56 protein-coding genes, 2 tRNA genes and 2 pseudogenes (1 of these 60 running past the window's edge) are annotated in these 55727 nt (G+C 59.6%); 22 read left to right on the top strand and 38 right to left on the bottom strand.

Annotation, left to right across the window (positions count from 1 at the left end):
• The 4 genes from O2S87_RS05045 to O2S87_RS05030 all read left to right on the top strand — a co-directional run.
• Positions 1 to 1272 carry the final stretch of a UvrD-helicase domain-containing protein gene (locus tag O2S87_RS05045; RefSeq protein ID WP_475407710.1) on the top strand. 2508 nt of this gene lie to the left of the window's left edge, so only the last 1272 of its 3780 coding nucleotides appear in the window; its start codon lies off the left edge, out of view; it ends in the stop codon at positions 1270 to 1272.
• A 43-nt stretch (positions 1273 to 1315) separates the two neighbouring features.
• On the top strand, positions 1316 to 1633 hold the full coding sequence (locus O2S87_RS05040) for a DUF2332 family protein (RefSeq protein ID WP_475407709.1): 318 nt from the start codon (positions 1316 to 1318) through the stop codon (positions 1631 to 1633).
• A gap of 226 nt (positions 1634 to 1859) precedes the next feature.
• On the top strand, positions 1860 to 2216 hold the full coding sequence (locus O2S87_RS05035) for a DsrE family protein (protein WP_475407708.1): 357 nt from the start codon (positions 1860 to 1862) through the stop codon (positions 2214 to 2216).
• A gap of 137 nt (positions 2217 to 2353) precedes the next feature.
• Positions 2354 to 3037, top strand: a complete 684-nt coding sequence (locus O2S87_RS05030; RefSeq protein ID WP_475407707.1) for a carbonic anhydrase — start codon at positions 2354 to 2356, stop codon at positions 3035 to 3037.
• A gap of 1 nt (position 3038) precedes the next feature.
• Here O2S87_RS05030 and O2S87_RS05025 read toward each other — a convergent pair whose 3' ends face one another.
• The 7 genes from O2S87_RS05025 to O2S87_RS04995 all read right to left on the bottom strand — a co-directional run bounded on the left by O2S87_RS05025 (position 3039) and on the right by O2S87_RS04995 (position 8671).
• Positions 3039 to 4274: an RNA-guided endonuclease InsQ/TnpB family protein gene (locus tag O2S87_RS05025; protein WP_475407706.1), complete on the bottom strand. Its 1236-nt coding sequence runs from the start codon at positions 4272 to 4274 to the stop codon at positions 3039 to 3041.
• A gap of 3 nt (positions 4275 to 4277) precedes the next feature.
• Entirely contained in the window at positions 4278 to 4421 is a 144-nt protein-coding gene (locus O2S87_RS05020; protein WP_129115280.1) for a DUF2080 family transposase-associated protein, read from the bottom strand.
• Between the two features lie 210 nt (positions 4422 to 4631).
• Complete coding sequence (locus O2S87_RS05015) at positions 4632 to 5498, bottom strand: universal stress protein (RefSeq protein ID WP_475407705.1); 867 nt, start codon at positions 5496 to 5498, stop codon at positions 4632 to 4634.
• A gap of 204 nt (positions 5499 to 5702) precedes the next feature.
• On the bottom strand, positions 5703 to 5990 hold the full coding sequence (locus O2S87_RS05010; protein WP_475407704.1) for a chorismate mutase: 288 nt from the start codon (positions 5988 to 5990) through the stop codon (positions 5703 to 5705).
• Complete coding sequence (locus O2S87_RS05005) at positions 5987 to 6895, bottom strand: shikimate kinase (protein ID WP_475407703.1); 909 nt, start codon at positions 6893 to 6895, stop codon at positions 5987 to 5989. The genes O2S87_RS05010 and O2S87_RS05005 overlap by 4 nt, the downstream gene beginning before the upstream one ends.
• A 51-nt stretch (positions 6896 to 6946) precedes the next feature.
• Positions 6947 to 7411, bottom strand: a complete 465-nt coding sequence (locus tag O2S87_RS05000; protein ID WP_475407702.1) for a hypothetical protein — start codon at positions 7409 to 7411, stop codon at positions 6947 to 6949.
• 6 nt (positions 7412 to 7417) lie between these two features.
• Positions 7418 to 8671 carry a hypothetical protein gene (locus O2S87_RS04995; RefSeq protein WP_475407701.1) on the bottom strand — a complete coding sequence of 418 codons (1254 nt, stop codon included), beginning with the start codon at positions 8669 to 8671 and terminating at the stop codon, positions 7418 to 7420.
• A gap of 97 nt (positions 8672 to 8768) precedes the next feature.
• On the opposite strand from O2S87_RS04995, the gene O2S87_RS04990 reads away from it, so the two are divergent.
• The 7 genes and pseudogenes from O2S87_RS04990 to O2S87_RS04960 form a co-directional block, all read left to right on the top strand.
• Complete coding sequence (locus O2S87_RS04990; RefSeq protein WP_475407700.1) at positions 8769 to 9209, top strand: DUF5796 family protein; 441 nt, start codon at positions 8769 to 8771, stop codon at positions 9207 to 9209.
• A gap of 28 nt (positions 9210 to 9237) precedes the next feature.
• The gene (locus O2S87_RS04985) at positions 9238 to 9513 is read left to right on the top strand and encodes a DUF7508 domain-containing protein (protein WP_475407699.1); all 276 of its coding nucleotides are present in this window, start codon (positions 9238 to 9240) and stop codon (positions 9511 to 9513) included.
• Positions 9514 to 9562: 49 nt separating this feature from the next.
• Entirely contained in the window at positions 9563 to 11758 is a 2196-nt protein-coding gene (locus O2S87_RS04980) for a CDC48 family AAA ATPase (protein WP_475407698.1), read from the top strand.
• A gap of 38 nt (positions 11759 to 11796) precedes the next feature.
• Positions 11797 to 12204 carry a DUF7522 family protein gene (locus O2S87_RS04975; RefSeq protein WP_475407697.1) on the top strand — a complete coding sequence of 136 codons (408 nt, stop codon included), beginning with the start codon at positions 11797 to 11799 and terminating at the stop codon, positions 12202 to 12204.
• Between the two features lie 58 nt (positions 12205 to 12262).
• A complete protein-coding gene (locus O2S87_RS04970) occupies positions 12263 to 13159 on the top strand; it encodes a hypothetical protein (protein WP_475407696.1) in 897 nt (298 codons plus the stop codon).
• A gap of 394 nt (positions 13160 to 13553) precedes the next feature.
• A complete protein-coding gene (gene tnpC, locus O2S87_RS04965) occupies positions 13554 to 14969 on the top strand; it encodes an IS66 family transposase (RefSeq protein WP_475407695.1) in 1416 nt (471 codons plus the stop codon).
• Positions 14970 to 14973: 4 nt separating this feature from the next.
• Positions 14974 to 15399 (top strand): annotated as a pseudogene (locus O2S87_RS04960) (type IV pilin domain-containing protein); the annotation flags it as partial.
• A 528-nt stretch (positions 15400 to 15927) separates the two neighbouring features.
• Here O2S87_RS04960 and O2S87_RS04955 read toward each other — a convergent pair.
• Both O2S87_RS04955 and O2S87_RS04950 read right to left on the bottom strand, forming a co-directional pair.
• On the bottom strand, positions 15928 to 18108 hold the full coding sequence (locus tag O2S87_RS04955) for an elongation factor EF-2 (protein ID WP_475407694.1): 2181 nt from the start codon (positions 18106 to 18108) through the stop codon (positions 15928 to 15930).
• A 64-nt stretch (positions 18109 to 18172) separates the two neighbouring features.
• On the bottom strand, positions 18173 to 18328 hold the full coding sequence (locus tag O2S87_RS04950; RefSeq protein WP_475407693.1) for a hypothetical protein: 156 nt from the start codon (positions 18326 to 18328) through the stop codon (positions 18173 to 18175).
• A gap of 29 nt (positions 18329 to 18357) precedes the next feature.
• Here O2S87_RS04950 and O2S87_RS04945 point away from each other — a divergent pair, with 29 nt between their 5' ends.
• A complete protein-coding gene (locus tag O2S87_RS04945) occupies positions 18358 to 19098 on the top strand; it encodes a DUF5781 family protein (RefSeq protein ID WP_475407692.1) in 741 nt (246 codons plus the stop codon).
• 60 nt (positions 19099 to 19158) lie between these two features.
• A complete protein-coding gene (locus tag O2S87_RS04940) occupies positions 19159 to 20796 on the top strand; it encodes a potassium channel family protein (RefSeq protein ID WP_475407691.1) in 1638 nt (545 codons plus the stop codon).
• Positions 20797 to 20862: 66 nt separating this feature from the next.
• Here O2S87_RS04940 and O2S87_RS04935 read toward each other — a convergent pair whose 3' ends face one another.
• The 14 genes from O2S87_RS04935 to O2S87_RS04870 form a co-directional block, all read right to left on the bottom strand.
• A complete protein-coding gene (locus O2S87_RS04935; protein ID WP_475407690.1) occupies positions 20863 to 21579 on the bottom strand; it encodes an urease accessory protein UreF in 717 nt (238 codons plus the stop codon).
• Positions 21572 to 22183 (bottom strand): urease accessory protein UreE, encoded by a 612-nt coding sequence (ureE, locus tag O2S87_RS04930; protein ID WP_475407689.1) that lies wholly within the window; start codon positions 22181 to 22183, stop codon positions 21572 to 21574. The genes O2S87_RS04935 and ureE overlap by 8 nt, the downstream gene beginning before the upstream one ends.
• A gap of 19 nt (positions 22184 to 22202) precedes the next feature.
• On the bottom strand, positions 22203 to 23126 hold the full coding sequence (locus O2S87_RS04925; RefSeq protein ID WP_475407688.1) for an urease accessory protein UreD: 924 nt from the start codon (positions 23124 to 23126) through the stop codon (positions 22203 to 22205).
• The gene (gene ureG / locus O2S87_RS04920; RefSeq protein WP_475407687.1) at positions 23123 to 23743 is read right to left on the bottom strand and encodes an urease accessory protein UreG; all 621 of its coding nucleotides are present in this window, start codon (positions 23741 to 23743) and stop codon (positions 23123 to 23125) included. Before ureG ends, O2S87_RS04925 begins: the two co-directional genes overlap by 4 nt.
• Entirely contained in the window at positions 23743 to 24069 is a 327-nt protein-coding gene (locus O2S87_RS04915) for an urease subunit gamma (RefSeq protein WP_475407686.1), read from the bottom strand. The genes ureG and O2S87_RS04915 overlap by 1 nt, the downstream gene beginning before the upstream one ends.
• On the bottom strand, positions 24066 to 25778 hold the full coding sequence (gene ureC / locus O2S87_RS04910) for an urease subunit alpha (protein ID WP_475407685.1): 1713 nt from the start codon (positions 25776 to 25778) through the stop codon (positions 24066 to 24068). Before ureC (O2S87_RS04910) ends, O2S87_RS04915 begins: the two co-directional genes overlap by 4 nt.
• Positions 25775 to 26158, bottom strand: coding sequence for an urease subunit beta (locus O2S87_RS04905; RefSeq protein WP_475407684.1), 384 nt, complete (start codon positions 26156 to 26158; stop codon positions 25775 to 25777). Before O2S87_RS04905 ends, ureC (O2S87_RS04910) begins: the two co-directional genes overlap by 4 nt.
• Before the next feature lie 431 nt (positions 26159 to 26589).
• Positions 26590 to 26919: an urease subunit gamma gene (locus O2S87_RS04900; protein ID WP_475407683.1), complete on the bottom strand. Its 330-nt coding sequence runs from the start codon at positions 26917 to 26919 to the stop codon at positions 26590 to 26592.
• Positions 26916 to 28628: an urease subunit alpha gene (ureC, locus tag O2S87_RS04895; RefSeq protein ID WP_475407682.1), complete on the bottom strand. Its 1713-nt coding sequence runs from the start codon at positions 28626 to 28628 to the stop codon at positions 26916 to 26918. Before ureC (O2S87_RS04895) ends, O2S87_RS04900 begins: the two co-directional genes overlap by 4 nt.
• Positions 28628 to 29008, bottom strand: coding sequence for an urease subunit beta (locus O2S87_RS04890; RefSeq protein ID WP_475407681.1), 381 nt, complete (start codon positions 29006 to 29008; stop codon positions 28628 to 28630). Before O2S87_RS04890 ends, ureC (O2S87_RS04895) begins: the two co-directional genes overlap by 1 nt.
• 227 nt (positions 29009 to 29235) lie before the next feature.
• On the bottom strand, positions 29236 to 30036 hold the full coding sequence (locus O2S87_RS04885; RefSeq protein ID WP_475407680.1) for an energy-coupling factor ABC transporter ATP-binding protein: 801 nt from the start codon (positions 30034 to 30036) through the stop codon (positions 29236 to 29238).
• Positions 30033 to 30749: a cobalt ECF transporter T component CbiQ gene (cbiQ, locus tag O2S87_RS04880; protein ID WP_475407679.1), complete on the bottom strand. Its 717-nt coding sequence runs from the start codon at positions 30747 to 30749 to the stop codon at positions 30033 to 30035. The genes O2S87_RS04885 and cbiQ overlap by 4 nt, the downstream gene beginning before the upstream one ends.
• Positions 30750 to 30813: 64 nt before the next feature.
• Positions 30814 to 31113: a PDGLE domain-containing protein gene (locus O2S87_RS04875; protein WP_475407678.1), complete on the bottom strand. Its 300-nt coding sequence runs from the start codon at positions 31111 to 31113 to the stop codon at positions 30814 to 30816.
• Positions 31110 to 31751 (bottom strand): energy-coupling factor ABC transporter permease, encoded by a 642-nt coding sequence (locus tag O2S87_RS04870; protein WP_475407677.1) that lies wholly within the window; start codon positions 31749 to 31751, stop codon positions 31110 to 31112. Before O2S87_RS04870 ends, O2S87_RS04875 begins: the two co-directional genes overlap by 4 nt.
• Positions 31752 to 31852: 101 nt before the next feature.
• Between O2S87_RS04870 and nikR the strand changes: the two genes are divergently transcribed.
• Positions 31853 to 32263, top strand: coding sequence for a nickel-responsive transcriptional regulator NikR (nikR, locus tag O2S87_RS04865; RefSeq protein ID WP_475407676.1), 411 nt, complete (start codon positions 31853 to 31855; stop codon positions 32261 to 32263).
• 13 nt (positions 32264 to 32276) lie between these two features.
• On the opposite strand, the gene O2S87_RS04860 is transcribed toward nikR, so the two are convergent.
• Both O2S87_RS04860 and O2S87_RS04855 read right to left on the bottom strand, forming a co-directional pair.
• Positions 32277 to 33347 (bottom strand): aliphatic amidase, encoded by a 1071-nt coding sequence (locus O2S87_RS04860; RefSeq protein ID WP_475407675.1) that lies wholly within the window; start codon positions 33345 to 33347, stop codon positions 32277 to 32279.
• Positions 33348 to 33721: 374 nt separating this feature from the next.
• Positions 33722 to 34036 (bottom strand): annotated as a pseudogene (locus O2S87_RS04855) (zinc ribbon domain-containing protein); the annotation flags it as partial.
• Positions 34037 to 34255: 219 nt separating this feature from the next.
• Between O2S87_RS04855 and O2S87_RS04850 the strand changes: the two are divergent.
• The 5 genes from O2S87_RS04850 to O2S87_RS04830 all read left to right on the top strand — a co-directional run bounded on the left by O2S87_RS04850 (position 34256) and on the right by O2S87_RS04830 (position 39040).
• Complete coding sequence (locus O2S87_RS04850; RefSeq protein WP_475407674.1) at positions 34256 to 35521, top strand: urea ABC transporter substrate-binding protein; 1266 nt, start codon at positions 34256 to 34258, stop codon at positions 35519 to 35521.
• A 96-nt stretch (positions 35522 to 35617) separates the two neighbouring features.
• A complete protein-coding gene (gene urtB, locus O2S87_RS04845) occupies positions 35618 to 36496 on the top strand; it encodes an urea ABC transporter, permease protein UrtB (RefSeq protein WP_475407728.1) in 879 nt (292 codons plus the stop codon).
• Positions 36493 to 37575 (top strand): ABC transporter permease subunit, encoded by a 1083-nt coding sequence (locus tag O2S87_RS04840; RefSeq protein ID WP_475407673.1) that lies wholly within the window; start codon positions 36493 to 36495, stop codon positions 37573 to 37575. Before urtB ends, O2S87_RS04840 begins: the two co-directional genes overlap by 4 nt.
• Positions 37572 to 38345 carry an ABC transporter ATP-binding protein gene (locus tag O2S87_RS04835; protein ID WP_475407672.1) on the top strand — a complete coding sequence of 258 codons (774 nt, stop codon included), beginning with the start codon at positions 37572 to 37574 and terminating at the stop codon, positions 38343 to 38345. The genes O2S87_RS04840 and O2S87_RS04835 overlap by 4 nt, the downstream gene beginning before the upstream one ends.
• Positions 38342 to 39040, top strand: a complete 699-nt coding sequence (locus O2S87_RS04830) for an ABC transporter ATP-binding protein (protein WP_475407671.1) — start codon at positions 38342 to 38344, stop codon at positions 39038 to 39040. Before O2S87_RS04835 ends, O2S87_RS04830 begins: the two co-directional genes overlap by 4 nt.
• 115 nt (positions 39041 to 39155) lie before the next feature.
• Here O2S87_RS04830 and O2S87_RS04825 read toward each other — a convergent pair whose 3' ends face one another.
• From O2S87_RS04825 to O2S87_RS04790, 8 genes are all read right to left on the bottom strand, one after another.
• On the bottom strand, positions 39156 to 39815 hold the full coding sequence (locus O2S87_RS04825) for a 30S ribosomal protein S7 (RefSeq protein ID WP_475407670.1): 660 nt from the start codon (positions 39813 to 39815) through the stop codon (positions 39156 to 39158).
• Positions 39815 to 40243: a 30S ribosomal protein S12 gene (locus O2S87_RS04820; RefSeq protein WP_253736348.1), complete on the bottom strand. Its 429-nt coding sequence runs from the start codon at positions 40241 to 40243 to the stop codon at positions 39815 to 39817. Before O2S87_RS04820 ends, O2S87_RS04825 begins: the two co-directional genes overlap by 1 nt.
• A gap of 182 nt (positions 40244 to 40425) precedes the next feature.
• On the bottom strand, positions 40426 to 40845 hold the full coding sequence (locus tag O2S87_RS04815; protein WP_475407669.1) for a NusA-like transcription termination signal-binding factor: 420 nt from the start codon (positions 40843 to 40845) through the stop codon (positions 40426 to 40428).
• An 11-nt stretch (positions 40846 to 40856) separates the two neighbouring features.
• Positions 40857 to 42092 carry a DNA-directed RNA polymerase subunit A'' gene (gene rpoA2, locus O2S87_RS04810; RefSeq protein ID WP_475407668.1) on the bottom strand — a complete coding sequence of 412 codons (1236 nt, stop codon included), beginning with the start codon at positions 42090 to 42092 and terminating at the stop codon, positions 40857 to 40859.
• A complete protein-coding gene (locus O2S87_RS04805) occupies positions 42085 to 45012 on the bottom strand; it encodes a DNA-directed RNA polymerase subunit A' (RefSeq protein WP_475407727.1) in 2928 nt (975 codons plus the stop codon). Before O2S87_RS04805 ends, rpoA2 begins: the two co-directional genes overlap by 8 nt.
• Before the next feature lie 13 nt (positions 45013 to 45025).
• Positions 45026 to 46852, bottom strand: coding sequence for a DNA-directed RNA polymerase subunit B (rpoB, locus tag O2S87_RS04800; RefSeq protein ID WP_475407667.1), 1827 nt, complete (start codon positions 46850 to 46852; stop codon positions 45026 to 45028).
• 2 nt (positions 46853 to 46854) lie between these two features.
• A complete protein-coding gene (locus O2S87_RS04795; RefSeq protein ID WP_475407666.1) occupies positions 46855 to 48423 on the bottom strand; it encodes a DNA-directed RNA polymerase subunit B'' in 1569 nt (522 codons plus the stop codon).
• Entirely contained in the window at positions 48420 to 48647 is a 228-nt protein-coding gene (locus O2S87_RS04790; protein ID WP_475407665.1) for a DNA-directed RNA polymerase subunit H, read from the bottom strand. The genes O2S87_RS04795 and O2S87_RS04790 overlap by 4 nt, the downstream gene beginning before the upstream one ends.
• A 246-nt stretch (positions 48648 to 48893) precedes the next feature.
• On the opposite strand from O2S87_RS04790, the gene O2S87_RS04785 reads away from it, so the two are divergent.
• Together O2S87_RS04785 and O2S87_RS04780 are read left to right on the top strand one after the other, a co-directional pair.
• Positions 48894 to 48966 (top strand) — tRNA-Asp (locus O2S87_RS04785).
• 159 nt (positions 48967 to 49125) lie between these two features.
• Positions 49126 to 50307: an AGE family epimerase/isomerase gene (locus O2S87_RS04780; protein ID WP_475407664.1), complete on the top strand. Its 1182-nt coding sequence runs from the start codon at positions 49126 to 49128 to the stop codon at positions 50305 to 50307.
• Here the strand turns inward: O2S87_RS04780 and O2S87_RS04775 are convergent.
• The 5 genes from O2S87_RS04775 to O2S87_RS04755 are packed head-to-tail and all read right to left on the bottom strand — an operon-like array spanning position 50304 to position 55426.
• Positions 50304 to 50981, bottom strand: a complete 678-nt coding sequence (locus O2S87_RS04775; protein WP_475407663.1) for a DUF4013 domain-containing protein — start codon at positions 50979 to 50981, stop codon at positions 50304 to 50306. The two genes, O2S87_RS04780 and O2S87_RS04775, sit on opposite strands and share 4 nt — an antisense overlap.
• Positions 50982 to 51039: 58 nt before the next feature.
• Positions 51040 to 52188 carry an ABC transporter ATP-binding protein gene (locus O2S87_RS04770; protein WP_475407662.1) on the bottom strand — a complete coding sequence of 383 codons (1149 nt, stop codon included), beginning with the start codon at positions 52186 to 52188 and terminating at the stop codon, positions 51040 to 51042.
• Positions 52189 to 52190: 2 nt separating this feature from the next.
• Positions 52191 to 53075 (bottom strand): carbohydrate ABC transporter permease, encoded by an 885-nt coding sequence (locus tag O2S87_RS04765; protein WP_475407661.1) that lies wholly within the window; start codon positions 53073 to 53075, stop codon positions 52191 to 52193.
• Entirely contained in the window at positions 53075 to 54106 is a 1032-nt protein-coding gene (locus O2S87_RS04760; RefSeq protein ID WP_475407660.1) for a carbohydrate ABC transporter permease, read from the bottom strand. Before O2S87_RS04760 ends, O2S87_RS04765 begins: the two co-directional genes overlap by 1 nt.
• Positions 54107 to 54133: 27 nt before the next feature.
• On the bottom strand, positions 54134 to 55426 hold the full coding sequence (locus O2S87_RS04755) for an ABC transporter substrate-binding protein (protein WP_475407659.1): 1293 nt from the start codon (positions 55424 to 55426) through the stop codon (positions 54134 to 54136).
• Between the two features lie 174 nt (positions 55427 to 55600).
• Here O2S87_RS04755 and O2S87_RS04750 point away from each other — a divergent pair.
• A tRNA-Asp gene (locus tag O2S87_RS04750) sits at positions 55601 to 55673 on the top strand.
• Positions 55674 to 55727: the final 54 nt, after the last annotated feature.

The raw sequence follows: 55727 nt of genomic DNA, 5'->3' as shown, positions 1-55727 counted from the left end.
GACGAGTTCGACACAGGGGGTATTCCGGACGCCACCGGCCCGATCTGGCTGTCGGATGTCCGGACCGACACCGGCGAGTTCCGATATCCAAACCCGCTGAACGCCCATCTCGCCGTCCGAGAGGCAGAGTTCTGGCGGCTGGCGTACGTGGCGTTCACGCGCGCCGAGGACCACCTCTTTTTGGGACTGGGTTCGATCGCTGACGACGACGAACTCCGGTGGTCGACGTGGCTCGCGGTGTTCAACGAACTGTTCGAACCCGACGGTGGCTGGAGTGAGATCTCGGAGCGAGTGGTTGAGGACCGAACCATCGACCGAGCGCTGTCGTGGACGACCCCGAACGGCGAGCGGCGCTCCGAGACGATCGAGATCGGCGTCGACGAGATTCCACCCGCCGACCCGCCGTCGATCGAGCCACCGGATCTCTCGGCTGAACTGGATCGGTTGGCCGGTCCGAGCAACCCGGTCGACCACGCGTCATACCGCCCGCTGTCGGTCTCGGCGACGTCGCTGTCGGCGCTCGCCGACTGTCCGCGACTGTTCCAGTACCGCCACGTCCAAGCGATCGAACCATCGGACGTACCGTCCGGCACACCGTCCAATGAGCCGATCGGACCATCGACACCGGGCGACCTCAAAGCCGACGAGTGGGGGACCATCGTCCACCGGCTGATCGAGCAACTCCTGACCGACGCCGGTCGCGTCGATGGGTTCGTCGACCGGCAGCCGGAGGCGGCCGTCGAACCGCTGCGGGCGGTGCAAACGGCCGTCGACCGGTCGTCGATCCTCGATCACGCACGGTCGGCCAACACGACTGACTGGGTCACCGAATACGCGTGTTCGACGCTGGTGTCGACCGACAGCGGCGAGTTGCGCGTCACCGGCGAGATCGACTTTCTGTATCGGGTCGAGGGTGACTGGCATCTCGTCGACTGGAAGACCGGTGGGACACCGGACGATCCCTCGGACTCACATCTCCGGCAACTCTCCGTTTACGCGTGGCTGCTCGATCGGGTCTTCGACATCTCGGTCGACACCGCGAGTCTGGCCTACGTCGACCCCGCTGGCGAGCCGGTCGTCACGCTGGCCGACGTGACCGCCGACCTCGATCTGGAGTGGGTCGACCGGACGATTTCGGCCGCCACCGACGCGGTGCCGATCACCTCCGAAGCGGGACTCGAAACGCGTCCGGCCCCCGAGACCTGCGGGGCCTGTCGGTACGCCGCGAGCCGCGGTGGCCCCTGTGCCGACGACTTTCACAACGAGAGATAGTCACGAAAGCCAATCATTTTCCTTGCAGCGTAAAACGGGGATTATGAGTGACGACCTCACGGCGGCGTTCCGTCGGTTCGCCGAGGCCGACTGCACGGGCCGGGTCGGCAGCCCCTCGCCGCTGTACGAACACCTCTCGCTGGCGATCGCCGAAGATTCCGACCTCCTCGATCTCGCGGCTGCCGCCCGCGAGGACCAGCCCGCCCCGCTTTTGTTGCTGGCGGCGGTCCAATCGCTGCTGTTCGATCGTACCGAAGCGGCACTTGCAAGTTACTATCCGAGCGTCGACGGCGAGAGAGAACCAGTCGACGACGAGACGGTTCCGGCGTTCAAACGCTTTTGCAAGCGACGAGATCGGTAGCGACCGGGAACTCTACTGGCTGTCCTGCGAGTGGGCGGCTGATATCGCCATGCCGGTGATCCACTGCTATCGCTGGGTCGACGGCGTCCACAGCGGCGAGCTACTGGCACGGTTCCACGGCCACGACACGTGGCTCCAGTGGCTCGACGGCTGAACACGGTCGCCTTTGTACGGCGATCGCACAACAGCGGCCGGTATAATTATCTGGACCGCGAAGCACGGTTGCATGGCAAACGCCGCAATCGTCATTCTGGCAGGCACAGACTCCCCATCCGACCTCGGCCGCGTCGTCAACGGCCTCGAAGCCGCCAAGGAGTTCTCCGAGAACGACGGAGACGACCTCGAACTGATCTTCGATGGCGCGGGCACCCAGTGGATCGCCGAGCTCGAAGACGAGGATCACGACTACCACCACCTCTACCGGTCGATCCGCGACGAGGTCGCCGTCTGTGACTACTGCGTCAGTGCCTACGGCGTCGACGAAGCCGTCGAACAGGCGGGCGTCGACCGTGTCGACGACTATGAGGGCCACCCGAGCATTCGCTCGCTGGTCGACGATGACTACGAAATAATCACGTTCTGAACAGTAAGTACTGCCTACCGGCCGTCCGAAGCCACTTTCGGCATTTGGTCTTGCCGACAGCTCCTGTGACTTGTTTTGCGTTGAGCTGGCGGCGATCGAAGATTAACTCCTTTACGTCATGGGGTGGACGTGTGAATATGAATCAGATTGTGGTAGAGTTATTGGCAAATAACGCAGCACATGCACATGCGTTCAACACGAAGTTCGATGACGTGCAGGACGGCCAGTTTCCCAATGCCGTCACGGTCTGCTGTTCGGATTCGCGGGTGTTGCAGGATCAGATCTGGGGCAACGAGGAGCCGGGACACCTCTTTACCTGTGGCAACATCGGCAACCGGGTCATCCAGCGCACCGACGCTGGCGACGTGGTTTCCGGAGATGTTCTGTATCCGATCGTCCACACCGGGACCAAGACCGCGATCGTCATGGGTCACACCGGCTGCGGTGCGGTCACCGCCACCTACGACGACCTGACCGAAGGATTAGACGAACCTGCCGGGATCACCCACTGTCTCGAACTGCTTAAACCGTCTCTCGAACCCGCCCTTGATTTACTGCCCGACAACGTCGACCGCCCCGGCACGATCAACCGGTTGGTGGAGTACAACGTCGACCGACAGGTCGAGATGCTGGTAGAGAGCGAAGAGATCCCCGATGACGTCGACTGTATCGGCGTCGTCTACGACTTTCAGGACGTGTATTCGGTCGATCGCGGCGAGGTTCACGTGATCAACGTCAACGGCGAGCGTGATGTCGACACGCTCCGCGCTGACCATCCGGAGGTCGACTCACGATTCGAACGGCTCTGGACGTACGAGTGAACTACCCCGTCCTGCTCGGCCTAGCGGTCTCGCTGAGGACGGGGCTTCCTGTTTCCACGACGCGCTTTGCAGGAGCCGAATTGGTTCCCGTAGGGAGCGCAGTCTTCGCAGGCAGTGAATCGGAGTGAACCACTCCTACTTGATCGAATCCGCGTGAGAGGATGTTGTACGCCGCGTTGAGGTCGCGGTCCGCCTCGAATCCGCATGAGGGACACGAGTGTTCGCGGACCCACAGCGGTTTTTCGGTCGAAACGCCGCACTGCGAACACTCCTTTGTTGTCCCTCGCGGATCGACGGCGACAAAGTGGGTTCCTTCGCGTTCGCACTTGTACTCCACCATCTGCAGGAACGTCCCCCACGTCGCTCCGGCGCGGTTGCGACTGTTCGACGGAAGTTCCATCAGTCCCTTCGCGTCGAGGTCTTCGACCGCTACGAGGCCGTATTCCCGAGCGTAGTAGTTTGAAAGCTTGTGAAGGAAGTCCCGACGCTTTCGCTTCAGGTCGGCGTAGCGTTGGGCCACGACGCGCTGTTGCTTGTAATAGTTCTCCGAGCCGTGGTCCTTCCGCGAGAGGTCGCGTTGTGCGCGTTCCAACCGTTCGCGTTCCTCGGACAGATCGGGACCTTCGACGGCGACCCCATCGGAGTCGTGGGCGTACTTCAGGATACCAATGTCGATACCGACGCATTTGTCGGGATGCTCGGGTTTTGGCGGCGCCTCGTTCTCGGTTTCGGTTTCGATTCCCAGAACGGCAAACCACTCGCCTGTAGGCTCCTGTTTCACAACGACCTCCTTGACCGTGGCATCGTCGGGAACGTCTCGATGGTAGATTATCGGAATGTCACCGATCTTTGAAAGAGAGAGTACAGGCCGACCGCTCGTGTTGTTGAGCTTGAAGCCGGTTTGACTGTACGTGATCGAGCGATATTTCTGCGGAGCCTTCCACTTCAGTTCGCCGACGCGGTAGCCGTTCTCCTTCCGTCCCTTCAGTGTCGAGAGGTTGTCGTACAGTCGTTGGACGACTTTTTGAAGGACCTTCGAGTGAACGTCTTTCAGGTCGGACCACTCGCGTTTGAGGTCGGGCAGAAGCGACTGTTCAGAGTAGGCGGAGGTCCCGTCTACCCGGTTGAGTCGGTGAAGGAAATGGTTGTAGACCTGTCGGCAGGTATCGACGGTCCACGATAACTGCTCGTGGAGCTCGTCGGTTGGTTTGAGCCGATACCTGTAGTTGTAGTGCATGGTCTACTCGTCGGACGGATCGGTGACGCGAACGACCTTGACGGTGGCACCTCGCCATCTCTTCGGGACGAGGACGTGAGCACCGTTGCCGGTGGGTTTGACCTCGGATTCGTGGACTTCATGACCTTCAATCTCGTACCGATCCATTACCCATGTTTAAACGAAGTAGAAACATAAAGCTATCCATAGCGTGGGCCTGCGGGCCGGCAGTATCGTATTGATGAAAAACGATGACGGCGCTGTATCCCCTCCCTACTCGCTCCCTTCGGTCGCTCGTTGAGGAAGGGGCCTTAGCGCCTGCATTTCAGGTAAATCAAGGGGTTCTGGCTTTCCTTCTTCGAACAACGCAACTGAGGATTACGACTGTTTGGAACCAGTGACCAATACAGGGACGGAAGCGGTCCGCAGGACACGCTCGGTAACACTACCGAGCAACTGCTGGTCTAGACTCGTTCTCCCATGGGTGCCCATCACGACGAGGTCGACGCCTGCCTCGGTCGCATAGGTCGTGATCGTCTTGCGAACCCGACCGACTTCGACAGCGGTTGTGATATCGGTTACCCCTCGATCGGCGGCACGGTCGGCAGCGGCCTCGACGATTGATCGGGCTTCGGCCTCCACCTCCTCGGAGACGTCGCCCTGAGCCCGTCGAGCTCCGAGCCCTTGCTGACTTATTATTGTTACTAAATGCAGTCCGGCCCCGGTTCGGGCAGCCTCCGCTGCGCCGTGGTCGACGGCCGTCGTCGCGTGGTCGCTGCCGTCGGTCGGCACGAGGATCGTTTCGTAGGGATAGCTCACGGTGTCGGCTGCGCGAACGGTGATCACTGGCGTCTCGGTCGTCGTCACGACGTAGTCTGTGACGCTCCCGAGAACGTGCTCGCCGAGGCTTCGAGAGCCGCGAGTCCCCATGACGATGAGATCGACCACATACGTCTGGGCGTACTCGACGATTGCCGGGGCCGGATCACCCTGGATGACTTCGGTGATCATCGGGATGCCGCGTGCCTCGCCTCGGTCGCGGGCGTCGTCGACGATTCGGGCGCCCTCCTGTACCTGGGCGTCGATAACGTCGACGCCGATTCGGGTTAGACTCGGCTCTTTCGTATCGGCGATGTGAATCGCGTGCACCGTCGATCCCCGGTCGGCAGCAATGTCGAGTGCGTGGTCCAGTGCTGCGGTCGCGGAGTCGCTGCCGTCGACAGGGACGAGGATCTCGTGGGCCATGCGTACGCTTCGCAGTCGACCGGTTTACCACTGTTGCCGGTGGCACACAGACGCACACCAGCCCTTCCAGCTTTGACGTCAAGAATCCTGTCGGCGAGGAGGGGCCTACGTCGACCCACGGTGTCGATCCCTAGTCGAACATTTCGACACCGTGGCGAGAGGGCGATTGACGAGACGCTAAAACCGAGGCCCCGACTGATTGAGCTAGCGGTTCTGTCGTTGTTCGACCTTGTTCAACTCGATCAACAGCCGAAAAACGGCCTTCACGAGGTTGGAGTCGACGTCGAACTTCGCGGCGTTCTCGCCCGCTCGCGCCATGACTTTCTCCTCTTGGCCCTCGTCGGTGGTCGGCAGGTCGTGCTCGGCTTTGACCTCGGCGATCGTGTCGGCGACGTAGGTTCGGCGAGCGATCAGCTCAACGATCTCTTGGTCGATGTCTTCGATTTCGGTGCGTAGCTCGTCGAGACTCTTTTCTTCGGTGTTCGTGCTCATTGAATTCGTGCTCCCTGTGTTCGCGTCGACGTCTCAAGAAGACTTCCATCCCGGCTCGACCACTGTTCGCGGACCGCCGCCAGTCCCGCAGGCTCGCCAACGGCGACGACGCTCGGCCCAGTGCCCGATAGCGAGACGCCCTCAACGTGGGGCATGGCTTCGACGGCTGGCTCGGTCGAAAAGCCGAGCGCTGCCGAGTAGGCCAATCCGTTCACGGTCATCGCCTTGCCAAACCGGCCATCGAGAGCCAACTCGGCGACGAGATCGGCCATTTCCGTGATATTCGCACAGCGGTCGACGTCGGCATCCGCGCTGTAGGCCCGCTCCGGCGGTGTCCACACCAACACGTTCCAGTCGTGAGTCGACCGCGCCAACAGTTCGTCGGACGCGTTGTCGGTCACGACGACGCCGCCGATCATGCTCGCGGCAGCGTCGTCGAACGCGCCGGTGATCGTCACGCCGACATCGCGGGCTGCGGCGACGCCGAGTCGACAGGCATCGAGATAGGTGATGGCAGCCCCGGCATCCGCGGAGCCATCACCGAGTTCGGTTTCGCCGATCGGGTCGACGACCGAGATGCCGAGTGCATCGAGTGTCGCCAAAATGGTGGCGTTGGCAGCGGCGCTCGAACTCTTGAGCCCGGCAGCCATCGGCACCTCGCTTTCGGTTCGGACGGTGCCGCCTTCACCGTCGCCGAAGCGGTCAGTGACGAGGCTGACACACCGTTCGATGAGTCGGGTGTCTCCATCGGGGGCCGCATCGATCTCGCCGTCGACCGTGGAACTGTCGCTGTCGAGTACGACTCTGGCGGTGGTGTCGACGTTGATGGCGAAGGCCGCACCGGTGTGGGTCGAAAGCGCGTTGAGAACGGTTCCGGCACCCGGTGCCGAGGCGACTCCTTCCATATGCAAACGGGTGAGGGGATTGATAAAAGGTGTGACGGTTCTGCTCACCAATCAGTTTACTGCCGAGCTCAATGCCGAAAGCAGACTCCCCATGATCGCAGTCGGGATGCCAGCAACGAGCATCGGGACCACCACCTGGCCGAACGAGAACGCCTGCTGGCCATCACTGCCTTTCGAGAGGATCAGCACTCCGATCGCAATCACGCTCATTACATAAAAGCCGACGATACTTCCGATACCGCCGGTGAGAAAGGCAGCTTTCGGGCTCGAAAAGATCGATCCAAGCAGTCCTGCTGTCAGCGCGGCGATCACCGGTCCGAGCATGAAAATAACGATGGCGATCTGCAGGTACGAGACAGCGATGAACACAGGCCCGAACTCGGCACCGCCGCTGGCAGCATCGATCAACTGTGACTGGGCCCACGACCCCGAGACGAACGCGAGGATTCCGAGTGCGATACCGAAGACGGCAAACACAGCCGTCGTGAAGCCGATAGATTGAGCTACTTTTTTCATATGTTGTTATGGATCGAGCCACGTGCCGTCGAGCAGGCCGTCCCAGTCCGTTTGGCGCTCTTCCCAGGCAGTCTCCGAGGGATCGATCGCGAACAGATACGAACCGGCCCGCGCGAAGTGGCCGTAGTTCCGGTCGTCATCGTACGTGTAGAGCACTCGCTCCCAGGTTTCGTCGCCCCATTTGTCGGTTTCTTCGGTGTCCATATCTGCAATGACTGCGTCGAAGGCCGCGGCAGCGGCCTCCTCGTCGACGTACTGTTGGATGTACAGCGTGAGTGGATCAGTCTCCGTAGGGTCGATCTCGCCGCTGCCGCCAGCGTCGTGGACCCGTGCGTAGAGTCGGTAGCGCCGGTCGGCCGACTCGTCGAACGGCGTGTAGGTGTGGTCCATCGACTCGCGAACATCTGCTGGCTGATCGCCGATCGGCCGGTCGACTAGCCTGATCTCACGACTCGACTCCTCGATAACGTAGACGCCGAACCCTGGAATGTCGGAATCCGGTTCGTCGTGTTCGTCGCGGTCGTCGAACATGTACCGAAGCTCGAACAGTCGCCCCTCCGCGTCGGGAGCGACCCATTCATACAGCCGGTTGTCGACCGGGTTCGGCGAGTACCGTTCTCGGATCTCCCGGTCGGTCGACTGGTTTCCGTAGGTCCGTTCGAGCTCTCTGAGTTCTTCGTCGACGCGATCCCAGTCCTCCCGCTGTCGGAATCGATCGGCCTCAGGGAAATGCTCGTCGTTGACTGCCGCAAAATCGATGTGTCTCGTAAACTGTGGTTCGGGGATCTCAGTAACCTCTGCGGCGACCTCCGAAGCGAGCGTTTCGACCTCTTCGAGCGCTTCTACGTCGATTTGACCCTCCTCATCGAGCGCCTCCCGAAGCGATTTGAGCGCCTCGTAGACGTCTCGGAGAAGGCCTTTGTAATCCAACAGCGTTCTGTCGTACTCGGTTTCGAACCAGCGCAACTCGTCGTATATCCGATCGGTATCCTCGGCGAGTCGGGTGTTGATCGATTCGACTTCCTCTTGATCTTCTGAATCGTCTTCTGGCTCTGCTTCGGAGGAATCCTCCGAGTCTTCGCCCGAAGAATCGTCTTCGTCATCCGACCCAGCGTCCGATTCGTTCTCGGTGTCATCCGAGCTGTCGCCCGGTTCGTCGTCGGGATACGAGACGTTCGACTCACTCGATAGACAGCCAGCAACCCCAACGCCGATACCGGAACCAACGGCTGTAAGGTACCGACGACGTGTAGGTTGCATAATCTGACTGGTTGTTCATAGTTGATAAACCCAGCGCTCAACGCTCCCTGCGGTCGACAAGCGGCGGGCTTTTTCCGGGTCCACTCGTAGCATCGCCATGGCAGTTCATACCGACGTACCTCCCCGAACGCTCGGCGTCGACCTCCGGCCCGAGGGCGTCGTCGTCACCTACGCCGACAACCGGGAGACGATCTATCGCGGCGTTCCACGGAAAGTTAGCGGCTCACTAACGACCGCGCCCGGCAAGCAGACCCACGTTCTCGTGACCGATCCGACCGAGACGGAGGGTGTCATGCTATACGTCAACGATCTCAAAACCGCCGACGAGATCCTCGAAGACACCGGCGTTGGCCGAATCCTGCTCGGCAAGGGCGAACGCGAAGCGGTCTTTCCCGGTGTGACCGTGAGTCGAAGCGACGGACTCCGCACGACCGTCGAGGCAGACCCCCAAGAGGCTCGCGGGCGTGTGTTCGTTTTCGTCGAAGACGACTGGGGCGAGGAAAGTTACGAGTTCGTCGACGAATCGAACCTCGATTAGGTACGACCTAGTTATAAATCATATATAAATGAGTCTCAGAAAACAGTGGCACGAGTTGAATCGGTCGACGGTTGGTCGGGCTCCCGATAGCTACGGGCTGTACGAGTTGGGCGATGCCGACGGCACCAGTCTCGGCGTCGGTATCGGCGTGCTCAGTGACGAGCTCAAGGAGGCGCTGGCGTACGGTCGGCCGGCCAACTTCGAAGCCAGCGGGACGTCGACCCCTGGTGAGCCGACAAAAGTCAGGTGGGAACGGGCGACGTCGAAGGCCCACGCCGAACGACTGCTCGACGAACACAGCTAGCGAAAGACTCGACCGGATATATAAATGAGCGGCAGGCCAAGGGGAAAATATGAGCGAGGATGCGGGAGTCGAACTCACCGTACGCAGTGCCGAAAAGCGGGACGCTGGCCGCGGAATCGCGCGCCTGCCCGACCGGGCGATGCGAGAGCTTGGCGTGTTGAGCGGCGACACCGTCGTAATCGAGGGCACAGACGCGACGGTTGCCAAGGTCTGGCCCGGTGGTCATGCCGTGAGCGCCGGTTCGGTTCTCATCGATGCCGACACACGAACCAATGCGGGCGTGAAGGTCGGCGAGACGGTCCACGTCAAAAAGGAGCCGGTCTCGGAAGCCCGGCGGGTTCGCCTGCGGCCGCCCGAGGAACTAGCGTCGGCCGACATCTCACACGAGACCATCGAGACGGCAGTCAAACGCGACCTCCGTGATCGACCAATCCGTGAGGGCGAGGGCGTCCGGATCGAGCGACTCGCCGGCAACCGGTTTACCGTCGAAGACACCACCCCCGAGGGGACGGTTCGGGTCACCGAGTCGACGCGTGTCACTGTCGAGCCGGTCGCTCGTGGGTCGTCGAACACGTCCTCACGCAGCCAGTCGACCACCGGCCAGCCGACAGGCGACAGAATGCCCAACGGGCATGTTGACCGATCTGCTACCGGTGTGACCTACGAGGACATCGGTGGGCTCGACGACGAACTCGAACTCGTCCGCGAGATGATCGAACTCCCGCTTTCGGAGCCGGGTGTGTTCACCCATCTGGGCGTCGACTCGCCGAAAGGCGTGCTGTTGTACGGCCCGCCGGGAACCGGCAAGACGCTGATCGCCAAAGCGGTCGCCAACGAGGTCGACGCCACCTTTCTGACGGTCTCGGGCCCGGAAATCATGTCGAAATACAAGGGCGAATCCGAGGAGAAGCTTCGGGAGAAGTTCGAGGAGGCGAGCGACAACGCCCCCGCGATCATCTTTTTCGACGAGATCGACTCGATCGCTGGCAAACGCGAAAACGGCGGCGACGTCGAGAGCCGCGTCGTCGGCCAACTGCTGAGCCTGATGGACGGACTGGACGCCCGCGGCGACGTGATCGTGATCGGTGCAACCAACCGTGTCGACTCGCTCGATCCCGCCCTGCGGCGCGGCGGCCGCTTTGATCGGGAAATCGAGATCGGCGTCCCCGGTGAGGCGGGGCGACGGGAGGTCCTGGATGTCCACACGCGTCGGATGCCGCTGGCTGACGACGTCGACGTCGACAAACTCGCCGCCCGGACCCACGGCTTCGTGGGCGCGGATCTCGAATCGCTGACGACCGAAGCCGCGATGACTGCGCTCCGGCGAACGAGGCGGGCCGGCGAGTCGCTCAGCGAGATCTCGATCACCCGCGCGGACTTCGAGAGCGCGATGGCGAGCGTCGAGCCGAGCGCGATGCGCGAGTACGTCGCCGAGACGCCGACCACCGATTTCGACGACGTCGGGGGCCTCGAAGCCGCGAAAACACAGCTCGAACAGGCGGTAACGTGGCCGCTGACCTACGGCCCACTGTTCGATGCGGCCGACACCTCGCCCGCGGCGGGCGTCCTGTTGTTCGGGCCACCGGGAACCGGAAAAACGCTGCTCGCGCGGGCGATTGCGGGCGAAAGCGAGGTCAATTTCATTCAAGTCCAGGGTCCCGAACTGCTCGATCGCTATGTGGGCGAGTCCGAGCGCGCCGTCCGCGAGGTGTTCGAGCGGGCCAGACAGGCCGCCCCGGCGATCGTCTTTTTCGACGAGATCGACGCCATCGCGGGTGACCGCGACAGCCTCGGCAGCGATTCGGGCGTCGGCGACCGTGTCGTCTCTCAACTGCTCACCGAACTCGACCGACTCAGCGACAACCCCAATCTGGTAGTGCTGGCGGCGACCAACCGCCGCAACAGTCTCGATCCGGCGATGCTTCGGGCCGGTCGACTCGAACGCCACATCGAGGTTCCCGAACCCGACCGCGAGGCCCGACGGGCAATTTTGGCGGTCCACACCCGGAACAAACCGCTGGCCGACGACGTCGACCTCGATTCGATCGCCGATGAGACCGAGGGCTATTCGGGCGCAGAACTCACCTCGATCTGCCGGGAAGCCGCACTGTCGGCGATCGTCGCGGTCGCTGAGCGCTACGAGGGTGAAACCGCAAACGAGCACACTGACGAGGTGCGGATCACGGACGAACAGTTCGAAAGCGCCCTCAAGTCGGTCGCGTCGAGTCGGTCGACTGGCGTCTGACCCGTGGATTCAAATCGCTAGCCGTCGTGGGCGTAGGTATGAGTGAAGAAGAGCCGATGACCGAGCAGCCCCTGACCGAAACACGTGCCGACCAGCTGAAAACCGCCTGCCGGAGCGCGGTCGGAGACAGCTGTCGGTCGGTCACCTACTTCGATGCGACCAATTACATGCAGGTGTATCTCCGCGGTGATCTCGAACAGGACGCGGATCTGATGTCGTTCATTGGCCACGAATGGCACGACTACAAAACCACGACCGAAGCCTACGCGGGGTCGGAACTCGGCCGCTATCGCTACTCGATTCGCGTGTTCGAAAACGGCTTTCTCGTCCGGGTCGGTGTCGGCGACCGGGGTGTGTTCGTGACCACCGATGGGCTCAAACTCAAGGATTTCGACTCGCTCGTAGCGACGATTTCGGAGCTCCTCGAAAGCTGGGAACAGAAGTAGCCACCAGATCGCCACGAACGTCACTGGTAAGCCGCTGTACTGTGTAGCCAACCTAACTGTGTCATTTCGACGGCTCCGCGTCCTGGTCGAACTCCCGTCGACTGCCATTGAGTGGTGGCGGCGGACGACCGCCCCTGCGCCGGTCGAACACGCGTTCTTGTTGGGTGGGGTGCCCACGTTTCTGTTCGTTATGTGGTTGCTGCCGACGAGCGAGAGCCTCCAGTTCAGCCTGGCGAGCCAGTCGCTGTTCGAAAGCCCACAAACGCTGTCATCGGCGTTTACGGCCAACTACGTCCACGTCGGCGGTCGACACCTCTTCGACAACCTCGTCAACTTCTGGCTGACGCTGTTCGCCATCTATCCGCTCGTCTCGATCGCGGGCTGGCACCGACAGTTCCGCGTGTCGACCGCCGCCTACCTTCTGGTCGCACCCTTTGGAATCGCGTGGCTCACGCTGGTGATGCTTGGTCCGCTGACGAACAAGCCGTCAGTCGGGTTTTCGGGCATCACCGCGGCCTTCCTTGGCTTTCTGCTGGTTGCGATCGCTGCGGCTGCCGAGGAGGTGACCAACGGCGAGGTCGACACTGCGTGGGCGGCCGTTCCGTTTTTGGCCTCGCTGGCAGTCGTCTTCATCGTTCCCTCGTCGTCGCTGTTTCCGATTCGACCAGTGCTCGCGGTTGGACTGGGGGTTTGTGGGCTCCTACTTGGTGGGCTGTTCTGGCAGCGCGACCCGCCCCGTCGACTTGACGAGTACAATCGCCACCTCCCGCCGGACATCCGGCTGGCGTTTCTGATCGGCCCGACGGTGTTCGTCTGTGGAATCGCCGGGGCACTCGTGTTCGTCGGTTCGCGGACCAACGTCTGGGGTCATCTCGCTGGCTATCTCGTCGGCTTTCTCGTCGCCTATCTCGGCTTCGTGGTATGGCCCGCGCTTGTCGACCGATGCCGCGGGTGAGGCCCATGTAAATCACCAGATGGCTACAACGCTAACTGCAATCGACCCCTATTGAATCCGTTACCGGCCACCCCATTGGTCGACCGGCGTCAGTCAGTCGACACTCGCTCACTTCCTTTGTATATAAACGGAACCACGATCAACCCTCTAAGATATCATCAATGATAATATATTGGCAAATTTTATACCGTGTGATACTGCCCGTTATTCATAATGGACAGCATTAACATTTGGGTATGTGTTTAGCCCGAGCTGATTTCGGTATTGTCTCGTAGGAAGCGTTCAACGGATGCGATATGAACAGACAGCAGAGGCTGGATGCGCCCCTCAGGGATGGGCTCCGCAGCGGAGCCCATCCCATTATCTCTGCTGTCACTACTGGTTGGTGGAGTCTGTGAACACAGACGATTTTACCAAAGACGAGCTCCTTTCTCGGCTTCTCCAACTTGAGCAACGAGTTGAGGAGCTTGAACAGGAAGTTGATCAAAAGGACGAGCGGATAGACGAGCTCGAAATCCGCCTTCGCAAATACGAAAATCCGCATACACCGCCCAGTAAGCGACGGTCGGGGACGAATGAGTCCCCGACCTCGGAGGACGATGAAGACGATGATGTTCAAACCGACGGCGGCACTCCCGGGAGAAAGGACGGTCACGACCCGGAGTGGCGTTCAACGCCTGTGCCTGACCACGAGATCGAGGTCACCTGTGAGTGCTGTCCTGACTGTGGCGAACACTTCGACGAGTCGGTGGGCATCAGCCCCCGACTCGTCGAGGAGATTCCTGATCCGCAACCCCCAGAAGTCACCCGGTACAACCGCCACTACTATTTGTGTGGCTCTTGCGGAACAGACACAGTTGCTACACACCCCGACTGCCCCGATGAGGGGCAGTTCGGGGTGAACGTCATCTCCCAAGCAGCACTGTCTCGGTACGAGCACCGCTTCCCCTACCGGAAAATCGCTGATCGCTTCGAGCAACTGCACGGGTTAGAACTCTCGGGCGCGTCCGCGTGGCACGCGACCGAGCGCGCTGCGCGCGCCGGTCGCTGTGAATACGAACAGGTTCGGAGACAGATTCAGCAAGCAGCGATCGTTCACGTTGACGAAACCGGGATCAAACGAGAAGGTGAGCAAGCGTGGATCTGGACGTTTCGGACGAGCGAGTACACGCTCTACGCCGTAAGAGAGAGTCGTGGAAGTGATGTTCCCGCAGAAGTCCTCGGCGAGGACTTCACGGGAACGGTCATCTGCGATGGGTGGACGGCGTATCCAGCGTTCAGCAATAATCTTCAGCGGTGCTGGGCACATATTCTCCGAGAAGCCGAAGACGTTGCTAGTGACCACGAGGAGGCAGAGCCGGTTCATCGGTATCTCAAGCAGATGTTCGTCGGTCTCCAGTCGTGGCTGGAGACCGACCCAAATCCTCGTGAGAGAGCACAGATGCACCGATCGTGCCAGAACGGGCTTATATCGCTCGTTGAGCGGTCAGTAACCGCCGAACCAGTGGCAACACTACTCGGCAAGATCGAAGGAGGGATCGACCACTGGCTCACCTTCGTCGGTGAGCCAGCGGTCTCCCCGACGAACAACGCAGCTGAGAACGCACTTCGTGAACCAGTCGTTCTCCGGAAAATCATCGGAACACTCCGTAATGACCGAGGAATGTTCGTTCATGAGACAGTCTTGTCCCTGCTGGCGACGTGGCGCCAGCAGGGACGCAATCCCTACGAGGAACTTCGTCGAGTTGTCAGCAGCAATAAGATGATCTCACGAGCTCACGCTGTACCGGCTGTTGAGACTTCGGGGTAAACACATACACATTTGGAATGAACAGCGTGGTGTGAGCCCAGTCATTGGCGTGATTCTCATGGTCGCCGTGACGGTGATTATCGCGGCCGTGATCGGGTCGACAGTGCTCGGCGTGGGAGATGAGGTCAGCGAATCACCGCCACAGGCGCAGTTCGAGGCCGAAACCATCGAAGATTACGAGTATGTGGATCCATACGCTGGTAATGATGAAACAAGAACATTCGATTATGTTGTTGAACTCAAACATGTGGGTGGAGATGATATTGACCCTAAACAGATTTCCGTCAAAGTAGATGGGGAGCCTGCACACGAAGCTGGTCCAGAGTCTGTGAGAGGAACCTCGGGTGGCGAACATCGTGTGGTTGACCGTCCGTGGATTCGAGAAGATAGTGTGACAAGTTCGACACGCGAAAGTACCATTCTGACATCTGGACCATATCTTGAGGATACTAAGCAAGAAGTAGATGATCCATTCGAAACACGAGACGATGGGCCAGATGAGTACCTATGGTACAGAGCCGACAGTCCGAGTGACCTTCAGCACCCAGATGGTGAGGTAGATAATGATAAAAATGTATTATATGAAGATGATGATGTATACAATGATATCGAACTGGAAGAGGGGAAAACGCTAGAAATAATCTGGGAGAGTGGTGATTCGAGTCAGGTACTGTTCGAACACAAAATCTAATACTTTGGCTGCTTTATTTGGTTTATAAATTTCGATTACGTTCGATACCAGTCGAGTCTCCTAGACTTCAAACAGAGCGAGCGTTTGTAATCGTGAGTTCTGTTCAGAGAGTATTGGGAGTATTGAGCAAGAGTCATTAATAGTTGCTGCACTCGGTCAACACGATTAGAACAGTTGCTATCTGGAACTACCTAACCTCGAAAGTCGACGGACCACAGAGCCAGCAATGATAAAATACACCTCAAAAACAAACAGCAGACGGCCTCGTTAGATGTAGTCGATGCTCGGTGGCAGTTCCTGCTTCATGCCCTTGCGCTCGCGGATCTCGCCGATCTTCTCGGTCTGGAGATTGTCGACCAGCACGCGGAAGCCAGCGTTCTCGGTGTTCCACGACGCACGACCTTCGGTCGCCGAGCGAACGTCCGACGAGAAGCCGATCATCTCTTCGACGGGTGCAATGCCTTCGATCACCATGAGGTCGCCCTCCTGGTACATGTCGTCGACTCGGCCACGTCGACCCTGAATCTCGCCGGAGGCCGAACCCATGTACTCCGAGGGAACGTCGATCCGAACGTTCTGGATCGGTTCGAGAAGCTTGATCTTCGCGTCGATCAGCGAGCGGTGGACCGCATCACGGGAGGCCGGAATAACCTGTGCAGGACCACGGTGGATGGTATCCTCGTGGAGTTTGGCGTCGTGGAGGCGGAGCAGCGCACCCTGGACGGGCTCGGCGGCCAGCGGGCCGTCTTCGAGCGCGTCTTCGATCCCCTCGATGACCAGTTCCATCGTCTCGTTGAGGTGCTGGATACCCTTCGTCTCGTCGAGCAGGATGTTCGTTTTGTACATATGCTCGACGATCTGCGAGTCGTCCTTGTCCATGCCTGCTTCCTGCAGGGCTTCGCGCCGTTCGAGTTCGGGCATATCCATCGACGCCTCGCCGAGCTTGATCGCGTCGACGATATCCTGATCGAGCGGTTCGGCGGTGATGTAGAACTTGTTGTGGCGGTTCGGCGAGACACCCTCGACCTCGCGGGATTTCTCTTGAGGCTGCTCGCGGAACACAACAATCGGCTCACCGGTGTGGACCTGAATACCCTGGTTGTCACGGATCCGGTGGGTGATGACTTCGAGGTGAAGTTCACCCTGCCCGCTGATCAGGTGCTCGCCAGTGTCCTCGTTGATCTCGATGCGGATCGTCGGGTCCTCTTTGGCGACCTGCTGGAGCGTCTTGATGAGCTTCGGCAGATCGTCCATCGATTTCGCTTCGACGGATTTCGTGATGACCGGCTCGGAGATGTGCTCGATCGACTCGAACGGCGTCATCTCGGTAGACGAAACCGTCGACCCTGCAATCGCGTCCTTCAGACCGGTGACGGCGGCGATGTTGCCTGCCGGAACGCGGTCGACCTCCTCACGTTCGCCACCCATGAAGATCCCGACTGACTGGACACGGTTGGTGCCTGCGGTCCCCGAGACGTAGAGGTTCTGACCTTTTTCGATGGTTCCCGAAAAGAGTCGCCCCGTGGCGATTTCGCCGGCGTGCGGGTCCATCGAGATATCGGTCGACATGAAGACGACTTCTCCCTCGTCGTCGACCAGACGCATGCTTTCGGCGAGTTCGGACTCGCTGTCACCGCGCCAGACCGTCGGAATACGACGCGGCTGGGCGTCGACCGGGTTCGGGAAGTGCTCGGCGACCATATCGAGCACGACGTCCGAAAGCGGCGTTCGCTCGTGAAGCTCCTCGCGTTCGAGGTTCTGTTCGAGCTCCATGATGTCGCCGAAGTCCATTCCGGTACGCTGCATCGAGGGCATCGAGACACCCCATTTGTACAGCGCAGAACCGAGTGCGACAGTGCCTTCTTCGACAGAGACGGTCCAGTCGTATTCCTTCTCTTCGGTCATTCCGCGAATGAGTTCGTTGACGTCGTGAATGACCGCCATGAGGCGTTCCTGCATCTCTTCGGGGCCTTCCTGCAGCTCGTTGATGAGCCGATCGACCTTGTTGATGAAAAGGGCCGGTTTGACGCCCTCGCGGAGCGCCTGTCGGAGCACGGTTTCGGTCTGTGGCATTGCGCCTTCGACTGCGTCGACGACCACAAGCGCACCGTCGACGGCACGCATCGCACGGGTCACGTCGCCACCGAAGTCGACGTGGCCGGGGGTGTCGATCAGGTTGATGAGGTGGTTAGTGTCCTCGTACTCGTGGGTCATCGAAACGTTTGCCGCGTCGATGGTGATCCCGCGTTCCTGTTCGTCCTCTTTGGTGTCCATCGCGAGTTGCTGGCCCGCGGTGTCCTGCGAAATCATGCCTGCGCCTGCCAGAAGGTTGTCAGAAAGCGTTGTCTTGCCGTGGTCGACGTGCGCGGCGATGGCGATGTTCCGGATGTGCTCCGGGTTGTCCATCAGCCGTTCACATTCTTGAACGATCTTTTTTCGTCGGCCCATTATACAGGGTGGTACCAGCAGGAGGGTCAAAAGGGTAGTGTTTCGGCCTCCGATGAATCGGCTGTCACTGCCCGCAGAACGCCGAAATACCGCGGCCTCCGTATGTAACAGAATACCACACCGAACCCGTCTTGCGGGCGGCTGCCCGGTCGACATAGCACATCATGCGCCACACCGTTTCGGCCGACGAAAGCGCGCCTGTCGGTCGCGAAACACCCATATAGCGCCCACCCCTTGGTACACCCACACATGGATGTTCGCGTGAAGGGAACCGTCGCCCCCGATCCGTTTTTGAGCGCGGCCACACTCCTCGAAACCGAGTACGAGCTTTCGCGGCCGGTCGACGTCCAGATCCGCGAGAATCCCGACGAACGAACCTGGGTGGCCCACTACGACGACCGCCACGTGCTCAACATTTCCAGACAGGCCGCAACCAGCGTGATGGCCCGCGAGCTCGCGCTCCACGAGTTCGCCCATATGGCCCGCTACGAACAGCGCCACGCTTCGCACACCCAGTCGACCGAAGAGGCGCTGTTTCTGGCGCTGGCTGGTACATCCGTCGAGCGTCGCAAGCTCACCCACTGCTACCAGATCGCCAACCACATGAAGGACATTTACGCCGACGACATCACCCTCGATCTGGCTCCGGCCACAAAGCTGATCGATTTCTTCGCAGCCACACTCGCCGATGCACTCGCCGACCGGCCCACAGAGGACCGCCGCCCCGACTCCCGGCTCGAGACTCCAGGAGCCGACCCAGAGATCACAGCGGTCAACGCCGCGTTCGCCCTCGGTCTCGTCGAGCGGCACGGCCTGATCGACAGCAGCCACCGCCTGTACGATCTGGCTCAGGCCGCCGCCGCAGACGCACCGACAGTCGATCTCGCGGCGTTCAAGGATCGGTTTAAATCACTCGGCAGCGATCCAACCGAAAGCGAGTATCGCAAAACGCTAGTCGACGTGACGCGTGCGTACGCGACGGCCGAGTAGCGAACCCACGAACCACCTGGCAAACGGAACACCTTTTCGATGCGAGCGGCATCCGACCGTATGAGTTCGGTAAAAAAACGGGCGCTCGGCTACGTCCTTTTTATCGCGGCGGTCGTTCTCGTCTCGGCGGTCGCCTACGACTACGGGATGCGAACCTACGAGCCATCGTATCCCCACTCGTTTCTGCACTCTATACAGGTCGTCGTCGAGACGTTTACGGCGACCGGTTATGGGTCGGATTCGCCGTGGGAGAGCCCACAGATGAACGTGATGGTGATGCTGCTCGATATCACCGGCGTCGCCCTGTTTTTCGTCGCGCTCCCGGCCGTCTTTCTGCCCGTACTTCGCGAACTCCTGTCGACATCGGCACCGACTGCTGCGGACGCCGAACTCACTGATCACGTTATCATTTGTACGTACACCTCGCGCGCGGAGACGCTCATTTCAGAGCTCGAAGCCGACGGCGTCGAATACGTCCTCATGGAGTCGGATGGCGACCGGGCCGACGAGCTGTACACCGAGGGATTTCCGGTCATCCACGCCGACCCGGAGTCGGTAGAGGGTCTCACTGCGGCCGGGATTTCGTCGGCCCGTGCGCTCGTCGCCGACGTTTCGGATCGTGTCGACGCCAGCATCGTGCTGGCGGCCAAAGAGGCCAACGACGAGGTCCAGATCATCAGCGTCGTCGAGGACCCCGCACTGGAGCGGTACCACCAACTCGCCGGAGCCGACACCGTGTTGTCGCCACGCAAGCTTCTCGGCGAGAGCCTCGCAGGAAAGCTCACGACGGGGTTCAGAGCGGATTTCGCCGACGCGATCGAGATCGGCGAGGCGTTCGCCATCGCGGAGATTCCGATCGCTGGCGACTGTCGACTCGCCGGTTCGACGCTCGCCGCGAGCGCGATTCACGAGCGCTACGGCTGTACGGTCGTCGGCGCGTGGCAGGACGGAAACTTCGAGATGCCGCCCTCGCCCGAGATGGTTCTCGACAGCGGCACGTATCTGATCGTCACCGGCGAGGAGTCACAGCTCCAACAGCTCGAACGCGAGTCGACGTCGTCGGTCAGACGCCTCGACAGGGGTCCGACGGTCGTTCTCGGCTATGGCGAAGTCGGCGAACTCGTTGCCCGTCGGCTCGACGAGGCCAATCTACCGTACACCGTCGTCGACGAAGCCGACCTACCGGGTGTCGACATCGTCGGCGATGCAACCGACCCCGAAGTGCTCCGCGAGGCTGGCGTCGAGAAGGCCCGATCGGTCGTACTCGCGCTACCGGACGACACGACCACCGAGTTCGCCACGCTTGTCGTCCGTGATCTCAACCCCGAGACCGAGATTGTCGCCCGTGCCGAGTCGACGGGCGCAATCAGGAAGACCTACCGCGCGGGCGCGGAGTACGTACTCTCGTTGTCGACCGTCAGTGGCCGAGCGATAGCCGCGGAGATTCTCGATACCGAAAAAATCCTCGCGATGGACACCCAAATCGAGTGTATCCAGATGACCGCTCGCGGACTCAACGACAAGACTCTCATGGGAGCCGGGGTCCGAGAACGCACCGGGTCGACGGTGGTTGCGGTCGAACGCAACGGCGAGTTGCTCACTGATCTCCCGCCCGAGTTCTACTTCGAGCGCGGCGACGAACTGGTGGTCGTCGGCACCGACGAGGCTACGAACAGATTCGTCGAACTGTTCGGGTGACACTCAGTTTCGATAGTTCGTCTGTATGAGACGTTCGCTCCGTCTGAAACGAATAGTAGCGACTGCCTAACTCATAAAGAGCCGCCGGTCGGCTCGCTCGTGCGTCATCCCCATTACGTCTGCCAGCGGCGCAAACGAGTACATCGCCCCGAGGTCGGCATCATGGTACTGCTCGCATATTTCTTCGATCACTGGAAACAGCGTCGACAGCTGTGACTGGATGTCCGTATGACCGAACCGACCGAGCCGCTGGGCGGCGCCAAGCAGCCCGGTCACCGTCGAGTAGGCGCTGACGAACGCCGCCTCCAGACAGCTGATTCCGGCGCGCTGACAGACCATCCCCAGAATGACCGGGTAGTGTCCCGCAGTCTGGCCCGTAGTGAGCGCGGTGTTATACTCGTCGACGATCCCGTCCAGACTGGCGGCCGCAAACGGCCCATCATCAGTGTGTGCCAAGAGATCCAGAAGCTTCGCGCCAGCTTTTTCGGAACTTTCGCGGAACTCGGCAGGGAGCGTTGCGGCTCCGAGCCGTTCGTCGGCCGCGAGAACCTCGTCGAGATCACCAGCGGCCGTCGCGCGGTGGGCGTGGCCGAGTGCAACGATCTCTGCGGGACCGATCACACCCCGAAGATAGCCCTCGACCAGCTCGCCGAGGTCGTCGGCCGTGTCGACGTATCCCTCGTTGAGGTACTGTTCGACACCGTACGAGGCGGTGTACGTTCCCACTGGAAGCATCGAATCCGAGAGGCGCAGCGCCGTCAAAAAGGCTCCGGAGTCAGTCATGGTGGTGGTCTCTTTCGTGTGAATGGCTGTGATCTGATCCGTGCGAATTATCGTGGCTGTCGTCCGACTCGTGGCTATGCGAATGGTCGTGTTCGTGGTCCAGCCCAGGACTGTGATCGATTGACTGGTCGCTGTTTGTGAACCGCTCGGCGTCGACGATCTCGTAGCGTGTCCTGGCATTGGCCGGGAGATATGGCCCGAGAACGTCCTCGATGATCGCTTTGTCAGCCTCGACTGGTATATAAATGGTCCCGCCGTCGACCGCGATATCCCAGTGTTGGTTGCCGATTCGGTGGCCGAGTTCAACCGCCGCAGCGGGCGTCGACCGGGGAAGCTCGATTACGAACGCCTCGCGCGACTCGAAGGTGACGACTACCGCACGATCGTCGTCGAGTACGAGCACGTCGCCCGCGGCGAGTTCCGGCTTGTCGACCAGCACGCCGAGATCGGTCCCGGCGTCGGTTTCGACCCGCAGCCGGGACTTCCGGCGGTCGGTGTTGTCGAGGGTGACGATTTCGAGCGTCCCCGCCGCCTGGTGGGCCGCGATCGCGTCGTCGATCTCGGGGTCGTCAGTGGTGCCGACGACGCCGTCGACGCGGATCATCGCGTCTCCTCCACGCGGTTCATCGTGCCGCCTCCCCGATCGGCGCGCCGACGCCGAGAAGCGTGCGTCGGCTCTCGTCCCACGCCGCCTCGATGGCAGCGGTCACGTCGGCACTCCGGTCACCGAGTACGCGGACCGTCAGACCAGCGTCATCTTTTAACAGAGAGGTGCCACCTTGGACGGCAGGTAGTTCGGCGAGCCGGTCGTGAATCGCTCCGGCGAGCTCGCCGAGTTCCTGGGCGTCGGGTGCGAAGACGTACAGCGTGCCGATAACACCGAACTCACCGACGGTCGCCGGATCACGGGGGTCTCGCTCGGCGGGCCGAAGGTCGACCGCATCCGCACAGACCAGTGAGTCGTCGACCGTCGCTTCGGTCCGGCTGTGGAAGTGGTCGAAACTAAACGGCTCGTGGTCCGACAGGCCGTTCGGCACGAACACATCGCCGACGATGACGGTCGCGTCATTTGCCATCTCGACCGACGTGGTCTGCAGACACCGGGCGTTCTCGTTGAGGATCGTCGGCCCCGGCAGGTATTCGAGATACGCCCCCGAGTCGGCGACGAGTGTGGCATCCAGATGGGCGTAGCTGGCTTTCATGCTCTGTACCTTGGTCGCACTCTGGGTCGTCACGTGTGCGCGCGCCCCAGGACGGGCCTCGACCGACAGCGTCTGGCGGTCGCCCTGCGTGACGGCACCGGTCGGGTCCTGCAGGCAGATCGTCGTCAGTCCCGGAGCCGGATCGCTGTCGAGCGTGCCGGTGAGGTGGTAGGGAACCTTCACGTAGTCCGACAGCAGCCGGGTAGGGTTGTCGCCCTCCCGACCCACCACCAACTCGGCGACGCCGTTTTTCCCGTGGCCGAACGCGGGGGACTGCGGCAGGTGTTGCTCGCCGTACTTCCGGAAGGCAGGCGGTACTGCTGGGCCTTCGGTGTTCGTACTCACGCGAACAGAACGCTCCGTTCGATCAACTCGACCACCTCGTCGATTCCCTCTTCGGTCTTGCAGTTCGTGAAGACTGTCGGTTCGTCGCCACGGACTCTCTTGGAATCGCGCTCCATCAGCTCGAGATCGGCGTCGACGTAGGGTGCGAGATCTTTCTTATTGATCACAAGCAGATCCGCCTGCGTGACGCCCGGGCCCCGTTTGGCCGGGATGTCGTCGCCTTCGGCCACCGAGATGACGAACACGAAGTAGTCGGCCAGTTCAGGGTTGAACGTCGCCGCGAGGTTGTCGCCGCCGGATTCGATTAGGACGACATCCAGTTCGGGATGGGCCTCGGTGAACTCGTCGATCTTGGCGAGATTCATCGAGGGGTCCTCTCTAATTCCTGTGTGTGGACACGCGCCAGTCTCGACGCCCGCAATGAGGTCTTCGTCGAGTCGACCCGCGAACGACGCCTGCAACTGCTCGGCGTCGGCCTGGGTCATGATGTCGTTGGCGATCACGCCGACGTTGTAGCCGGCGTCGTCGAGCCGCGGGACGAGCCGTTTGACCATCGCGGTTTTGCCCGAGCCGACCGGTCCGCCGAGGCCGACTTTGGCGACGTCTCTGTACCCCATCAGTCGAGTTGCTCCTGGCTGTCGGCCCGGATCGGATCGTGAACGGTCACGAGTTTGGTACCGTCGGGAAACGTCGGTTCGACCTGGATCATCCCGACCATCTCCGGGATGCCCTCCATCACGTCCTCTCGGCTCAAGAGGCCCGTCGCCTCCGTTCGGATCTCGGCGACGCTCATCCCCTCGCGGGCTCGTTCGCAGACCCAATCGGAGATGTAGGCGATCGTTTCAGGATGGTTGAGTTCGATACCGCGCTCCTTTCGGCGGCGAGCGAGTTCGGCCGCCATGAAGATCGTGAGTCGTTCGTTGTCCTTTGGTGAGAGTTTCATAGTGTGTACCGCTGTGCGAGTGGGAGTTCGTCGGCCGGTTCGCAGGTGACGTGTTCGCCGTCGACTTCGACCTCGAACGTCTGGGCGTCGATATCGATGTTCTCCGGCGAGTAGTCGTTGTGCAGCATATCCGATTTGCCGACCTCGCGGGTGCCCTCGACGGGCCGAATGGTCGACTCTAGATCGAGTTCCTCGCCAATGCCGTTCTCGTAGGCGGTCTGACTGACGAACGTCGTGCTCAGTGCGTTTTTCGCCTTGCCGACCGCCCCTTCGCGCGAGCGCTGCATCACGGGCTCGCAGGTCATCAGCGAGCCGTTGGCTTCGCCCATCTCGCTGTGGACTGGGAAGCCACTCTTTATGACGTACTTCGGTTTGATGCCGAAGAACTCGGGTTCCCAGAGGACGATGTCGGCCATCTTGCCGACCTCCAGCGAGCCGATGTAGTCGTCGATTCCCGCCACGATCGCGGGGTTGAGCGTGTATTTGGCGACGTAGCGCTGGATGCGGCTGTTGTCCGCGTCCGTTCCCTCGTCGGCTGGCAGTGGCCCACGCTGGGCTTTCATTTTATGAGCAGTCTGCCACGTCCTACAGATGACTTCAGCCATCCGACCCATCGCTTGGGAGTCGGAGGTCATCATACTGATCGCGCCCATGTCGTGGAGCACGTCCTCGGCCGCGATTGTCTCTGATCGAATCCGGGACTCCGCAAAGGAAACGTCCTCCGGGACATCGGGGTTCAGGTGGTGACAGACCATCACCATATCGAGGTGTTCGTCGAACGTGTTGACGGTATAGGGCATCGACGGGTTCGTCGACGAGGGCAGCATATGCTCGTAGCCGATCAGTTCGAGCACGTCGGGGGCGTGGCCCCCACCGGCTCCCTCGATGTGGAAGGTATGGATCGTTCGGCCGTCGACAGCGTCGAAGGTATCCTCGACGAACCCCGATTCGTTGAGGGTGTCGGTGTGGATACAGACCTGCACGTCCTCCTCATCAGCGACGTCCAGAGCGCAGTCGATTACCGCGGGCGTCGACCCCCAGTCCTCGTGGAGTTTCAGCCCGCAGGCACCGGCCTCGATCTGCTCGATGATGGATTCGGGCTGGCTGCTGTTGCCTTTGGCGTAGAAGCCGACGTTCATCGGGTACTCCTCGGCAGCCTGTAGGAACCGCTTGATGTTCTCGGGGCCGGGCGTACAGGTGGTCGCACCGCCACCGTAGCCGCCGCCCATCATCGTCGTCACGCCGCTTGCCAGGGCGTGTTCGAACAGCTCCTTGCTGTTGAAATGGACGTGAATGTCGAACGCGCCGGGTGTGGCGACGAGGCCGTCGGCGGGTACCGCGTCGGTACTTGCACCGATAACGAGATTCTCGTCGACGCCGTCCATCGTGTCAGGATTCCCGGCCTTGCCGAAGCCAGCGACTTCCCCGTTCCGAACGCCGAGGTCGCCCTTCTGGACGCCGAGAACGGGATCGATGAGGACGACGTTCGTGTAGACATAGTCGAGGGCCCCCTCGGCCTGTGTGGTCCCCGGTTGCATTCCCATCCCGTCGCGCATCGTCTTGCCGCCGCCGAAGACCGCCTCGTCGCCGTAAGTCGTGTGGTCGTGTTCGATCTCGGCAAGCAAGTTGGTGTCGCCGAGCCGAACCCGGTCGCCCTCGGTCGCCCCAAAGAGACTCGTGTAGGCCTCTCGGGAGAGTTCGCGGCTCATTCGTCGGCCTCCATATAGCCCGCCTCACGGGCGCGTTCGAAGGCTGCCTGCTTTACCTCCTCGTCGTCAAGCGGCCCCTCGACGAGGCCGCCCATCCCGCGCATGATTCGGTTACCGCCGTAGGCCACGAGGTCGACGTCCTCCTCACATCCCGGTTCGAACCGAACGGCAGTTCCGGCTGGAATGTCGAGCCGCATCCCGTAGGCGGTCTCTCGGTCGAACGACAGCGCCGGATTGCACTCGAAAAAGTGGAAATGTGAGCCGACCTGTGCGGGCCGATCGCCGGTGTTTTCGACGGTTACACTCGCCGTCTCGCGGTTCGCGTTGATTTCGATTGAGTCTGTTGCTGGTAAAATCTCACCAGGAGTGAGACCACTCATGTCCGATGATCCTCCAACGAAAAGAGACCATACATTTGTTTTGAACAAGCCACCATAACAAGCTGCTGTTGAACTAAATAGCACAAAAAACTTTCTTATACTGCAATAGTAGACAAAATAGAGATGTATAATAAAATATCTCCTTTGAGTAGAGAGAATACAAAAAGTCAGTTGTTTCATTGGATTTTTTGACAGAATATATTTTTCAAGAACTCTTTCTGTGATTAATTGGCCTTGCTACCGATTCTCGCGCCAGCGGCACAGCTCCGTTCGATACCGTCGACTCTTGATAGACAGTCACACCAGATTTGAGTTTGCATAAGGGTGACATCGCTGAGTTCGGTGGTGTACACACTCACAGAGATATCGGTAGATCTCGTCCAGCTTCAAGCGAGACTGAAGGTCTCGGCCTGTTTACGACGAGGAGGATGTCATTCTTCGAGCTGCGCTCGGCTGTCACCGCGGATCGGATCGTGGATCGTCACCAGTTTCGTGCCGTCGGGGAACGTGGGTTCGACTTGCACCATGCCGATCATCTCGGGGACGCCATCCATGACGTCCTCACGTGTTAAGAGCCCAGTCGACTCCGCACGGATTTCGGCAACGTTCATGCCTTCACGAGCCCGTTCGCAGACCCAATCCGAAATGTAAGCCACGGCCTCTGGGTGGTTGAGTTCGATACCACGGTCTTTCCGACGACGGGCCAACTCGGCGACCATGAAAATCGTGAGTCGTTCGTTGTCTTTTGGTGAGAGTTTCATAGTGTATACCGCTGTGTGAGTGGGAGTTCGTCGGCCGGTTCACAAGTGACGGGCTCGCCGTCGATCGAGACCTCGAACGTCTGAGCGTCGACATCCACTTCAGGATTATACGAATTATGATAGAACGCATCGGTCGTGAGAGACCGCGTATTTGAGGCCGGAACCGTCATTTTCGAGAGTCCATACTCTTCGCCGATATCTCTGTCGTAGGCTTGTTGGCTCACGAACTGGACACTTGTGGTGTGTTTTGCAGATCCAAATGCGCCATACTGGGGGCGCTGCTGGATCGGCTCACAGGTCATGAGCGAACCGTTTGCCTCACCCATCGCGGCATACGCTGGGAAGCCGCCTTTGATAACGACATCTGGTTTCAGTCCGAAGAATGCCGGATCCCACAGGACGATGTCGGCCATCTTGCCCGGTTCGAGCGACCCAACGTAGCTGTCAATACCTGCTGTGATTGCAGGGTTAATGGTATATTTGGCGAGATATCGCTTAATCCGAGCGTTATCGGCACCGGTCCCTTCGTCAGCCGGGAGCGGACCACGCTGTTGTTTCATTTTATGGGCAGTCTGCCACGTCCGGCAGAGTAACTCGCCCATCCGTCCCATTGCCTGGGAATCTGTGGTCATCATTGCAACCGCGCCCTCATCGTGGAGCACGTCTTCGGCGGCGATAGTCTCAGCACGAACACGCGATTCGGCGAACGCAACGTCTTCGGGGACGTCCGAATTGAGATGGTGACAGATCATCACCATATCGAGGTGTTCGTCGAAGGTGTTGACCGTATACGGCATCGATGGGTTGGTTGACGACGGCAGCATATGATCTTCGCCGACTAATTCGAGGACGTCGGGAGCGTGGCCGCCGCCTGCACCCTCGATGTGGAAGGTATGAATTGTCCGCCCGTCGATTGCATCTACTGTATTTTGAACGAATCCGGATTCATTCAGTGTATCAGTGTGGATCGCAAGCTGCACGCCGGTTTCGTCTGCTACCGTCAGACCGGTATCGATCACATCGGGCGTTGCTCCCCAGTCTTCGTGTATCTTGAGTCCAACAGCACCGGCTTCGACCTGCTCGTGGATTACCTCTGGTCGCGAGGAGTTCGCCTTTCCGTAGAATCCGAAGTTTATCGGCCACGCCTCGGCAGCCTGCATCATCAACTTGAGATTTTCTTTCCCACTCGTGATGATGCCGACCGTCGAGGGACCAACCCCGCCACCAAGCATCGTTGTAACCCCTGAGGAAATGGCATGTGTTGGTAGTTGCGCTGAGTTAAAATGAACGTGTATATCAAGAGCGCCTGCTGTTGCGATTTTTCCTTCGGCCGAAATAACCTCCGTGTTTCCGCTGACAATGAGATCCTCGTCGACGTCGTTCATCGTCTCGGGCGACCCTGCGTTTCCAATACCCGCGATATACCCGTCTTTGATTCCGATATCGGCCTTAATAACTCCTAACACCGGATCCAGGATCACGAGGTTCGTGAGAACCCAATCGAGCGCCCCCTCTTCGGCGGTATAGCCCGGTTTGAGTCCCTGTCCGTCACGAAGCGTTTTTCCGCCACCGAAAACCGACTCGTCGCCTCGGGTGATGCGGTCCTCTTCGACCTCCGCGAACAGCGCCGTGTCGCCGAGTCGAATCTTGTCTCCCTCTGTCGCTCCATAGAGATTAGTGTAGGTTTGACGATTGAGTTTACGACTCATTAGTCAGTCCTCAGATAGCCTGCCTCGATAGCGCGCTCAAACGCCTGTTCCCGTACCTCGTCGTCGTCGAGATCCCCGTTAACGAGTCCAGCCATCCCGTGCATAACCCGGTCACCGCCGATCGCAACGAGATCGACGTCCTCCTCACACCCTGGCTCGAATCGGATGGAGGTCCCGGCCGGAACATCGAGTCGCATACCGTAGGCTGCTTTTCGGTCAAACGACAGAGCGGGATTGGTCTCAAAGAAGTGGAAATGCGAACCGACCTGTGCGGGTCGGTCGCCTGTGTTTTCAACGGAAACGCTTGCCGTCTCCCGGCCAACGTTGATTTCGACTGGTTCGTCGGCAGCCACCAGTTCACCGGGTACGAGATCACTCATCAGGAGTTGACCTCCGTAGACCATATCGAATTACAAATGGATGTTTGTGTTACCATAACAGATATTAGTCTGCACACCTAAAATAAAAGGCTTTCTTTTGGTGTAATTCTGGTTTTTGGACCGGATGTTTCACGACAGTATGAAAACAACAACGGTGAAACTGGATGAACGACTATTCGAACGTAGTCTACGGCACGGCTCGTAGTCAGTCGACTGGCGATCCAGTCCTAATCAAGCCGAGTTCGTGCTTCAGCGACTGTCAGCGGGACAGGTTCGTTTCCGTCGAACAGTCGGACGACTTGCGGCGGCCGAAGATTACACTCGGCCAGCAGCGCCGTGTCAGTCAGGATGGTTCGCGTCGACCCCGTTACACGAATCGATCCATCGGTTGATAAGAGGATAACTCGATCAGCGAGGTGTGGAATCAACTCAGTATCCGGCGTCGAAGTGACAAGTGTCACACCACGCTCGGAGAGCTCATCAAGCAAATCAAGGATTTCGGCGCGGTTGACTGCGTCGACGTTGCTCAGCGGTTCGTCAAGCAGTAATACCTCCGGCTCGACAGTCAGTGCGCTCGCCAATGCCGCCCGGCGCTGCTCACCACCACTAAGTCGGAACGGGGGCTTCGACAGCAACTCCGTGAGTCCCAACCGGTCGGCAACGGCCTCGACCTGCTGGTCAATGGTCTCTTGTGGTTGCTGCTGTTGGGTTGGGCCGTAGGCTAAGTCCTCTCTGACGGTTGGATTAAACAGGTAGTCGGCAGGGTCCTGGGTGAGTACACTCAGTCGGTCGCGGACCGTATCCGCATCAACGGTTTCTCCAAAGAACTGAATGGTACCTGTCTCCGGCGAGAGTAACCCCCCAAGCAACTGCAATAGCGTACTTTTACCAGCCCCGTTTGGCCCCAAAAGGGCGACCCGTTCGCCCTGCTTGATGTTGACGTCGACTGTATCCAGTGCCAGGGTTCCGTCGGGATAGGCGTAACTGAGGTCAGTAGCTTCTATCACGATCTCGTGGTCGGTGCTCACGATAGTATCACTCCAAAGACACTGGCTCCAACGATCAGTCCAAAGACGAGATCGGCCCTCCCGAACTCCATGGCAGACTGATGAGGAGCCACACCGGTACCTCCGCGAGCACGGGCGGCTCGTTGGACACGCTCGCCACGTTCGAGACTCCGCAAGAGAAACGTTCCAATGAAATTCCCAGAATCCTGCCACGTCCGCTGGAGATCCGGATCAGCTACCGTTCGGCTCTGGCGGGCTCGAATCATCTGTTCAAGTTCGGCGAAAAACAACAACAGATACCGGTAGGTAATTGCTAATAACAACACAGCGATTCGGGGTACTCGAAGCCGAGCAAACCCTGACAGCAGTGTTGAAAATTGCGTCGTCAACAGCAGTAGAGATAGAAACCCGACACAGGCGGCAACCCGGACAGTAAACATCGCCACGTAGAGGCTGCCGTCGACAGACAATGGGAGTACTGAGAGCTGAGGACCATCCATCAACACTGCTTGCGGGGCGACAACGATAGCACCAACTGCAGGTGGGCCGCTCAGCCGACCGAGAAAGATTCGAGGAGGAATTCGAGAGGTAACTGCCAAAACCATCGAAAGACCAACCAGTAGACCGACTATCTGAAGTTCTTGTTGAGTAACCGTCACTGAGACGAGTGCCAGTACACCCATGATTTTTACACTTGGCTTAACCGATTGCAAAAATCCATCTTGAGTGGCCATATCCTCCGACAGAAGAAACCACTGTGCACGGGTTGCAATCGCCACAACAGTCCGGTCAAGGAGGTCACTTCGCATCCGGCGTAGTTCCGAGGAGTCGACCAATCGCTCCGGCGACGACGAGCGTGAGCGCTGTTCCGACGACGGCGGCGACGAACGTTCCCGCTGGGCCACTCAGTCCGACGATGCTATAGTCCGGAATGAGGGCGATCTCGACGGCCTCCGCATGGTCAACCGCGCCGGTTTTTTCAGCGGCATTCTCTAGAGGCTCAGCGTAGCCGACTGCTCCGGCCGCCCACCCAAAGGCTGGTGCGAGCAGCGTCAAGACGATTAGTATAGTCACCGCCTGCGGAAACCACTTGTTCATGAGACAGTCACCTCTGAATCCACAGTCGGCCGAAGATCAGGCCGGGCTTGGGCGAGGTAGCGGTAGACAACCGCTGTGATACCGCCTTCAACGAGCCCGAGAACGAGGTGGCCAACGCCCATAATCGAGAGAGTTGTCAGTAGTTGATACTCAAAGGCTGATGAGAGTCCGAGCTGTAACCCGGCGACGAGTGCACCTGCGGTGATTCCCAGCCACCCCGCAGCGAATGCGGCCCGGAATTCACCGTGAGGTGCGAGGGCTCGGTAGACCCCATAGCCAACGTACACCTCGACAATTGCCATATTGAACACGTTTGCTCCCAGGACGACGAGTCCGCCGTCGCCGAACACCAGTGCCTGAATCGTCACTACCGTTGCGACACACAACGAGCCGAGATGCGGTCCTAAAAGGATAGCGGCGAACGCGCCACCGACAAAATGGGCGCTCGTTCCGCCAGGGATCGGCCAATCAAGCATCTGGGCAGCAAAGATTCCTGCCGCAACAACTCCCAACAGTGGCGCGCGACTCTCGGGTACCGTCCGCCCAACGCGCCGAGCGGCAAAGCTCAAAACCACGATCGAGAGTCCGCCAAACACCACCGCAATTAATATGTCGAGGTATCCGTCCGGTATGTGCATATCTGGCGTATATCCGCTCTCTCAAATAATACTTTGGTATCCTGCAGTATTACCGTTCCGAAACAATCATTCATAAGCGTCTCACTAAGATAGGTGGACGTATGACTGACGAAATCAGCCGGATCAGCCTTACACTACCGTCGACGATGATCGGCCGTCTCGATGGCATTGTCAACGATTGGGAGTATGCCAGCCGCTCGGAGGCAATTCGTGACTCGCTGCGCGATTTCTTTGTGAACTACGAGTGGGAAGCCGATAGCGAGACAGTTCACTACGGAACGATCGTTATTGTTCACAACCACCATGTCGATGGGTTGGCAGACGACCTCCAGACAATTCAACACGAGATGGCAGAGATCATCACGTCAGTCCAACATATTCATCTCTCACACGATTCCTGCATGGAAACGTTAGTTGTCAACGGTTCAAGGGATAGAATAATCGAGTTGTCGAATCGGCTCCGCGCTCTTGGTGGCGTCCAACAGGTTAAAATGATAATCGTCGACGAGTAACAGAGCCGTTCAGTTAGTCGGCGTCAAGCACCTCCTTTTGTGGTTCTTTTTCTTCTTGTTCCTCTTCAGGAATTGTGAGTCCCTCAATTGGTGCACAGGCAGTTCCCGTCGTCGATCGCGTGAGGTCTTCGATCTTGTTTTTGGCTTTTTCTGTGTTGGTCACCCAGTCCTCATAGAAACTGAACGGGTTTTTGGCTTCACCATCTCCGAGCCCGGCGTCCTCGGTTGAGGTGTATCCCCGGTGAAGGAGTTTGTACATGTGGTTTTGGCTCTGCCAGTTTTTCCGTGCATCCCTAATTTCGGGGACGGAGAGTTCAGCGTACTGCCAAACATTCTTTTCGCCACCACATTGTCCAAGGACACGACCATCGAACCCGACAATATTGGATTTTCCAAAGAATGAGTACACTTCATCCTGTCCCGACAGATTTGCAACTGCAACGTAGGAATTGTTGCTCCACGCTGCATGCCGTGCGACGAGTTCCTGTTGTTCTGCAGCAGGGTACATATATCCTTGGCAGCGAATAATCAATTCTGCACCCTTGTATGTACAATCACGCCATATCTCGGGATAGTTTCCGTCATCACAGATAATAAGACTGATTTTCAGCCCTTTCGGACCGTCTGTGACATACGTTTGATCCCCTGCAGTCCAGCCTTCGATTGGGCACCACGGGATGATTTTCCGGTACTTCTGACGGATTTCTCCCTCGTTATCAATTAATATGAGAGTGTTGTATGGATTCCGATTCGGGTGATCTTCGTGTTTCTCACCCGTGATCGAAAACACACCCCAGACATCGTTTTCAATACACGCCTGGGAAAAGATCTCTGTTTCTGGACCTGGAACTTCAGTCGACAGCTCCATCATGAGATCTTCATCGTAGGTGATCCCTTGCGTCGAGTACTCCGGGAAAATAACGAGATCAACACCTGGCGCTCCAGCTTTGATGCCTTTAATTTTATTTGCAATATTTTCGCACTGTTCTAGTACCTCTTCTTTGGAACTAGGACTCGGTGCAGCTGTCTGGTGGACTGCAACACCAACGTTACTACTTGACGACGAGATGTCTCCATGTCTCATTTTACTACGTACTACAATTATCTAGTTTTTATATAAATATTGTGTTTATAGCAATAAATAGTATCCAATAGCGTAGTAAGAACATAAGAAATTAGAAATCTTAGCCAGGTTTTGTCTAATCTACATTCTAAAATAATTTTTAAGAACAACTACTAAATTGCCATACAAGGAGAGGATTGACAAGTTAGACAAGAGTTGGGAAGACGATCCTAATTCTATTAATTCGCCCGACATGCGCGTAATGATAAAAACAGATTCTGCTTGAGTTCGTTGGAACCGAATGGACAGTTCACTGTTTGAAGGTCTGTACGTTCGTAAGTTGACTCGGAGTTAAGGGGGTTCGCGAGACAAAGTTTCTTGTCGATATGAATTCACTTCTGACAACAGAACGCTTCACAAGACTGATTGTCGCCGTGGGTACACCCACACGTCGAACACTGTTTGGACGTGTTCCGAGGATCAACCTGTACGACTTCCACGCCATACTCTTTTGAATTTCCTGGGAATAGGTTCTGAAACTGCTGTTGTGATTTACCGGGGGCTGGGTGACTCGTGGGATACTGCTTGGGACCGCTTGAATTATTGTTATTTATTACCAACCACACGAGATGAATGTCAACAGTCGTTTTAAAATTCGACCAAGTTATATAACAACAAGTAATTGTTCTTGATACTGATTTCTTATTCATTTTACTAATTTGAATCGGCCATTTTTATTCTAAATGTCCAATATATAAGGTTGAATTAGCTCATATGATTTCATATAATTGTATATCTATTAATTTAGAAAAGTTTATCTGGTATCTTCTTGTGGAAACCAATGTCGAATATGAGTAGGCAAATGGTAGAAAAAAAGCTGACCAAGTCAAATATGAACACAATTTTACTACAAAAGTGGGTGATTCGGAATGAATAATCGAGTCTCTCGTCGTTCAGTTCTGGCGGCGGCTGGAACCGGTCTCGGACTCTCGCTGGCAGGCTGCTCCGGTGGGGGAAGCGGCGGGAGCGACGCGCCGACCGTCGGTATTCTGGAGGATCGCTCCGGCGAGTTCCAGCTCAACGGCACCTCGAAATGGCAGGCCACGCGGCTCGCCATCGAGGAGATCAACGCCGACGGCGGCATTCTCGGCGAGGAGATCGAGATCGTCGACCCCGACCCACAGTCGGACAACGAACGCTACCAGGAACTCACCGAACAGCTCATCCTGCAGGACGAGGTCGACGCGCTATGGGCGGGTTACTCCAGTGCGACCCGCGAGGCGATCCGCCCTATTATCAACGAGAACGAACAGCTATACTTCTACACTACGCAGTACGAAGGCGGCGTCTGTGACAACACGATCTTCCCAGTCGGCGCGACCGCCCGTCAGCAATTGGGCAAAGTTACGCCGTACATGGCCGACGAGTTCGGCGAAGACATCTACATTATCGCGGCTGACTACAACTTCGGCCAGCTTTCGGGTGACTGGGTCAACGTACTCGCCGAGGAGAATGGTTACAACATCATCGAAGAGGAGTACATCCCACTGGGCGAGACAGACTTCTCGTCTGTCATTAACCGAATCCAAGACGAAGACCCCGACTTCATCATGTCAATGCTGGTCGGCGCGAACCACGAGAACTTCTTCGACCAACGGGCGAACAACGACATGGAAGACATCCCGATCGGGACGTCGACCGCGTTGGCCCAGGGATACGAGCACAAACGGTACGATCCACCCGCACTGACCAACGTCTACTGCGGCGTCAGCTACATGGAAGAACTCGGCGACGAGCGCGAAGGCGAGGACTTCGTCGGCGACTTCTACGAGGAGTTCGAGGATGCCGAGTACATCAACCAGGAAGCCCAGAACAACTACTTCTCGGTGTACCTCTGGCGCGATGCAGTCGAAGAGGCCGGAACGTTCGACCAGCAGGAAGTGATCGAAGTGCTCGAAGAGGGCGTCGAGATCAGCGCCCCGTCAGGCGATCTCGTTCTCGATGGCGCGACCCACCACATGGAGCACGTGATGCGGGTCGCTCGCGCCGACGAGGACCACGAGATCTCGTTCAGCGACGAGGAAGTGATCGGGCCGAGCTTCCTGCGCGAAGAGGTCGAAGACGGCGAGGGCTGCGACCTGCGTGAGGAAGACAAAACCACCCAGTACGAACCCGGCGATGTCTATGACATCTGAGCACACACTCTCCCACACAAACGACCACCCCCGACAGCCCGCGAGGTGTGGACAGTGACAGCCAGTCCGATTGCGCTTCAGCTGTCGACCAACGACATGCTCGCGCTGTTGTTCCAGTTCCTCAACAGCTTTGGCTTAATCGTGTTGGCGACGGTGGGACTGGCGATCATCTTCGGGATGATGGGCGTCATCAACCTCGCCCACGGCGAGTTCATTCTGATTGGCGTCTACGGAACCGCGCTTCCGTACCACGCTGGCGTTCCGCTGCCGCTGGCGATGGTCGGCGGCGTGCTCGTGACGACGGTGTTCGGCGTGATCGTCGAGCGGACGATCGTCCGGCACCTCTACGACCGGCTGCTGGACTCGATGGTGGCGACGTGGGGGCTGGCGCTGATCATCTCCCAACTGCTGTTGATTGTCTTCGGATCGAGCCTCGACAGCATCTCGACGCCGCTGGGCAACGTGAGCTACGGCCCGTTTTCCTCGTCGATCTACCGCAGCGTCTTGTTGCCAATCCTCGCAATTGCCGTCCTCGCCGGGCTCTACGCGCTGTTCACGCGCACCGAGTTCGGCGTCAAGGCGCGGGCGACGATCAAGGACCCCGAGACCGCCCGCGCGATGGGCGTCGACACCGATCGGATGTACGTCTCGACGTTCGCCATCGGCTCGGCGCTCGCGGGGCTGACCGGCGCGCTGTACGCGCCCGCCCTCGGCTCGATCACCCCGAACCGCGGTTCGACGTTCCTCATTGAGGCATTTATTGCGGTCGTCGTCGGTGGGCCGTCGGTCATCGTCGGCACGCTATCGGCCTCCGGTGTCCTCAGCCTGTTCAATGCGACGGGGAGCTTCTTCGTCGACACGTTCTTCGGCCAGATGCTGATGTTGCTGGTCGCGATCGTCGCCCTGCGGCTGCTGCCCGACGGGATTACAGGCTACGTAAAATCGTGGAAAGCACGCCGGAGGACCGAGGAATGAACCTGCTCACAGGCGTCCGCGGGCGTCTCGAAGGCCCCAACACGTTCGGGGAGTCGACGCCGTTTTGGATCGGCTTCGTCGTTGCGGTCGCTGCGCTGGCGGCCTATCCGCTGACGACCGATCCCTACACCGTCCTCCAGAGCACCCGCTACCTGACGTTCACGTTCCTCGCGTTGAGCCTCTGTTTCGTCTGGGGCTACGCCGGGGTGCTGAGCTTCGGTCAGGTCGCGTTTTTCGGTGTCGCGGCCTACACCTTCGGCATCATCGGGATCAACTTCTCGTCGGCGGTCGGCGCGACCGCCGCGGCCTTCGGCGCGATCGCCGTCGGCACGCTGTTCGCGGCGATCCTGGGCTACTTCATGTTCTACGGCGGCGTCCGTGACACCTACGTGACGATCCTCACGCTGGTGGTCGCGCTGGTGTTGAACACGTTCATGGCACAGACCGCGGGCAGCGAGTGGGCCGTTGGCGCGGCCCAACTCGGTGGGTTCAACGGGATGACGAGCATCCCGAACTTCACCCTCGGCATCGAGTTCACGCAGGTGAACTTCTACTACCTCGTGTTGGCCGCGCTCGTCGCCACCTACCTCGGTCTCCGGGTCCTGCTCAATAGCGGCTTCGGCATGACGATGGTTGCCGTCCGCGAGGACGAAGAACGGACCGCGACGTTCGGCTACAACGTCCCGTTCGTCAAACTGGTCGTGTTCACGATCGGCGGCGGATTGGCCGCTCTGGGCGGCGTCTTCTGGGTCACGTGGGGCAACTACGTCGACCCGGGGGTGTTCGACATCGCCTTCGCCGCCCTGCCGGTGGTCTGGGTCAGCGTCGGCGGCCGCGAGTCGTTGATCGGCCCGATCGCCGCGACGCTCGCCATCGAGCGTATGCAGACCGGCCTCTCTAGCGGGATCGGTCCGATCGATTCCGAGTGGGCACTCGTCATCGTCGGCGGCCTGCTGCTCGGCGTGATTCTCTTCATGCCCGCTGGCGTCGCGCCCACGCTGAACAGCGCCATCGAGAAGTTCAGGAACCAACGCGCGAACAGATCACAGTCCACGGCCACCGAGGAGGCGATCGAATGAGTACACCCGAAGACATCAACGTCAGACAGCAACCGGCGGTTGCTGCGACCGGCAGCGGCCGCGATGCCATTTTGGCCACGAAGAACCTCACCAAGAAGTTCGGCGGTCTCACCGCCGTCGACAGCGTCGACTTCAGCGTCGACGACGGCGAACTCCGGTGTCTGATCGGTCCGAACGGCGCTGGCAAGTCGACGCTGTTGAAGCTGATCATCGGCCAGCTGTCGCCCACCGAGGGCGACATCTACTTCGACGGCCAGGATCTGACGGGCCTCGACCCACACGAGCGGATCGACGCCGGAATCAGCGTCAAGTTCCAGTCGCCACACGTCTACGAGAGTCTCACTGTCGTCCAGAACTTACAGATCCCGCTCCAGCGGACCGACCGCGACATGGAGGCGGTTCTCGAAGAGACCCTCGAACGGATCGACCTCGTCGAGCAGGCCGACACGCGGGCCGGAGACCTCTCGCACGGCCAACAACAGCGCCTGGAGATCGGAATGGCGATTACGCTTGACCCGAAGCTCATGTTGTTGGACGAGCCGGTCGCGGGGATGTCAGTTCAAGAAACCGCCGACATCGCCGCGTTGATCCGTTCGCTCCACGACGACGGAATGGCGTTTCTGGTCGTCGAACATGATATGGAGTTCGTCCGTGAGATCTCCGAGCAGATCACCGTGCTCGATCAGGGGGCGGTGTTCCGACAGGCCCCGATCGAGGAGATCGAAACCGACGAGGCCGTTCGGCGGATCTACCTGGGTGATACCGAATGAGTCTCGACGTTTCGGGGCTCACCGCGGGCTACGACGGTACGTCGATCCTCCGCGAAGTCGACTGCCACGTCGTCGACGGCGAGATCGTCGGCGTCGTCGGCCGCAACGGTGTCGGCAAGACGACGATGCTCAAGGCGATTATGGGGCTGCTCGAACCATCGGCAGGGAGCGTCCACTTCGACGGCGAGGACGTGACCGCCGAACCAGCCGATGTCCACGCCCGGGCGGGAATAGGCTACGTCCCACAGGGCCGTGACGTGTTTCCTGGCCTGACCGTCAAGCAGAACCTGTTGGTCGGCGAGTCGATCGGTGGCGACGACGAGACGCTGTACGACCGCGTTTACGAGTACTTCCCTATTCTCGAAGAGCGTGCCAACCAGGATGCCGGGACATTAAGCGGCGGCCAACAGCAAATGCTGGCGATCGGCCGCGCACTCGTCGGCGATCCGGATCTCTTGCTCGTCGACGAACCCTCAGAGGGGGTCCAGCCATCGATCGTCCAATCGATCACCGAGGACCTCCGGCGGATCAACGAGGAGCTGGGAACGACGATCCTCTTTGTCGAACAGAACCTCTCGGTCATTCAGGGACTCGCCGACCGCTGCTATGCGATGGATCACGGCCGGATGGTCGACGAGATCGGCGAGGAGGCGGTCGAGGACCGCGAGCACCTCGAAGCCTACCTCGTCGTCTGATTGAGGGTTACCTCCCGCGTCGACATTTTTTAGCTCACTACTGAACTATCGACCAGAACCCACTCTGAAACGTAGCTGTTGCTCAGTCACAAATAAACGAAAATCTGCTCCCGGATTAACGGGCTGCAGCCGCGACGCGTTCGCGCTCTTCTTTCTGGTTGATTGCGTACGCTCCGACGTCGTAGTCGGCCGCACCGGTGAGCTGTTTGGCGAGCGCCTCGGCGGCGGTCGTCTTCGACTTGTAGCTCGCGTTTTTCGTTCCCTGGGCAATGAACTTCAGCGCCTCGTCGACACGACGCTGGGGTGCAACGTCGACGGCCTTGGGCACCGAGATACCACCGTACTTGAGGCGAACGGTCTCCTCACGTGGGGCGGCGTTCTCGACGGCGGTGACGAGCACCTGTACCGGGTTCTCGTCGGTCCGGTCGTGGACCAACTCAAAGGCTTCGCGGACGATTTTGGTCGCGCGCTGTTTCTTGCCGGTGTTCTCTTCGGTCTGCATCAAGCGATTGATGAGCCGCTCGACGACCGAGATCTCGCTTTTCTCGAACTGTTTCGACGCGTGTCGACCCATCGTGTGGGCGATCGGCGTCACGTTGAGGTAGCGCTGGGTGCTCGGATCGGCGTACTCGATCTCCGAGACGTCCCAGACACCGAACAGAAGGGCTCCTTCGACGGCCGACTCTTCGGCCTCGGATTCTTCGGCTTCCTCAGCTTCGGTGTCGACCTCTTCGGCCTCCACGTCTTCTTCCTCGGGAGCTTCGCTCTCGGACATTATCGCACCGGTTTTTCGGCATTTCCGCGGACGAGTTCGATCATCGAGACGCCGTTGACCTTCTCGACCTTGTAGTTGACACCCGAAAGGTCGCCCATTGCGCGACCCTTCGCGCCACCGATTCCTGCAATCGTGACCTCGTCGTGCTCGTCGATGAACGAAATTGCGCCATCGCCGGGACAGAAGGCGGTGACCTGCTTGCCGTTCTTGATGAGCTGGACCCGAACACATTTTCGGATCGCGGAGTTCGGCTGCTTTGCTTCGATGCCGACCTTTTCGAGAACGATGCCGCGTCCCTGCGGCGCGCCTTCGAGCGGGTCGGACTTCTTTTTGAGCCCGCGCTCTCGTCGAGCGTACTCGGAGTCGGACCAGCGTCGTTTCTGCCGGTCCTTGTTGAGCTTCCGGGCGGCGTATTTGCCGTTGGCCATGTGGAACCTTCTTTTCGATGGGGCTACTTAAACATCCCTCTTTGGACCCGACGAAACTCCCGGAGATCGCTTCTTAGGGGTCGCTAATCGAATCTGAGACTGTTTTGGACTCTACACAACGCACGGAGATCGCCTTAGGGTCGACGACGGACGCGGAAATCGACTGAGAGCGGATCTCCACGTCAGGTCAACTGGATGTCGTCGATGTCGTGCTGGCGGCGTGCCAGCCTACGAGCGGTCTCGATATGCTGACCGTTTGTCCCGATAGCAACGCCACGATCGGCCTCGTCGACTTCGACGTAGGCGATTCGATCGCCCTGTTCGGAGATCGTCACGCCGCGGACAACCGCGGGGGCCAGCGCGTTCTCAACGAACGCGGCTGGCGTCTCAGCGTCCTCGACGAGCTCGATCGATCGACCGACCGTTCGTTCGACGCGTTTGACAGTCCGACCGTTGGGGCCGATGGCGTCGGCCATCTCTCCGGCAGGAATCAGAAAAACGATCCGATCACTCTCGACGAGACAGTCGTTTGGGCTGACACTGGTCTCCTCGTCGAACAGCCCGATGTATCCCATCGCCTCGTCGGAGAGCGTGACTTTCATGGGTTTCAGTCTCAGTCGTCGGCCGGGTTCGCGTCGATCGAACCCATCCGGAGTTTGACATCGCCGGTTCCGAGCGAGATCGGCTTGCCGACGATCACGTTCTCAATGATGCCGTTGAGATCGTCGCTCTCGCCGTGGATGGCGGCGTCAAGCAGGTGGTTGACCGTCACCTCGAACGCGGCGCGTGCGAGCACTGAATCCTTCGAGCCCGAGATACCGTGTCGACCGATCGACTCGATCGTTCCTTCGTTGGTCATGATGTCGGCGACCAACATCAGGTGTCGGATGTTCACGTCGTCGAGCCCCTGCTCGCGGAGCGTGTCGATCGTCTCGTTGATGATCGCCTCGCGGGCGGCCTCGATGCCGAGTTCCGAGCGGATCTCGTGGATGTTGTTACACGTCGACCGACTGGCGTCGACGCCTTCGATCGAGAGCACGTCGCCGAACGCAGAGCCCTCGGTGTAGAGGACGAACTCTTCGTTGTCATCGTCGAGCTGTTCTTTTCGGATGACGACGCGGCTGATGTCTTCGATACCTTTGAAGACGATATCGCGTAGCTGTTCGACAAGCTGGAGCAGCTCGCGGTAGCTCGGCTCGTTGGGGCCGAACTCGATCGCCATTCCCTGGTGTCGGGTGGTTACACCGAGTTTGTCCTCGATGGTTTCGGCGATCTCACTGGCGACCACGTGTGGGTCGTCGACCGTCGGCCAGCGTTCGTCAAGCGTCTCCTCGTTGAGATCGATCCGCACGATCATGTCGGCAACGTTGGTCGAGACGTCACCGAGCGCGAGGATCTTGGTGGCTTCGAGCGCCCAGACGACCTCGTGGGCTTTCTCTCGGTTTTCGGCGTACTCGTCTTCGAGATACACGGTCATCATCGGCGTATCCGGCGTTTTACGCGCGTCGACCAGCTCAATGAGCCGGGGCAGCCCCTGGGTCACGTCGATCTCGGCGACTCCTGCGTAGTGGAACGTGTTCATCGTCATCTGCGTTCCGGGCTCGCCGATCGATTGGGCCGAAACCGTCCCGACGGGTTCGAGCGGGTCGACGCGCGTATCGAGATACTTCGATTCGACGCCGCGAGCGATCTCTGCGGCCTGCTCGGTCGTCACGCCCTCGTGGGATTCGATCGTATCGTAGACACGGTCTTTCAGTCGACGCGGCAGATCGGTGTCTTCGACGATTGCCTCTATGTCGTCTGTGATGTGGCTGTAGTCAGCCAGCGGGTCGTAGGCAGCCTCAGTCATCGGACTCCACCCCCTCGAACCGCGGCTCGGTATGCTCCGAGAGGTTGGTCGGCGGCTCGCGGCGACTCAGGAAGGCCTCTTTTTCGGCTTCGTCTTCGAACTCCGCTTCGAGCACGCGGTCGGTGATTCCCTCGACGTCGATGTCGAAATCCTCTTGGGAGGACACACGAACCGGCGAGGTTCCGTCCTCGCCGAACTCGAACTGGATGACCGTCCCCGAAGTGTCGCGAACCGTCCCGTCGTACTGGGCTTCGAGTTCTGACAGGGCGTTGATGAGTCGACGCTGGAGATAGCCGGATTTCGAGGTCCGGACTGCTGTGTCGACTAGCCCTTCGCGGCCACCCATCGCGTGGAAGAAGAACTCCCGTGGCGTGAGGCCGCTGCGATACGAGTTCTCGACGAAGCCGTGGGCTTCGGCCGAGAGGTCGTCCGCCTCGTAGTGCGCGAGGGTTCGGTCCTCGTACCCCCGGTTGATGCGCTCGCCTCTGACCGCTTGCTGGCCGACACAGCCGGCCATTTGCGTGAGGTTGAGCATCGAACCACGCGCACCAGAGCGTGCCATGACGACCGCCGGGTTGTCGTCACGGAAGTGATCGTCGGCAATCTCACCTGCGGAGTCCCGGGCCTTGCCGAGCGTCTGCATGATCTTCATTTCGAGCGTCTCGTCGACCGTCCGACCGGGCAGCGATTCGAGATCGCCGTTCTCGTAGGTCTCGATCAGCTCTTCGATGCGGTCGTAGGCGTTGGCGATCGCCTCGTCGACCTGCTGTTCGGCGACCGGTGGAATCGACTCGTCGTCGATCCCGATCGAGAAGCCGAAGTGCATGATCGCCCGCATCGCCAGCGAAGCGATCTCGTTGATGAACACGCGCGATCGCGTCTCGGAGTACTGTTTGACCAGCGTGTCGACGATCTCGCCACCGAACGCGCCGACGGCGTCCTCGTCGATCGTTCCCTGAATCAGCGTGCCGTTCTCGATAATCACGTCCTCGCCTGTCGAGGAACTGAACTCGAGGTTCAGGTCGTCGGGCAACAACAGCGAAAAGACCGTCCGGCCGGTCCAGTACGGGCCCATCTCGTCTTCGCCATCGGCCTCGGGCAACTCGTCGACTCGCGTCGCACGGAGCAGGTCGAGCGCCTGCGTCTCGGTGAACTGCGGGTTGTCGTGGGTGAGCAGGTAGGTTCCCGAGATGTGGTCCTGAATCGCCCCGATGATGTTTTCGCCGAACCGCGGCGAGAGAATCTGCTCTTGGACGCGCATGAGGACGCGGGCTTCGGCCCGTGATTCCTCGGTCTGCAGCGCGTGGAGGTTCATCTCGTCGCCGTCGAAGTCGGCGTTGTACGGCGGACAGACAACTGTGTTGAGCCGGAATGTCTTGTACGGCATCACGACGACTTCGTGGGCCATAATCGACATGCGGTGCAGCGACGGCTGACGGTTGAAGATCACGATGTCACCGTCGACGAGGTGGCGGTTGACCTCCCAGCCCGCCTCGATTTTGGTCGACAGTTCTTCGCAGTTCTTCGTCGTGACCTTGAGCCGTCGGCCATCGGGCCGTTTGACGTAGTTGGCCCCGGGGTGAACCTCAGGGCCGTTGGCGACGTACTGGCGTGCTTCGTCGGTGTTACGCTCGGTGACGTTTATCGTGATCGTCATCTCGCTGGCAACCCGATCCGGAATTCCGACCTCATTGAGTGAGAGCGTCGGATCGGGCGAAATGACCGTCCGGGCCGAGAAGTTGACACGCTTGCCCGACAGCGACCCACGGAACCGCCCCTCTTTGCCTTTCAGGCGCTGGCTGAGGGTTTTGAGCGGCCGACCCGAACGGTGGCGGGCCGGTGGCGTTCCCGAAATTTCGTTGTCGACGAACGTGGTGACGTGGTACTGCAGCAGCTCCCAGAGGTCCTCGATAATCAGTTGGGGGGCACCGGCCTCACGGTTCTCCATAAACCGCTGGTTGATCCGGATGATGTCGACCAGCTTGTGGGTGAGGTCGTCCTCAGAGCGCTGGCCGTTGTCGAGCGTGATCGACGGCCGGGCGGTCACCGGCGGCACCGGAAGCACGGTCATGATCATCCACTCGGGCCGCGAGTGCGCCGAGTCGATTCCCAGCACCTCGATGTCCCCGTCTGGAATGTCCTCGAACCAGTCGCGAATGTCCGACGGCATCAGCTTGTTCATGTCCTCTTCGGTGAGGTCGACGTCGAGCGCCTTTTCGAGCGCCCGGCGGTCCTCGTCGAGCGGCCGGAACTCGCCGCCGAGAATCTGGTTGATTCGTTCGAGTGCGATGCCGGTCTGGTCGGCCAGCGCCTGTGGACTCATCCCTTCGTCGTCCTCGTCGTCGGGATCGGGTTGCATCGCCGAGGCGATGACCTCTGAGTACTCGGATGCGAGAACGTTTTCGACCTCGTAGTAGGTCGTCGGTTTCTCGTGTTTGATGTCGGCCTGTGGCTCGCCACAGTGTGGACATGCGTTCGCTTTTCGCGCCTCTCTGACGGCCGATTTGAGCACGGTGTCGGGGTCTTTGCCCAACTCTTTGGCCGTGACGAGCTGGTCGCGGAAGAACTGCATATCCTTTTGGCCGTCGACGTCCTCTTCGAGCGTGAGTCGACCGCAGTTCCGGCAGGTCGCCCGCAGGAGCCGGCGCATTAGCGTCGTAAAGCCGACGTGGATAACCGGTGCGGCGAGTTCGATGTGGCCGAAGTGCCCCGGACACGACCCGGAGTGTTGGCCACAGGTTCGACATTCGAGACCGGGATCGATCACGCCGAGGCGTGGATCCATCAGTCCCATGTCGATTGGGTAGCCGTCGTCGTCGTAGGTGTCGGCGGTGATCACTTTCGTCGCCGACAGGTCGCGGTACGTCTCGGGATCCATGAGTCCGAACCGGATCCCACCGAGCTGTTTTGGTGTTTGCATTGACATAGGGGTGTTAAACTGCGTCCTCGAGTTCGAGCGTTGGTCGGATGCCGAGCGCCATCATCTCGTCCAACAGGAGTTTGAACGCGTAACTGATCTCCATTTCGTGGATGTTGTCCTCGCTGCCGGTTGCAGGATCGTAGACACGGCGCTGTTCGCGGTCCTGGACCGCGATCATGCCGGTATCCGCCGAGATGTAGACCGTCTCTTTGTCCGACGAATCCAGCAGGCGTTCGTTCAGAACCATTGCCGCACCGTGGCCGATGATCGTATCGCGTTCCATCTCACCAACCCGGAGGCCACCCTCACGGGCACGCCCCTCGGTCGGCTGGCGAGTCAGCACCTGCACCGGCCCGCGCGAGCGGGCGTGCAGTTTGTTCGAAACCATGTGGTACAGCTTGTGGTAGAAGATGATCCCCACGAAAATCTGGGCGTCGATCTTCTCACCCGTAACACCGGAGTACATGACTTCTTTGCCCGAAGAGTTGAAGCCGTGGTCTTCGAGCGCGCCACGAAGCTCCTCTTCGTTCTCGCCCTGAAACGGCGTCCCGTCGACGCGTCGACCTTCGAGCGCGCCGACCTTGCCGCCGAGCATTTCGAGAACGTGGCCCACAGTCATCCGCGAGGGCAGCGCGTGCGGGTTGATCACGAGGTCGGGAACGAGTCCTTCCTCGGTAAACGGCATATCTTCCTGTGGTGCCAAGTGGCCCACAACCCCTTTCTGACCGTGTCGGGAGGCGAACTTGTCGCCGAGTTCGGGAATCCGTTCGTCCCGAACTTTGACTTTCGAGAGTTTTGAACCGTCCTCGCCCTCCATCAGCGTGACCGTGTCGACAACACCGTCCTCGCCTGAACGCATCGTCACCGAGGTTTCGCGGCGTTTCTGGGGCGACAGCCCGCCCATGTCGTCGGGTTCTTCGAGGAACCGTGGTGGACTGGTCTTGCCCAAGAGCACGGAGTTCTCGTCGACGACCGTTTCTGGATTAACGAGGCCGTCGTCATCGAGATGGGTGTAGGCGTCCTCGCCGCGTGCGCCACGAACGTCCTGGCTCGGAATCTCGAATCGATCTTCTTGGCCACCTGGATAGCGTCGTTCTTCGCCCTCGTACGTGCGGAAGAAGTGCGAACGCATCAGTGCACGCTCGACCGATCCCTTGTTCATCACCAGCGCGTCCTCGATGTTGAACCCCTCGTAGCTCATCACGGCGACGACGAAGTTCTGGGCGGCCGGTCGCTCGTCGAAGTTGATCTGTTCTGTCGTCTGGGTTTTGACCATCGCCAGTTGCGGGTAGTGCAGCAGGTGTTGGCGAGTGTCGGGCCGAATTCGGTAGTTGGCCGACGGCAGCCCGAGCGACTGTTTCATCATCCCCGCGCCCATCGTAATCCGCGGACTGGCGTTGTGTTCGGGGTACGGAATCATCCCTGCACCGATTCCGAAGATGAGTGAGGGATCGATTTCGAGATGTGTGTGTTTCTCGGTGAGGTCGTCTTCGTCGACACCGATCAGGACGTCCTCTTCTTCTTCGGCGTCGATGAACTCGACGTAGCCACGGTCGACCAGATCCTCGAATTCGAGTTCGCCGTCGTCGACGGCCGCGATTTCCTCGTCGCCGAGTAGCGGTTCGCCGTTTTCGACGACGATCAGCGGGCGTCGTGCGCGGCCCGCGTCGGCGTTGATGATGACCTCTTGGGTCCGGCCACGAACCGAGACGTTGACCATATCCGAGACGTCACCGCGTCGACGGGCTTCGCGGATCTGTTCTGCTAGCTGTTCTGGGTCCGGATGGGTGCCCACCAGACTACCGTTGACGTATACTTTCGCTTCTCGTGCTTGAGCCATTGTTAGTCGTCCGCCGGAGTGGTTCGTTCGACGCCATCGATGCTGGGAATCCCCTCGACACCCATCGACGATAGCTCTCGTTTCAGTCCCTGTTCGTCCTCGATATCCTGGCTCAGCTCCATCGCCTGCGCGAAGTTCTTCACCAGTCCACAGTTCGGTCCCTCGGGCGTCTCAGACGGACAGATGCGACCCCACTGGGTCGCGTGCAGGTCCCGTGCCTCGAAGTGGGGCTGCGAGCGCGACAACGGCGAGCGAAGCCGACGCAGATGGGAGAGAACGCCCATGTAGTCGGTTCGGTCGACCAACTGGCTCACACCGGAGCGGCCACCGACCCAGTTGCCCGTCGCAATCGGATGTTCGAGCCGCTCGGTGAGCACGTCGGACCGAACCACGGTGCTGACCGAGAGGTTTCGGTTCCGCATGTTGGCGCGTTCGAGCTGATATTTAACGTCCCGCGAGAGCTTGTTGAGCGCTGTGCGGAACAGATCGGTCATCAGGTCGCCCGAGACCTTCAGGCGCTTGTTCGCGTAGTGGTCCTTGTCGTCCGCCTCACGCCGGTCGAGTGCCAGTTCGAAACACGCCTCGGCCATTCGGCACAGGTAGTAGGCCTTGTTGATTCGGACTTCCTCGTCTTCGACGCCCTCCTCGTGAAGGTGCGGAAGCAGGTAGCGGTCGATCACGTAGTTGGCCCGTTTGAGCTGGTAGTTCTTGCCCTGACCACTGGCGACACGTTTGCCCAGCGTTTCGATCGCGCCCTCGGTCGTCTGGACCTCGGCTTCCTCGAGGTTTTCGAGCATGAACTTGACGATCTCGGGATCTTCGGAGACCCGATGAACGATCTCCTGGTCGGATTCGAGCCCGAGCGCCCGGACGAGTGTGACGAAGTCGACGCTGCCTGAAACGGATGGGAAGCTGACTTCCAGAAGGCCTTCGCGGTTTCGCTCGCAGAGTACAAGCGCGCGGTAGCCGCGCCGCTGGCTGAACGTTTTGGCGACCTGAATGTCGTCGCCGTACTTGGTGTCGTGTTCGGCCAGAATCTTGTTCGGTGCGAGGTCCTCGCTGGTCATTAGCACTCGCTCGGAACCATTCACGATGAAGTAGCCACCGGGGTCGACGGGGTCTTCGCCGATCTCGATCAGCTCTTGGTTCGAAAAGCCAGTGATGTTGCAGTTCTGCGAGCCGACCATGATCGGCATTCGGCCGACTTTCGTCTCGGTGGAGTCGACGACCTGTTCGGGTTCGTCTTCGCCGCCGCGGATGATCGACATCTCCATGAACACCGGTGCGGCGTAGGTGATGTTTCGGAGTCGAGCTTCCTGTGGGTAGAGAAGCTCTTCGGAGCCGTCGGCCTCGCGCACGCGCGGTGTGAGAATTCGAATGTCTCCGAGTTCGACGTAGACGGGCTCTTGGCCCTCCTTGTCGCCGATGTCGGTGTCGATCGTCTCCTTTTCGTCGACGACCTGTTGCATACCGCGTTCGAGAAACGCGTTGAACGACCGGAAGTGGTGTTCGGCGAGCCGTTCGTCCGAAAAGTACTTTTTGGAGATCGTGCGTCGGTCTTGTCGGTTCATTCGATCACCAGTCGGTACGATATCGATGTTTCTGCGGTTCGAGAATCACGGACGATCTTGAGCACGTCGCCCGGCGCGGCGTCGTCGGGGAGTGCGGGATCGTTCCGTTTGATCTTCGGCAGGTCGGTACGACTGAGACCATACTCTTCGAGCACCGAATCGATTTCGGGGTCCTCGATGACGATATGATCCGGGACGAGTTCGTGTTGGCTGACATCTACCATGGGTGAGTTATCTGTCGGTGGGAAGAAGCTACTATCACGAGATACTACAGCGGGTTAGTAATCCGAGCCATTTAACAGTTGCCAACTTCGGCTGACACCAGCGGCTCGGCGACTCCCTGCGGGCGTGATAGTAGATACCAGGGTGTCGACTACTATATGCTTTTGGGGGAGTTCGCTACCAGGTACCACAGTCTGCACAAAAAGCAAGCCTTATCTGTGTCTCGCGGTGAGTTGGTGGTACGGTGCGCCCAGGTGGTGTAGTGGCCCATCATACAACCCTGTCACGGTTGTGACGCGGGTTCAAATCCCGCCCCGGGCGTTTTCTCGGATTCAACAGTCAAGAGTGGTCGGCTCGATTGACCACGACCGACCTCGACGGTAGGCTCCGAGTGGTCAACTGAGCGGCTTCGTGTCAGTTATTCATAAGCCGAATACTCCGGGGAAACCTACAGGACAGTGGCCGACAAACGCCTCGGACATGGTCTCTCAATATGAACAAAGCGACTGGCTCCGCGAGCGCATTCAGGAGATCCTCTCGTTCTATTACCCCGACTGTGTCGACGACGAACACGGCGGCTACATCGCCCAACTCGACGCCGAGACGGGCGAGATCTACGACCGAGAATCGAAACACCTCGTCGCGACCAGCCGCTTTGTGGTCAACTTCTCGCTGGCCGCCCGTGAGGGTGGCCCCCAGTGGGCGCTACCGATGGCCGAACGCGGCGTCGACTTTCTCCGTGACCACCACCGCGACCCCGACTCCGGTGGCTACGACTGGCTGCTCAACGGGATCGAGACCGTCGACGACCGTCGCGTTTGCTACGGTCATGCGTTCGTTTTGCTCGCATACGCTCGCGCGCACGAAGCGGGCGTCGACGGTGCAAAGGAAGCACTCGAATCGACCTACGATCTACTCGTCGACCACTTCTGGGAACCGGAATACAATCTCTGCAAAAGCGAGTTTTCGGCCGACTTCGCCGAGAGCGAGGCCTACCGCGGCCAAAACGCCAACATGCATACCTGCGAGGCGATGCTGGCAGCCTTCGAGGCCACCGGTGACGAGCGGTATCTTGATCGCGCCCGCGAGCTTGCCTACGCGTTGACGGTCGAACTCGCCAGCGAGACCGACGGCCTGCTGTGGGAACATTACACCACTGAGTGGGACCAGGACTTCGCCTACAACCGCGACGAACCGCGTCACCAGTTCCGACCGTGGGGCTACCAGCCAGGTCACCATATCGAGTGGGCCAAACTGCTGGCGGTTCTCGACCGCTACGCCGACACCGACTGGGCGCTCGACCGGGCCGAAGCGCTGTTCGACGCCGCGATCGAGTACGGCTGGGACGACGTCGACGGCGGCTTTTATTATAGCTTCGACCGCGAGGGCGAGCCACTCGTCCAAGATCTCTACGGCTGGCCGGTCGCCGAAGGGATCGGTGCGGCCGCCGTGCTGGCCGAGCGAACTGGAAACGATCAGTACCGGACGTGGTACGACAGACTCTGGGAGTATGCCGAAACCACGCTGACCGCCCCCGGCGGCAACTGGTACGAGAAACTCGTCGACGGCAAGCCAGCCGAAACCGGACCAGGCCCCGAAGTCGAACCCGGCTACCACCCGATCGGAGCCTGTTTCGAGGGGCTTCGCTCGTTCGACGACTAAGCAGTATCAGGCTTGTTCGGCACGGCCTGGCTCGCTGCGCGGCCCCAGTAGCCGATCACGACGAGTTCGGCATAGAAGGCCAGAAAGAAGCCGACAACGACGTCGACCAACCCGCCAGCGAGCGTAAGCAGCAGCGAGCCCACGACGAGCCCGACAGTGACATTATAAAAATACGTGCCGTCGGCGGCAGCGCTCACCAGCACGCGTGAGTCGAACCCGGCACGGAGTCGACCCCGTCGCACATAGTTGACGAGCGCCGCGGGAAGCAAATAGAGTACGGAGAGTGCCAGCAGTAGTGAGGCCGTTGAGCCAGCGACGAAGCCGAGCGATGTGCCGAAGTCGACGGACGTTGGTGGCGCAGCGCGGTTCGTCAGTCCGAACACGGTAATGAGGAGCATCCCGCTTGCAGGGAGGAGATAGGCGGCGACGAGTGCACTGGCCCCCAGTCCGCGCTTGGTCATCGCCAGCACGTCCTCGAACGGCGGAAGCGTCTCGAAGCGCGTGAGTCGGTCCCGATCGGCGGTTTCAGCCAGCACCGTCAACAGGTAGCCAGCGACGACGATCAGCGGCGCTATCGGAATGTAGACGGCTGCGAGGTGGAGCCCACCCCCAATAAGAAGCGTGTCGACGCCGCGGTCGCTTCGAAACGGAAACCGAAACGGGGCCGGGATCATCAGTACGCTGTACAGTCAGCGACGAGTCAAGGCTGTTGTGGATTCCGCTGCCGCCGACTCACGATGAGGGTGCAATCTCGACGTCTTCGATTGTTTCGAGCGAGCGGGTATGAATCGTCTGCTCGGTCTCGGCATCAAACAGGTGGATCGCTTCGGGCGGAAAGCCCACAGTGACCGTTTCGCCGGCTGTCGCCCGGCGCATCCCGCCGATCGTCGCAACGAACCCCTCCGTGTCAGCCTGTGGATCGAACATGACGTGGACGTTGTTCTCGTCGCCGCGTGGCTCGATCACGTCGATTTCGACCTCGTAGTGGTGCGGCTGCGTGCCGTCGACGCCGACCTCGATGTCCTCGGGTCGAATCCCCAAGATGACCCGGTCGACACCGCCGATTGCCTCACGGTGGGTCTCGCCGAGTTCGTACTCGAAGTGGTCGCCGACGAGTCGGTCTCCCTCACTGTGCATCTCGAAGAAGTTCATCGAAGGCTCGCCGATAAAGCCCGCGACGAACAGGTTTTCGGGCTCGTGATAACACTCGAGCGGCGTGCCGACCTGCTGGAGCCGCCCGTCGTCGAGGATGGCAATCCGGTCGCCCATCGTCATCGCCTCGGTTTGATCGTGAGTGACGTAGATCGTCGTCACGCCGAGGTCATCTTGGAGCCGCTGGAGTTCGGTCCGCATCTGGGATTTGAGTTTGGCATCGAGGTTCGCCAGCGGCTCGTCCATCAGAAAGGCCTCGGGTTCGCGGACGATTGCCCGACCGAGCGCGACACGCTGTTGTTGGCCGCCCGAAAGCTCACCGGGTTTACGATCGAGCAGGTCCTCGATCCCCATCATCCGCGTCGACTCGGTGACCCGTTTGTTGATCTCCTCGTCGGAGAGGTCGGTCGACTCTTCGAGACCGAACGACATGTTTTCTCTCACCGTCATATGCGGATACAGCGCGTAGCTCTGGAACACCATCGCAGTGTTGCGTTCCTGTGGTCGTTTGTCGTTGATGACCGTCTCGCCGAGGCGGATCGTTCCCTCGGTGATCGATTCGAGTCCGGCAACCATTCTGAGCGTGGTCGACTTGCCACAGCCCGACGGTCCGACGAGGATCAGAAACTCGCCGTCGGCGATGTCGATACTCACGTCGTCGACGGCGACAATCTCGCCTTCGTCGTCCTGAAACGTTTTGGTGATGTGTTCGAGTTGAAGTTCAGCCATTGTTAGGTTCCTCCGCCAGCGACACCTTCGGCGAACTGCTCGCCGAAGACAATGTACACCAGCAGCGTCGGCAGGGCCGTAATGAACGCTCCTGCCATTTGGATGTTGTACTCCGATACCATCGAGCCGGTCAGCTTCTGCAGCGACATCGTCACCACGTCGTTGCTGTTGTCACTGATCAACACGATCGCGAACAGCAGGTCGTTCCAGATATTCGTGAACTGGTAGATGAGTGCGACCGCGAACATCGGGATCGACAGCGGGAGGATGATCCGGTAGTAGATCGTCGCGATGGTCGCCCCATCGAGCCGCGCGGCCTCGATCATCGAACTGTCGATCGATTTGTAGTGAGCCCGAAACAGCAGCGTACAGATCGGAATTCCGTAGGCGGTGTGGGTCACCGTCAGCGCGATGAGTTCGGCCCGGTCGGCTAGCAATGGCACCGCTGCCAGCAGACTGCCGAGGTCGACGATCGACCAAAAGCGTGATAGCGGGACGAGCACCGACTGGTACGGGATGAAGATCCCCGCGATGAGGGCCAACAGGACCAGCGCTTGGCCCCGCCAGTTCGTGTTTGTCAGCCCGTATGCGGTGATGCTCCCGATCGTCGCCGAAAGGATCGTCGCCGGAATCGCGAACAGGACGCTGTTGACCAGTCCTGACTGGAGTTCGCCGAACGCCATGATCCACGGGTCGATCGTGAACTGGTCTGCAAGCGGCGGCAGGAACGGTGAGGTCTGCTGAAAGCCGCCCTGGGTTTTGATCGCGGTCATCAGGCCGCTTTCGAGCGGCGAGAGGTAGAACGCGATCATCGCCACCAGCGTGGCATACAGTGCAACACGGCTCCAGTCGGGTCGGTTGAAGTCGAATCCTGTCTGGGTCGACATTAGAGTGCACCTCGTTTGTACTGCCGGTAGAGATACGGTGAGATGATTCCGAGCGCCAACACGAACAGGATCGTCGCGATCGCCGAGGCGTACGCCCAGTTGGCCGTCCCGTCGAACGCCTCGCGGTACATCATCAGTGCGAGGATGTCGGCTGACTCGCCGGGCTGGGTGCCGAACATGACAAAGAGGAAGTCGAACGCCTTCAGTGCGAACACCATCAGCACCACTGCCGCACTGGTCGTCGACGCCCGAAGCTGTGGGATAATCACGCGCCAGTACATTTTGAAGATATTCGCGCCGTCGACTTTGGCCGCCTCGTACTGGTCGGTCGGGATCGCACGCAGTCCGGCCAGATAGACGACCATACAGTAGCCGCTGAACTGCCAGATCAGCGCAAAGATCACCGCGAACAACTTGAACTGGGGATCACTGATCCAGTTTTGGGTGAGCGCGCCTAACCCGATGAGCCGGAGGCCCTCGTTGATCATGCCGGACGACGGGTTGTACATCCACGCCCAGAACACTGCCGTGACGACGAACGAGAGACTCATCGGCAACAGGAAGATCGTCCGAAAGGAGTTCTCGAAGCGGATTTTCTGGTCGACAAGCAGTGCAAGTACGAGACCGACGATCAACGCGACGACCGTAAAGAGAATCAAGAGCACGAACGTGTTCCGCAGTGCCCAGTACTCCTGTGGGCCGTCGAACAGCCCGCCTGCAGCGACTTTGGTGAAAAACTCGACGTACTGATCCAGATTAAATGTCGAGGGATCGTAGGTGACCGGTCGCAACCCCTGCCAGTCGGTTAGCGAGATGATGAAATTCCAGCCGATGGCTCCGTAGACGAACAGTCCCACGAGCAGCGTCGCTGGAAGCCAAAACGGGAGTGATTTGACGAACTCGCTTTTCTTCCATCGTTGGATGGTCGACTCGGCTGTCTCAGGTGATTTCGTGGCGTCGGCTACTACGCCGCCGTCAGTGCTGACAGCGTCGGTCGACGTCTCGGAGTTCGGAGCGTGCTGAGAGTCCATTGAGATGTAATACGTCAACTACTTCGCTCAGATGGCGTCTGTCAGATCCTCGTACACTCCATCTACGTCCCAGTTGCCAGTGAACGATGAGAACGCTTCCTCAACGTCACTTTTGACTTGCGGACTCACGCCCGTGCCGTGGGCGATCGTCGCTGGCTGGGAGTCGGAGGCGCTGAAGTCCTCGCTCTGGCGGGTGAGGAACGCCCCGAACTCGTCCATCGAGACGTCCGTTCGGGCTGGAATCGAGCCCTTGATCGGGTTGAATCGCTCTTGGCCGTCGACCGAGCCGACGTAGCTCAGCCACGCGTCAGTCGCCTCCGAGGAGGGGTTTGGTTCGGGTTTGACGAACGAGTCAGTAACGATGTGGTAGACGCCTTCGGTGCCCGGGAACGGGACGTGATCCCACTGATCTTCGAACTCGAAGTCCTCGCTGGATTCGTACTGTCCGGCCGCCCAGTCGCCCTGATGCATGAACGCCGCGTCGCCGCTGATGACGTCGTTGTTCGCCTCGTCCCAGGCGACCGAGCCAGCGTCGTCGTTGAAGTACGCCTCGTAGTCGACGACCGTCTCGAGTGCACTGCGGACGGCCTCTTCGTTCTCCTCGACGCCGTTTTCGAGAACGGCCTCGTAGGTGTCGACGCCCGCCTCGCCAATGAGAATGTCTTCCCAGAGTTGGAGAGTCGTCCACGGTTCCGCAGTCGACTGGGCCATCGGCGCAGCGTCGGTCTCAGCGTCGATGGTCTCCATCGCATCGAGCAGCGCCGTCGGCGAGTCGAGCGTGGAGGGGTCGACGCCCGCTTCGTCGAGGACTTCGGTATTATAAAAGAGGTTGTTGAGCCGATGGATATTCAGTGGCACAGCGACGTAGTTGCCGTCACCATCTCGTGAAAGATCACGAACGCCCTCTTTGTAGGCGTCTTCCATCTCGTCGGTCCACACGCTGTCGCTAATGTCGGCCAGTACGTCCGATTCGGTGTACGTTTCAAGCGACCCGCCGGGCCAGATCTGGAACGTACTCGGTGCGTTCTCGTTGAGCACGCGGTCTTGAATCTCGGTGCTCAGTGCCGAGCCTGCCCCGCCGGGCGCCTCGCTGTTGTTGACACTGAAATCCGAGTGTTCTGCTTCGAAGCCCTCGATTAGCGCTTCGATCGCGTCGCGTTCGCCGCCTGCGGTCCACCAGTGGACTACTTCGACTTCTGATTCGCCACTCCCACCGTCGGATTCATCCGAGCCGCCAGCACAGCCCGCTAGTCCGACAGCCGTTGCGACACCAGCCGTCTGTATGACCGTTCGCCGCGTAATTTTCTTATCTTTTGACATAGTAATAACCCGGAGTATGGGTGACTGAATATTCGTCATGATCTATTTATCCCTTCCCCATTGTTAACTAACTATAATGGTGGCAAGCATATATGTTGTTCACTGGTCGACGATCGCCGTCGGGTCGACTAATAAGGTTTAAACGTCTCGCCGAAAAACGCATGAATGCAGCAAGCCCAGGTGGTGTAGTGGCCCATCATACAACCCTGTCACGGTTGTGACGCGGGTTCAAATCCCGCCCCGGGCGTTTTCTCGGATTCAACAGTCAAGAGTGGTCGGCTCGATTGACCACGACCGACCT

The sequence above is a fragment of the Halohasta sp. A2 genome (assembly GCF_056175805.1).
The sequence above is the reverse complement of the archived record's forward strand: the minus strand, read 5'-3'. Positions and strand labels throughout refer to the sequence as shown.

What these genes read in the sequence shown, in the direction of transcription:
- O2S87_RS04995 (WP_475407701.1), bottom strand. Translation starts at nt 8,671, where the DNA reads ATGCAACCTACACGTCGTCGGTACCTTACAGCCGTTGGTTCCGGTATC.
- ureE (WP_475407689.1), bottom strand. Translation starts at nt 22,183, where the DNA reads ATGATCCGCGTCGACGGCGTCGTCGGCACCACTGACGACCCCGAGATC.
- O2S87_RS04770 (WP_475407662.1), bottom strand. Translation starts at nt 52,188, where the DNA reads ATGGCTGAACTTCAACTCGAACACATCACCAAAACGTTTCAGGACGAC.
- O2S87_RS04840 (WP_475407673.1), top strand. Translation starts at nt 36,493, where the DNA reads ATGAACCTGCTCACAGGCGTCCGCGGGCGTCTCGAAGGCCCCAACACG.
- O2S87_RS04900 (WP_475407683.1), bottom strand. Translation starts at nt 26,919, where the DNA reads ATGAAACTCTCACCAAAAGACAACGAACGACTCACGATTTTCATGGTC.
- cbiQ (WP_475407679.1), bottom strand. Translation starts at nt 30,749, where the DNA reads ATGGCCACTCAAGATGGATTTTTGCAATCGGTTAAGCCAAGTGTAAAA.
- O2S87_RS04780 (WP_475407664.1), top strand. Translation starts at nt 49,126, where the DNA reads ATGGTCTCTCAATATGAACAAAGCGACTGGCTCCGCGAGCGCATTCAG.
- O2S87_RS04795 (WP_475407666.1), bottom strand. Translation starts at nt 48,423, where the DNA reads ATGAACCGACAAGACCGACGCACGATCTCCAAAAAGTACTTTTCGGAC.
- O2S87_RS04870 (WP_475407677.1), bottom strand. Translation starts at nt 31,751, where the DNA reads ATGCACATACCGGACGGATACCTCGACATATTAATTGCGGTGGTGTTT.
- O2S87_RS05020 (WP_129115280.1), bottom strand. Translation starts at nt 4,421, where the DNA reads ATGGATCGGTACGAGATTGAAGGTCATGAAGTCCACGAATCCGAGGTC.
- ureG (WP_475407687.1), bottom strand. Translation starts at nt 23,743, where the DNA reads ATGGGGTACAGAGACGTCGCCAAAGTCGGCCTCGGCGGACCGGTCGGC.
- O2S87_RS04985 (WP_475407699.1), top strand. Translation starts at nt 9,238, where the DNA reads ATGAGTCTCAGAAAACAGTGGCACGAGTTGAATCGGTCGACGGTTGGT.
- O2S87_RS04905 (WP_475407684.1), bottom strand. Translation starts at nt 26,158, where the DNA reads ATGAGTGGTCTCACTCCTGGTGAGATTTTACCAGCAACAGACTCAATC.
- O2S87_RS04805 (WP_475407727.1), bottom strand. Translation starts at nt 45,012, where the DNA reads ATGCAAACACCAAAACAGCTCGGTGGGATCCGGTTCGGACTCATGGAT.
- O2S87_RS04830 (WP_475407671.1), top strand. Translation starts at nt 38,342, where the DNA reads ATGAGTCTCGACGTTTCGGGGCTCACCGCGGGCTACGACGGTACGTCG.
- O2S87_RS04825 (WP_475407670.1), bottom strand. Translation starts at nt 39,815, where the DNA reads ATGTCCGAGAGCGAAGCTCCCGAGGAAGAAGACGTGGAGGCCGAAGAG.
- O2S87_RS04760 (WP_475407660.1), bottom strand. Translation starts at nt 54,106, where the DNA reads ATGGACTCTCAGCACGCTCCGAACTCCGAGACGTCGACCGACGCTGTC.
- O2S87_RS04940 (WP_475407691.1), top strand. Translation starts at nt 19,159, where the DNA reads ATGAGTTCGGTAAAAAAACGGGCGCTCGGCTACGTCCTTTTTATCGCG.
- O2S87_RS05040 (WP_475407709.1), top strand. Translation starts at nt 1,316, where the DNA reads ATGAGTGACGACCTCACGGCGGCGTTCCGTCGGTTCGCCGAGGCCGAC.
- O2S87_RS04935 (WP_475407690.1), bottom strand. Translation starts at nt 21,579, where the DNA reads ATGACTGACTCCGGAGCCTTTTTGACGGCGCTGCGCCTCTCGGATTCG.
- rpoB (WP_475407667.1), bottom strand. Translation starts at nt 46,852, where the DNA reads ATGGCTCAAGCACGAGAAGCGAAAGTATACGTCAACGGTAGTCTGGTG.
- ureC (WP_475407685.1), bottom strand. Translation starts at nt 25,778, where the DNA reads ATGAGCCGCGAACTCTCCCGAGAGGCCTACACGAGTCTCTTTGGGGCG.
- O2S87_RS04815 (WP_475407669.1), bottom strand. Translation starts at nt 40,845, where the DNA reads ATGAAAGTCACGCTCTCCGACGAGGCGATGGGATACATCGGGCTGTTC.
- O2S87_RS04860 (WP_475407675.1), bottom strand. Translation starts at nt 33,347, where the DNA reads ATGAGACATGGAGACATCTCGTCGTCAAGTAGTAACGTTGGTGTTGCA.
- O2S87_RS04980 (WP_475407698.1), top strand. Translation starts at nt 9,563, where the DNA reads ATGAGCGAGGATGCGGGAGTCGAACTCACCGTACGCAGTGCCGAAAAG.
- O2S87_RS04890 (WP_475407681.1), bottom strand. Translation starts at nt 29,008, where the DNA reads ATGAGTGATCTCGTACCCGGTGAACTGGTGGCTGCCGACGAACCAGTC.
- O2S87_RS04990 (WP_475407700.1), top strand. Translation starts at nt 8,769, where the DNA reads ATGGCAGTTCATACCGACGTACCTCCCCGAACGCTCGGCGTCGACCTC.
- O2S87_RS04790 (WP_475407665.1), bottom strand. Translation starts at nt 48,647, where the DNA reads ATGGTAGATGTCAGCCAACACGAACTCGTCCCGGATCATATCGTCATC.
- ureC (WP_475407682.1), bottom strand. Translation starts at nt 28,628, where the DNA reads ATGAGTCGTAAACTCAATCGTCAAACCTACACTAATCTCTATGGAGCG.
- O2S87_RS05015 (WP_475407705.1), bottom strand. Translation starts at nt 5,498, where the DNA reads ATGGCCCACGAGATCCTCGTCCCTGTCGACGGCAGCGACTCCGCGACC.
- O2S87_RS04975 (WP_475407697.1), top strand. Translation starts at nt 11,797, where the DNA reads ATGAGTGAAGAAGAGCCGATGACCGAGCAGCCCCTGACCGAAACACGT.
- O2S87_RS04915 (WP_475407686.1), bottom strand. Translation starts at nt 24,069, where the DNA reads ATGAAACTCTCACCAAAGGACAACGAACGACTCACGATCTTCATGGCG.
- O2S87_RS04945 (WP_475407692.1), top strand. Translation starts at nt 18,358, where the DNA reads ATGGATGTTCGCGTGAAGGGAACCGTCGCCCCCGATCCGTTTTTGAGC.
- rpoA2 (WP_475407668.1), bottom strand. Translation starts at nt 42,092, where the DNA reads ATGACTGAGGCTGCCTACGACCCGCTGGCTGACTACAGCCACATCACA.
- O2S87_RS05005 (WP_475407703.1), bottom strand. Translation starts at nt 6,895, where the DNA reads ATGGAAGGAGTCGCCTCGGCACCGGGTGCCGGAACCGTTCTCAACGCG.
- O2S87_RS05035 (WP_475407708.1), top strand. Translation starts at nt 1,860, where the DNA reads ATGGCAAACGCCGCAATCGTCATTCTGGCAGGCACAGACTCCCCATCC.
- O2S87_RS04950 (WP_475407693.1), bottom strand. Translation starts at nt 18,328, where the DNA reads ATGGGTGTTTCGCGACCGACAGGCGCGCTTTCGTCGGCCGAAACGGTG.
- urtB (WP_475407728.1), top strand. Translation starts at nt 35,618, where the DNA reads ATGCTCGCGCTGTTGTTCCAGTTCCTCAACAGCTTTGGCTTAATCGTG.
- O2S87_RS04850 (WP_475407674.1), top strand. Translation starts at nt 34,256, where the DNA reads ATGAATAATCGAGTCTCTCGTCGTTCAGTTCTGGCGGCGGCTGGAACC.
- O2S87_RS05000 (WP_475407702.1), bottom strand. Translation starts at nt 7,411, where the DNA reads ATGAAAAAAGTAGCTCAATCTATCGGCTTCACGACGGCTGTGTTTGCC.
- nikR (WP_475407676.1), top strand. Translation starts at nt 31,853, where the DNA reads ATGACTGACGAAATCAGCCGGATCAGCCTTACACTACCGTCGACGATG.
- O2S87_RS04775 (WP_475407663.1), bottom strand. Translation starts at nt 50,981, where the DNA reads ATGATCCCGGCCCCGTTTCGGTTTCCGTTTCGAAGCGACCGCGGCGTC.
- O2S87_RS04755 (WP_475407659.1), bottom strand. Translation starts at nt 55,426, where the DNA reads ATGTCAAAAGATAAGAAAATTACGCGGCGAACGGTCATACAGACGGCT.
- O2S87_RS05010 (WP_475407704.1), bottom strand. Translation starts at nt 5,990, where the DNA reads ATGAGCACGAACACCGAAGAAAAGAGTCTCGACGAGCTACGCACCGAA.
- O2S87_RS04875 (WP_475407678.1), bottom strand. Translation starts at nt 31,113, where the DNA reads ATGAACAAGTGGTTTCCGCAGGCGGTGACTATACTAATCGTCTTGACG.
- O2S87_RS05030 (WP_475407707.1), top strand. Translation starts at nt 2,354, where the DNA reads ATGAATCAGATTGTGGTAGAGTTATTGGCAAATAACGCAGCACATGCA.
- O2S87_RS04765 (WP_475407661.1), bottom strand. Translation starts at nt 53,075, where the DNA reads ATGTCGACCCAGACAGGATTCGACTTCAACCGACCCGACTGGAGCCGT.
- O2S87_RS05025 (WP_475407706.1), bottom strand. Translation starts at nt 4,274, where the DNA reads ATGCACTACAACTACAGGTATCGGCTCAAACCAACCGACGAGCTCCAC.
- O2S87_RS04820 (WP_253736348.1), bottom strand. Translation starts at nt 40,243, where the DNA reads ATGGCCAACGGCAAATACGCCGCCCGGAAGCTCAACAAGGACCGGCAG.
- O2S87_RS04955 (WP_475407694.1), bottom strand. Translation starts at nt 18,108, where the DNA reads ATGGGCCGACGAAAAAAGATCGTTCAAGAATGTGAACGGCTGATGGAC.
- O2S87_RS04835 (WP_475407672.1), top strand. Translation starts at nt 37,572, where the DNA reads ATGAGTACACCCGAAGACATCAACGTCAGACAGCAACCGGCGGTTGCT.